Source organism: Nocardioides lacusdianchii (assembly GCF_020102855.1).
Taxonomy (GTDB): Bacteria; Actinomycetota; Actinomycetes; order Propionibacteriales; family Nocardioidaceae; genus Nocardioides; species Nocardioides lacusdianchii.
The window spans coordinates 1-56,855 of sequence record NZ_JADHZD010000003.1 but is presented as its reverse complement, the minus strand read 5'-3'; the positions used below and the strand labels follow the sequence as shown (position 1 = coordinate 56,855).

General features: G+C 68.6%; 56 protein-coding genes and 1 pseudogene (1 of these 57 running past the window's edge). 46 read left to right on the top strand and 11 right to left on the bottom strand.

Going from position 1 to position 56,855, the window contains the following annotated elements:
• Positions 1-186, top strand: the end of a protein-coding gene (locus IRX98_RS04850) for a CaiB/BaiF CoA transferase family protein (RefSeq protein WP_224274325.1). It extends 990 nt beyond the left edge of the window; 186 of the gene's 1,176 nt are visible here — the last part of the coding sequence; the start codon falls outside the window, past its left edge; it ends in the stop codon at positions 184-186.
• Positions 183-1,628 (top strand): carboxyl transferase domain-containing protein, encoded by a 1,446-nt coding sequence (locus IRX98_RS04845; protein WP_224274323.1) that lies wholly within the window; start codon positions 183-185, stop codon positions 1,626-1,628. The genes IRX98_RS04850 and IRX98_RS04845 overlap by 4 nt, the downstream gene beginning before the upstream one ends.
• A 12-nt stretch (positions 1,629-1,640) precedes the next feature.
• On the opposite strand, the gene ku is transcribed toward IRX98_RS04845, so the two are convergent.
• The gene (gene ku, locus IRX98_RS04840) at positions 1,641-2,603 is read right to left on the bottom strand and encodes a non-homologous end joining protein Ku (protein WP_224274321.1); all 963 of its coding nucleotides are present in this window, start codon (positions 2,601-2,603) and stop codon (positions 1,641-1,643) included.
• Positions 2,604-2,619: 16 nt separating this feature from the next.
• On the opposite strand from ku, the gene IRX98_RS04835 reads away from it, so the two are divergent.
• From IRX98_RS04835 to IRX98_RS04810, 6 genes are all read left to right on the top strand, one after another.
• A complete protein-coding gene (locus IRX98_RS04835; RefSeq protein WP_224274319.1) occupies positions 2,620-3,549 on the top strand; it encodes an ATP-dependent DNA ligase in 930 nt (309 codons plus the stop codon).
• Complete coding sequence (ligD, locus tag IRX98_RS04830; protein WP_224274317.1) at positions 3,546-4,439, top strand: non-homologous end-joining DNA ligase; 894 nt, start codon at positions 3,546-3,548, stop codon at positions 4,437-4,439. The genes IRX98_RS04835 and ligD overlap by 4 nt, the downstream gene beginning before the upstream one ends.
• Positions 4,440-4,559: 120 nt before the next feature.
• Positions 4,560-4,706 (top strand): hypothetical protein, encoded by a 147-nt coding sequence (locus tag IRX98_RS04825; protein WP_207082403.1) that lies wholly within the window; start codon positions 4,560-4,562, stop codon positions 4,704-4,706.
• Positions 4,707-4,728: 22 nt separating this feature from the next.
• Positions 4,729-5,421, top strand: coding sequence for a response regulator transcription factor (locus IRX98_RS04820; RefSeq protein ID WP_224274316.1), 693 nt, complete (start codon positions 4,729-4,731; stop codon positions 5,419-5,421).
• A 262-nt stretch (positions 5,422-5,683) separates the two neighbouring features.
• Positions 5,684-6,718 carry a TadA family conjugal transfer-associated ATPase gene (locus tag IRX98_RS04815; protein ID WP_224274315.1) on the top strand — a complete coding sequence of 345 codons (1,035 nt, stop codon included), beginning with the start codon at positions 5,684-5,686 and terminating at the stop codon, positions 6,716-6,718.
• Between the two features lie 18 nt (positions 6,719-6,736).
• Positions 6,737-8,326: a recombinase family protein gene (locus IRX98_RS04810; protein WP_224274314.1), complete on the top strand. Its 1,590-nt coding sequence runs from the start codon at positions 6,737-6,739 to the stop codon at positions 8,324-8,326.
• A gap of 546 nt (positions 8,327-8,872) precedes the next feature.
• On the opposite strand, the gene IRX98_RS04805 is transcribed toward IRX98_RS04810, so the two are convergent.
• The 4 genes from IRX98_RS04805 to IRX98_RS04790 all read right to left on the bottom strand — a co-directional run bounded on the left by IRX98_RS04805 (position 8,873) and on the right by IRX98_RS04790 (position 13,170).
• Positions 8,873-10,282: a hypothetical protein gene (locus IRX98_RS04805; protein WP_224274313.1), complete on the bottom strand. Its 1,410-nt coding sequence runs from the start codon at positions 10,280-10,282 to the stop codon at positions 8,873-8,875.
• Between the two features lie 152 nt (positions 10,283-10,434).
• On the bottom strand, positions 10,435-11,664 hold the full coding sequence (locus IRX98_RS04800; RefSeq protein ID WP_224274312.1) for an IS256 family transposase: 1,230 nt from the start codon (positions 11,662-11,664) through the stop codon (positions 10,435-10,437).
• Positions 11,665-12,018: 354 nt separating this feature from the next.
• Entirely contained in the window at positions 12,019-12,438 is a 420-nt protein-coding gene (locus tag IRX98_RS04795) for a hypothetical protein (RefSeq protein ID WP_224274310.1), read from the bottom strand.
• Between the two features lie 378 nt (positions 12,439-12,816).
• On the bottom strand, positions 12,817-13,170 hold the full coding sequence (locus IRX98_RS04790; protein ID WP_224274308.1) for a winged helix-turn-helix domain-containing protein: 354 nt from the start codon (positions 13,168-13,170) through the stop codon (positions 12,817-12,819).
• A gap of 541 nt (positions 13,171-13,711) precedes the next feature.
• Between IRX98_RS04790 and IRX98_RS04785 the strand changes: the two genes are divergently transcribed.
• The 22 genes from IRX98_RS04785 (at position 13,712) to IRX98_RS04680 (ending at position 33,701) form a co-directional block, all read left to right on the top strand.
• Positions 13,712-14,350: a hypothetical protein gene (locus tag IRX98_RS04785; protein WP_224274306.1), complete on the top strand. Its 639-nt coding sequence runs from the start codon at positions 13,712-13,714 to the stop codon at positions 14,348-14,350.
• Positions 14,351-14,802: 452 nt separating this feature from the next.
• Complete coding sequence (locus IRX98_RS04780; RefSeq protein ID WP_224274304.1) at positions 14,803-15,282, top strand: hypothetical protein; 480 nt, start codon at positions 14,803-14,805, stop codon at positions 15,280-15,282.
• Positions 15,283-15,293: 11 nt separating this feature from the next.
• On the top strand, positions 15,294-16,025 hold the full coding sequence (locus IRX98_RS04775) for an SAF domain-containing protein (protein WP_224274301.1): 732 nt from the start codon (positions 15,294-15,296) through the stop codon (positions 16,023-16,025).
• 160 nt (positions 16,026-16,185) lie between these two features.
• Entirely contained in the window at positions 16,186-16,797 is a 612-nt protein-coding gene (locus IRX98_RS04770) for a hypothetical protein (protein ID WP_224274299.1), read from the top strand.
• The gene (locus tag IRX98_RS04765; RefSeq protein ID WP_224274297.1) at positions 16,794-17,099 is read left to right on the top strand and encodes a hypothetical protein; all 306 of its coding nucleotides are present in this window, start codon (positions 16,794-16,796) and stop codon (positions 17,097-17,099) included. The genes IRX98_RS04770 and IRX98_RS04765 overlap by 4 nt, the downstream gene beginning before the upstream one ends.
• A complete protein-coding gene (locus IRX98_RS04760; RefSeq protein ID WP_224274294.1) occupies positions 17,092-18,390 on the top strand; it encodes a TadA family conjugal transfer-associated ATPase in 1,299 nt (432 codons plus the stop codon). The genes IRX98_RS04765 and IRX98_RS04760 overlap by 8 nt, the downstream gene beginning before the upstream one ends.
• A gap of 5 nt (positions 18,391-18,395) precedes the next feature.
• Positions 18,396-19,298 carry a type II secretion system F family protein gene (locus IRX98_RS04755; protein WP_224274292.1) on the top strand — a complete coding sequence of 301 codons (903 nt, stop codon included), beginning with the start codon at positions 18,396-18,398 and terminating at the stop codon, positions 19,296-19,298.
• Positions 19,295-20,194 (top strand): type II secretion system F family protein, encoded by a 900-nt coding sequence (locus tag IRX98_RS04750; protein ID WP_224274290.1) that lies wholly within the window; start codon positions 19,295-19,297, stop codon positions 20,192-20,194. Before IRX98_RS04755 ends, IRX98_RS04750 begins: the two co-directional genes overlap by 4 nt.
• Before the next feature lie 136 nt (positions 20,195-20,330).
• Positions 20,331-20,513, top strand: a complete 183-nt coding sequence (locus IRX98_RS04745; protein WP_129479768.1) for a hypothetical protein — start codon at positions 20,331-20,333, stop codon at positions 20,511-20,513.
• Positions 20,514-20,607: 94 nt separating this feature from the next.
• Positions 20,608-20,973, top strand: coding sequence for a TadE family protein (locus tag IRX98_RS04740; protein ID WP_224274288.1), 366 nt, complete (start codon positions 20,608-20,610; stop codon positions 20,971-20,973).
• A 35-nt stretch (positions 20,974-21,008) separates the two neighbouring features.
• On the top strand, positions 21,009-21,395 hold the full coding sequence (locus IRX98_RS04735; protein WP_308044398.1) for a TadE/TadG family type IV pilus assembly protein: 387 nt from the start codon (positions 21,009-21,011) through the stop codon (positions 21,393-21,395).
• 18 nt (positions 21,396-21,413) lie between these two features.
• Positions 21,414-21,845 (top strand): TadE/TadG family type IV pilus assembly protein, encoded by a 432-nt coding sequence (locus IRX98_RS04730; protein WP_224274284.1) that lies wholly within the window; start codon positions 21,414-21,416, stop codon positions 21,843-21,845.
• Positions 21,846-21,907: 62 nt separating this feature from the next.
• Positions 21,908-25,132: a LysM peptidoglycan-binding domain-containing protein gene (locus IRX98_RS04725; protein WP_224274282.1), complete on the top strand. Its 3,225-nt coding sequence runs from the start codon at positions 21,908-21,910 to the stop codon at positions 25,130-25,132.
• Between the two features lie 298 nt (positions 25,133-25,430).
• The gene (locus IRX98_RS04720) at positions 25,431-26,285 is read left to right on the top strand and encodes a hypothetical protein (RefSeq protein ID WP_224274280.1); all 855 of its coding nucleotides are present in this window, start codon (positions 25,431-25,433) and stop codon (positions 26,283-26,285) included.
• A 78-nt stretch (positions 26,286-26,363) separates the two neighbouring features.
• The gene (locus IRX98_RS04715) at positions 26,364-26,609 is read left to right on the top strand and encodes a hypothetical protein (protein WP_224274279.1); all 246 of its coding nucleotides are present in this window, start codon (positions 26,364-26,366) and stop codon (positions 26,607-26,609) included.
• On the top strand, positions 26,606-27,532 hold the full coding sequence (locus tag IRX98_RS04710) for a hypothetical protein (protein WP_224274278.1): 927 nt from the start codon (positions 26,606-26,608) through the stop codon (positions 27,530-27,532). The genes IRX98_RS04715 and IRX98_RS04710 overlap by 4 nt, the downstream gene beginning before the upstream one ends.
• Positions 27,533-27,547: 15 nt before the next feature.
• Positions 27,548-27,883, top strand: a complete 336-nt coding sequence (locus IRX98_RS04705; protein ID WP_129479752.1) for a hypothetical protein — start codon at positions 27,548-27,550, stop codon at positions 27,881-27,883.
• 1 nt (position 27,884) lies between these two features.
• On the top strand, positions 27,885-28,703 hold the full coding sequence (locus IRX98_RS04700) for a DUF8175 domain-containg protein (protein ID WP_224274277.1): 819 nt from the start codon (positions 27,885-27,887) through the stop codon (positions 28,701-28,703).
• A gap of 23 nt (positions 28,704-28,726) precedes the next feature.
• Positions 28,727-30,103 (top strand): TrbL/VirB6 family protein, encoded by a 1,377-nt coding sequence (locus IRX98_RS04695; protein WP_224274276.1) that lies wholly within the window; start codon positions 28,727-28,729, stop codon positions 30,101-30,103.
• Positions 30,100-31,638 carry an SCO6880 family protein gene (locus tag IRX98_RS04690; protein WP_224274275.1) on the top strand — a complete coding sequence of 513 codons (1,539 nt, stop codon included), beginning with the start codon at positions 30,100-30,102 and terminating at the stop codon, positions 31,636-31,638. Before IRX98_RS04695 ends, IRX98_RS04690 begins: the two co-directional genes overlap by 4 nt.
• A 213-nt stretch (positions 31,639-31,851) precedes the next feature.
• Entirely contained in the window at positions 31,852-32,163 is a 312-nt protein-coding gene (locus IRX98_RS04685) for a hypothetical protein (RefSeq protein WP_224274273.1), read from the top strand.
• The gene (locus tag IRX98_RS04680; RefSeq protein WP_224274271.1) at positions 32,112-33,701 is read left to right on the top strand and encodes a putative type IV secretion/conjugal transfer ATPase; all 1,590 of its coding nucleotides are present in this window, start codon (positions 32,112-32,114) and stop codon (positions 33,699-33,701) included. The genes IRX98_RS04685 and IRX98_RS04680 overlap by 52 nt, the downstream gene beginning before the upstream one ends.
• Before the next feature lie 125 nt (positions 33,702-33,826).
• Here IRX98_RS04680 and IRX98_RS04675 read toward each other — a convergent pair whose 3' ends face one another.
• The 4 genes from IRX98_RS04675 to IRX98_RS04660 form a co-directional block, all read right to left on the bottom strand.
• Positions 33,827-34,849: an ankyrin repeat domain-containing protein gene (locus IRX98_RS04675; protein ID WP_030486122.1), complete on the bottom strand. Its 1,023-nt coding sequence runs from the start codon at positions 34,847-34,849 to the stop codon at positions 33,827-33,829.
• A 130-nt stretch (positions 34,850-34,979) separates the two neighbouring features.
• Positions 34,980-36,818: a site-specific integrase gene (locus IRX98_RS04670; protein WP_224274269.1), complete on the bottom strand. Its 1,839-nt coding sequence runs from the start codon at positions 36,816-36,818 to the stop codon at positions 34,980-34,982.
• A 38-nt stretch (positions 36,819-36,856) separates the two neighbouring features.
• The gene (locus IRX98_RS04665) at positions 36,857-37,198 is read right to left on the bottom strand and encodes a helix-turn-helix domain-containing protein (protein WP_224274268.1); all 342 of its coding nucleotides are present in this window, start codon (positions 37,196-37,198) and stop codon (positions 36,857-36,859) included.
• 31 nt (positions 37,199-37,229) lie between these two features.
• Positions 37,230-38,324, bottom strand: a complete 1,095-nt coding sequence (locus tag IRX98_RS04660) for a tyrosine-type recombinase/integrase (RefSeq protein ID WP_224274267.1) — start codon at positions 38,322-38,324, stop codon at positions 37,230-37,232.
• A 191-nt stretch (positions 38,325-38,515) separates the two neighbouring features.
• Between IRX98_RS04660 and IRX98_RS04655 the strand changes: the two genes are divergently transcribed.
• The 5 genes from IRX98_RS04655 to IRX98_RS04635 all read left to right on the top strand — a co-directional run bounded on the left by IRX98_RS04655 (position 38,516) and on the right by IRX98_RS04635 (position 44,546).
• Positions 38,516-41,176 carry an endonuclease/exonuclease/phosphatase family protein gene (locus IRX98_RS04655; protein WP_224274266.1) on the top strand — a complete coding sequence of 887 codons (2,661 nt, stop codon included), beginning with the start codon at positions 38,516-38,518 and terminating at the stop codon, positions 41,174-41,176.
• 93 nt (positions 41,177-41,269) lie between these two features.
• Entirely contained in the window at positions 41,270-41,857 is a 588-nt protein-coding gene (locus IRX98_RS04650; RefSeq protein ID WP_224274265.1) for an ATP-binding protein, read from the top strand.
• Positions 41,854-42,378 (top strand): hypothetical protein, encoded by a 525-nt coding sequence (locus IRX98_RS04645; RefSeq protein ID WP_224274264.1) that lies wholly within the window; start codon positions 41,854-41,856, stop codon positions 42,376-42,378. The genes IRX98_RS04650 and IRX98_RS04645 overlap by 4 nt, the downstream gene beginning before the upstream one ends.
• On the top strand, positions 42,378-43,844 hold the full coding sequence (locus IRX98_RS04640) for a type IV secretory system conjugative DNA transfer family protein (protein WP_224274262.1): 1,467 nt from the start codon (positions 42,378-42,380) through the stop codon (positions 43,842-43,844). The genes IRX98_RS04645 and IRX98_RS04640 overlap by 1 nt, the downstream gene beginning before the upstream one ends.
• A 90-nt stretch (positions 43,845-43,934) precedes the next feature.
• Entirely contained in the window at positions 43,935-44,546 is a 612-nt protein-coding gene (locus IRX98_RS04635) for a hypothetical protein (protein ID WP_224274260.1), read from the top strand.
• On the opposite strand, the gene IRX98_RS04630 is transcribed toward IRX98_RS04635, so the two are convergent.
• Positions 44,531-44,902 carry a hypothetical protein gene (locus IRX98_RS04630; protein WP_224274258.1) on the bottom strand — a complete coding sequence of 124 codons (372 nt, stop codon included), beginning with the start codon at positions 44,900-44,902 and terminating at the stop codon, positions 44,531-44,533. The genes IRX98_RS04635 and IRX98_RS04630 overlap by 16 nt on opposite strands.
• A 302-nt stretch (positions 44,903-45,204) precedes the next feature.
• Here IRX98_RS04630 and IRX98_RS04625 point away from each other — a divergent pair, with 302 nt between their 5' ends.
• The 11 genes and pseudogenes from IRX98_RS04625 to IRX98_RS23715 all read left to right on the top strand — a co-directional run.
• On the top strand, positions 45,205-45,480 hold the full coding sequence (locus tag IRX98_RS04625; protein ID WP_224274256.1) for a hypothetical protein: 276 nt from the start codon (positions 45,205-45,207) through the stop codon (positions 45,478-45,480).
• Between the two features lie 710 nt (positions 45,481-46,190).
• Positions 46,191-47,279, top strand: a complete 1,089-nt coding sequence (locus IRX98_RS04620) for a calcium/sodium antiporter (protein ID WP_159901085.1) — start codon at positions 46,191-46,193, stop codon at positions 47,277-47,279.
• A gap of 43 nt (positions 47,280-47,322) precedes the next feature.
• Positions 47,323-50,061 carry a hydrogen gas-evolving membrane-bound hydrogenase subunit E gene (mbhE, locus tag IRX98_RS04615; RefSeq protein ID WP_224274253.1) on the top strand — a complete coding sequence of 913 codons (2,739 nt, stop codon included), beginning with the start codon at positions 47,323-47,325 and terminating at the stop codon, positions 50,059-50,061.
• Entirely contained in the window at positions 50,058-50,414 is a 357-nt protein-coding gene (locus IRX98_RS04610; RefSeq protein WP_179661762.1) for a sodium:proton antiporter, read from the top strand. Before mbhE ends, IRX98_RS04610 begins: the two co-directional genes overlap by 4 nt.
• Positions 50,411-51,985, top strand: a complete 1,575-nt coding sequence (locus IRX98_RS04605; protein ID WP_159901079.1) for a monovalent cation/H+ antiporter subunit D family protein — start codon at positions 50,411-50,413, stop codon at positions 51,983-51,985. The genes IRX98_RS04610 and IRX98_RS04605 overlap by 4 nt, the downstream gene beginning before the upstream one ends.
• Entirely contained in the window at positions 51,982-52,365 is a 384-nt protein-coding gene (locus IRX98_RS04600) for a Na+/H+ antiporter subunit E (protein WP_159901077.1), read from the top strand. The genes IRX98_RS04605 and IRX98_RS04600 overlap by 4 nt, the downstream gene beginning before the upstream one ends.
• 5 nt (positions 52,366-52,370) lie before the next feature.
• On the top strand, positions 52,371-52,643 hold the full coding sequence (locus IRX98_RS04595) for an MrpF/PhaF family protein (protein ID WP_211675446.1): 273 nt from the start codon (positions 52,371-52,373) through the stop codon (positions 52,641-52,643).
• Entirely contained in the window at positions 52,640-52,966 is a 327-nt protein-coding gene (gene mnhG / locus IRX98_RS04590; RefSeq protein WP_068324857.1) for a monovalent cation/H(+) antiporter subunit G, read from the top strand. Before IRX98_RS04595 ends, mnhG begins: the two co-directional genes overlap by 4 nt.
• A gap of 1,212 nt (positions 52,967-54,178) precedes the next feature.
• Positions 54,179-55,357 carry a hypothetical protein gene (locus tag IRX98_RS04585; protein WP_224274251.1) on the top strand — a complete coding sequence of 393 codons (1,179 nt, stop codon included), beginning with the start codon at positions 54,179-54,181 and terminating at the stop codon, positions 55,355-55,357.
• Positions 55,358-55,568: 211 nt separating this feature from the next.
• Positions 55,569-55,877 (top strand): hypothetical protein, encoded by a 309-nt coding sequence (locus tag IRX98_RS04580; protein WP_159901071.1) that lies wholly within the window; start codon positions 55,569-55,571, stop codon positions 55,875-55,877.
• Between the two features lie 106 nt (positions 55,878-55,983).
• A pseudogene (locus IRX98_RS23715) lies at positions 55,984-56,295 on the top strand (YqhA family protein); the annotation flags it as partial.
• Positions 56,296-56,598: 303 nt separating this feature from the next.
• On the opposite strand, the gene IRX98_RS04570 reads toward IRX98_RS23715, so the two are convergent.
• The coding region (locus IRX98_RS04570) for a hypothetical protein (RefSeq protein WP_224274933.1) at positions 56,599-56,855 on the bottom strand (257 nt) is incomplete at its 5' end.

Sequence of the window (56,855 nt, the reverse complement as noted above, 5' to 3'; positions counted from 1 at the left end):
GCCAGCCAGGGCCTGCTCGTCGACGTCGAGCACCCCACCCTCGGCGGGATCACCCTGCCGGGCCCGCCGCTGCGGTTCTTCGACGCCGAGGGCGCCGAGGTCACACGGCGCGACCACGTCGCCCCGCCCCTGCTCGACCAGCACGCCGACGAGATCCGCGCGTGGATCGGCGGGGGTGGGGCGTGAAGCGCTGGACCTCCCACGAGATGCTCGACCTGGTGCTCGACGAGGGCACCTTCACCTCCTGGGACCAGCCCATCGACCTCTCCGGGGTCGAGCCGGGCTACCGCGCGGTGCTCGAGGCCGCCGCTCAGAAGGCCGGCACGGACGAGTCGGTGGTCACCGGCCGCGGTGAGGTGCGCGGGCGCCCGGTGGCCGTCGTGGTCAACGAGTTCGGATTCCTCGCCGGCTCCATCGGCCGCGCCGCCGCGGACCGGATCACCGCAGCCGTACGCCGTGCGACGGCCGAGGGGCTGCCGCTCCTGGCCAGCACCGCGTCGGGCGGTACCCGCATGCAGGAGGGCACGCCGGCCTTCGTGCGGATGGTCGAGATCTCCCGGGCGCTGATGGACCACCGCGCCGCGGGCCTGCCCTACCTCGTGCACCTGCGTCACCCCACCACCGGCGGCGTCTACGCCTCGTGGGGCTCGCTGGGCCACGTCACCGTGGCCGAGCCGGGCGCGCTGGTCGGCTTCCTGGGGCCCAAGGTCTACGAGGCGCTCAACGGCCGGCCCTTCCGCCCTGGTGTCCAGGTCGCGGAGAACCTCGCCGCGGCCGGCGTCATCGACGGCGTCGTGGGCGCCGAGGACCTGCCCGCGATGGTCGACGCGGCCCTCGCCGTGCTCGTCGACGGACCCGGCCCCGGCCGGCTCGAGCCGCGGGCGCCGCGCACGATCGGCGACCACGCCGCCTGGGACAGCGTCGAGCGCACGCGTCGTACGGACCGGGCGGGCGTGCGCGACCTGCTCGCCCACGGCGCCACCGGCACCCTCCAGCTGCGCGGCACCGACGAGGGCGAGCGCGACTCCACCGTGCTGGTGGCCCTCACCCGACTCGACGGCCAGCCGTGCGTCGTGATCGGGCAGGACCGCTCCCGCCAGACGCCCGGACACGCCATGGGTCCCGGAGCACTGCGCGAGGCCAGGCGCGGAATGCGGCTGGCCGAGGAGCTCGGGCTGCCGCTGGTCAGCGTCATCGACACGCCGGGCGCCGAGCTGTCGCCGGAGGCGGAGGAGCGCGCCATCGCCGGCGAGATCGCCCGCTGCATCGCCACCCTGACCACCATGACCGTGCCGACGGTGTCGGTGATCCTCGGCCAGGGCTGCGGGGGAGGGGCGCTGGCGTTCCTCCCGGCCCGGACCGTGATCGCGACCGAGCACGCGTGGCTCTCGCCGTTGCCGCCCGAGGGTGCGAGCGTCATCGTCCACGGCGACGTCACGCATGCCGCCGAGATGGCGCAGCGCCAGCGGGTGCGCGCCACGGACCTGCTCGCCGACGGTGTCGTGCACCGCGTGGTGCCTGAGGTCGACGGGGAGTCGCCGCGCGAGTTGGCCGTCGCCGTCGCCGCCGAGGTGTCCGCGCTGCTGCGCGAGCTCACCGGGCGTCCGCCGGTGGCTGCCGCGAGCTGAGCTGCGAGGAGGCTAGCTCGCCTTCTTCGCCTGCTTCTTCGCGGGCGCCTTCTTCGCGGGCGCCTTCTTCGCGGCGGTTTTCTTGGCGGCGGTCTTCTTGGCGGCGGTCTTCTTCGCGGGCGCCTTCTTCGCGGGAGCCTTCTTCGCAGCCGTCGACTTCTTGGCGGCGGTCTTCTTCGCCGCGGGCTCGTCGGTCTCCTCGCCGCGGGCGGACTTGGCCGCCGCCACGGACTTCTGGAGCGCGGCGAGCAGGTCGACGACCTCGCCGGAGGTCTTGGTGGAGGTCTCGGTGCGCTTGATCTCGCCGCCCTCGATCTTCGACTTCACCAGCGCCTCGACAGCGCCGGCGTAGTCGTCCTCGAACTCGCTGGCGTCGAAGTCGCCGGCGAGCGTCTCGACGAGCATCTGGGCCATCTTGACCTCGGAGTCCTTGACGTCGCCGGGCTCGACCGAGAAGTCGGGGGTGCGGATCTCGTCGGGCCACATCATCGTCTGCAGCACGATCACGTCGTCCTTGACCCGCAGCACCGCGATGCTGGTGCGCTGGCGCAGCGCCACGGTCACGACCGCCATCCGGTCGGCGTCGAGCAGCGCCTGGCGCAGCAGGGCGTACGGCTTGGCGCCGGCGCCCTCGGGCTCGAGGTAGTAGGACTTCTCGAAGAGCAGCGGGTCGATCTGGTCGCGCGGGACGAACTTCTCCACCGCGATCTCACGCGACGACGTCGACGGCAGGTCGGCCATGTCGTCGTCGGTGAGGATGACCATCTCGCCGTCCTCGGTCTCGTAGCCCTTGGCGATGTCGGCGTACGCCACCTCCTCGCCGTCGAGGGAGCACACGCGCTGGTACTTGATGCGGCCGCCGTCCTTGGCGTGCACCTGGCGGAACGAGACGTCGTGGCTCTCGGTCGCGGCGTAGAGCTTGACCGGCACCGACACCAGGCCGAAGGAGACCGCGCCCTTCCAGATGGCTCGCATGGGGTAAGCATGTCCCATGCGCCCCATGCTCGCCACCAAGGGAGACGTCGTCCCCACGGGCGACGAGTGGTCCCACGAGGTCAAGTGGGACGGCGTCCGCATGCTCGCCGACGTGACCTCAGGCGGGGACCGGGCGCGACTCGCCACCCGCAACGGCAACGACGCCACCATTGCCTGGCCCGACCTCGGCCCCGCCCCGATGGGTGGGCGCGACCTCCTCGTCGACGGCGAGGTGATCGGCATCAACGACGCCGGGGTGCCGGACTTCGCGGTGATCCAGGAGCGGATGCACGTCCGCTCCGCGACGACCGCGGCCCGGCTCGCGAAGAGCGTGCCGGCGACCTTCATGGTCTTCGACGTGATGCGCCTCGACGACCGCGACCTCACCGGGCTGCCCCTGGCCGAGCGCCGCGAGATCCTCGAGGGGCTCGACCTCGGCGGCTGGCAGGTGCCCCCGACGTACGACGACGGGGCGATGCTGCGCGAGGCCACGCTGGCGCAGGGACTGGAAGGGATCGTGTCCAAGCGGCTCACCTCGACCTACCAGCCCGGGGTGCGCAGCAAGGCGTGGCTGAAGTTCGCCCACCGGCACCGCTTCTCCTTCGTCGTCGGCGGCTGGCGACCGCAGGAGGGGACGAAGGACCGCCTCGCCTCCCTGCTGGTGGGGGAGCCGACCGCGGACGGGCTGCTCTACCGCGGGCGCGTCGGCAGCGGCATCGGCGGCGCCGCGAGCCGGCTGCTCGGCGAGCAGCTCGCGGGCCGGGAGGTCGGGGCCAGCCCGTTCGCCGACGACGTGCCGGCCGTGGACGCGCGCGGCACCAGGTGGGTGGAGCCGTTCCTCGTCGTCGACGTCGACTCGCTGAACAAGATGCCCGTCACCCGCCTGCGACAGCCGTCCTACCGCGGCGTCCGCACCGACATCGGACCCGAGGACGTGAGCGGGTGAGCGAGGTGCAGGTCGACGTCGAGGGCCGCACGCTGACGATCAGCAACCTCGACAAGGTGCTCTACCCGCGCACCGGCACGACGAAGAGCGAGGTGCTCAACTACTACGCCCAGGTCTCGCCGGTGCTCCTGCCGCACCTGCGGGACCGCGCGGTCACCCGCATCCGCTGGCCGCACGGTGTCGAGGGGTCGAGCTTCTTCGAGAAGAACGCCCCTCCCGGGACGCCTTCGTGGGTGCGCACCGTCGAGGTGCCGACCACCGGCTCGCGCTCGGGCAAGGGCGACGGCACCATCCGCTTCCCGATCTGCGACGACCTCGCGACGCTCACGTGGCTGGCCAACCTCGCCGCCCTCGAGCTGCACGTCCACCAGTGGCAGGTCGACGCCGACGGCACGCCGCGCCACCCCGACCGACTGGTGATCGACCTCGACCCCGGCGAGCCGGCCGGCCTCCACGAGTGCGCGCAGGTCGCGCTCATGGTCCGCGAGGCGCTGGCCGAGCGCGACCTCGTCTGCACGCCGGTCACGAGCGGCAGCAAGGGGTTGCACCTCTACGCCCACCTGCCCGGCGACCTGGACAGCGACGGCACCACGGCACTGACCAGGGAGGTGGCCGAGGGCCTGCAGAAGGAGCACCCCGACCTGGTCACGGCGACCATGACCAAGGCGAAGCGTCCCGGCAAGGTGTTCCTCGACTGGTCGCAGAACTCCGGGTCGAAGACGACGGTCTCGCCCTACTCCCTGCGCGGGCGGGAGCGGCCCACCGTGGCGACCCCGCTGACGTGGGACGAGGTGGAGGCCGGCGCCGAGGACGACCTCGCTCTCGAGCAGCTCACGCTCGAGCAGGTGCTCGCGCGGGTGGAGGAGCTGGGCGACGTCTTCGACGCCTGAGCGCCCCTCCGAACTGTCACACCCGGTTACGCCCAGCCGTGCCCGTTCAGGTTTCAAGTATTCCCTTCGTGTGACCGCTCTGAGGGTCCGGTGTGGATGTGCCCGCCACATGCTTTACCCATGTCCCGCATCCTCCTGGTCCCCGTCGCAGTCCTCCTGGCTGCCGGTGGCGTCGTGCTCGGCCCGGGCGAGCAGGCCCCGGCGCAGCCCGCCACCACGGTGGTCTCGACGACGGTCGACTCGGGCGTTCAGTCCACCAACCGCTGACCCTGCCTCTATGCTCGCTTGCATGGTGCAGGACGTGTTGGTGGTTGAGGACGAGGAAGACATCGCAGTACCCCTCATGCGCACCCTCGAGCGTGAGGGCTACGAGGTCAGCCGCGCGTCCGGAGGCGCCGAGGCGGTGTCCTTCGCCGTCAGCAACGACCCGGCGGTCGTGATCCTCGACCTGGGCCTGCCCGACATGGACGGCCTCGACGTGTGCCGTCAGATGCGCTCGGGCGGCTACGAGGGCGGGATCATCATGGTCACCGCCCGCGCCGGCGAGCTCGACCGCGTGGTCGGCCTCGACGTCGGCGCCGACGACTACCTCGCCAAGCCCTTCGGCCTCGCCGAGCTCCTGGCCCGGGTGCGCGCCCTGCTGCGCCGCAGCGGTACGCCGACCGCGACCGACGACACGACCGTGACCACGTCCTCGGGGCTCCGCATCGACGCCGCCTCGCGCCGCGTCCACCTCAACGAGCGCGAGATCGCGCTGACGGCCAAGGAGTTCGACGTCCTGGCCGTGCTCGCGTCCAACCACGACAAGGTCGTGCCGCGCGAGACGCTGATGAACCAGGTGTGGGACCAGAACTGGTACGGCTCGACCAAGACGCTCGACGTCACCATCGGTCGCCTGCGCAGCAAGCTCGAGGCGGCCGACGCCGGCGAGAAGGTCGTCGCCATCCGCGGCGTCGGCTTCCGCCTCGAGACCGGCACCTGAGCCCTCCGGCTCAGACTCCCGCGTCCACCAGCTCGCCCTCGGCGTCATTTATCACGCCGTCCGGGCCCGTCCAGCTTCATCCCTGCCCTGCGTCATACGTTCCCGCACCCATGCGTGCGAGAACGTATGACGCAGGCAACCGATGGGGGAGGGGTGGCCCGCCGGTCCTGAGGTTGTCCACAACCTTTACCGGTGACCTGTTTTCGGCCGCGTCCTGCTGGGTAGCGTCCCTGGTGCACGATCTCGGGGAAGCAGGTAGGCCATGGCAGTGGACCGTCTGGCGGTCGATCGACCGCGACAGGAGCAGCGCACGCCCGTGCGCGACGACCTCGTCGAGCGCCTCGACGCGTCGGTGCGCGAGCGGGTGCGGCGCGAGGGCGTCGACCCGCAGCGCGAGGCACTCGTCGTACGCCGCATCGCCGAGGACGTCGTCCGCGACCACGACCAGCTCAGCCTGACCGGTGCCGTCGCGCCGATCGCCGACGACGAGGCGATGGTGGGCGAGCTCCTCGCGCGGGTCTCCGGATTCGGTCCGCTCCAGCCCTTCCTCGACGACCCCGAGGTGGAGGAGGTGTGGATCAACTCCCCGGAGCGGGTCTTCATCGCGCGCCGTGGTCGCCACGAGCTGACCAACCTGCGCCTCGACGCCGCCCAGGTCGACGAGCTGGTCGAGCGGATGCTCAAGTCGAGCGGGCGACGTCTCGACATCAGCACGCCCTTCGTGGACGCGATGCTGCCCGAGGGGCACCGTCTCCACGTGGTGCTCGAGGGCATCACGCGCGGCTTCACGGCCGTCAACATTCGCAAGTTCCTCCTCCGCGCGCACCGGCTGTCCGACCTCGTGGCGCTGGGCAGCCTCACGCCGCAGGCCGCGGCGTTCCTCGAGGCGTCGGTGCGGGCGGGGATGAACATCCTCGTCGCCGGCGGCACGCAGGCCGGCAAGACCACAATGCTCAACTGCCTGGCCGCCGCGGTGCCCGGCGGCGAGCGGGTGGTCAGTGCCGAGGAGGTCTTCGAGCTCCGCTTCAACCACCCGGACTGGGTCGCGATGCAGACCCGGCAGGCGGGCCTCGAGCAGACGGGCGCGATCGTGCTGCGCGACCTGGTCAAGGAGGCGCTGCGGATGCGGCCGAGCCGGATCCTGGTCGGGGAGGTGCGTGCCGCGGAGTGCCTCGACCTGCTGCTGGCGCTCAACTCGGGACTGCCGGGCATGTGCACCCTCCACGCCAACAGTGCACGCGAGGCGCTGGTGAAGATGTGCACGCTGCCGCTGCTCGCCGGAGACAACAGCCAATAAGGGATGTATTATAGTGCCGTGGAACGGGGTGTCATCTATGGTCGCGCTTCCCGGGATCCCAAGGGCGGCGGCACCAGCGTGTCGAAACAGATCGAGCGAGGGCGCAGCTTTGCCCAGCGCGACGGCGTCGACGTCGTCGCTGAAGTTCGTGACGACAACAAGTCAGCGTCACGCGGTTCGCGCGAGCGCGACGGGTTTCTGAAGGTCCGCGGTCTGATCGATGCTGGGCGAGCCGACGTCTTAATCTTGTGGGAGGTTTCGCGGTCAAGTCGCGATCTTGAGGAATTCATGGGTCTTGTGAATGCCTGCGCTGACAACGGTCTCGAGATAGCGGTGTCCGGCACGCGGTATAACCCGACGAAGGTCGACGACTGGCTGCCCTTGGTGCTGCAAGGGGTTATGGCGGAAGCTGAGGCTCGGCGCATCAAGAAGCGAAACATCGACAGTGTCGAGACGAACGCGATGCGAGGAAGTCCGCATGGTCGAATCCCGTATGGCTTCCGGCGGTGCTACGACTCTCGCACCGGCGTCCTCGTCGGCCAGACTCCATTTGTGCGGGTAGATTCATCGGGTAGTCCTGCACGAACGCCTGAAGGCGAGTTCGTGCCAGTCCTGAGTGATGAGGTTCCGAGGACCCTCTCCCCGGAGGCAGTGGTACTGGTCGAGGCCGTCGACACCTTGCTAGATGGCGGGACTCTGCGTCAGATCTGTCGCGATCTCAACACTCGTGGGATACCGACCCCTAGGAAGGCGCGCAGGTCAACGCTGGAAGAGAATCCCATGGGCGTTGTTACAAAGTGGGAACCTTCAACCCTGCGCCAACTGCTGCTGAATCCGACGATCGCCGGTCGACGCATCCATCGCGGCGAAGACATCGGAAAGGCGTCCTGGGAGCCGATAGTTCCCCATGGCACGTGGCTGAGGTTGCGTGCTTTGCTAAAGGATCCCGCTCGGTTGAGCGTGTCTAACCCCAGGGGTCCTGCACCCCGCCACCTCCTGAGCGGGATCGCCACATGCGGCGAATGCCACGCCCGTCTCAAAGCGGCTACGAATCTGTCGAGAATGCCTCGTGCGTACGCCTGCCGCAACGAAGGGTGCATGCGGGTTACGGTGAGCGCTGATCGCGTCGACGAGTGTGTTGAGGCAGTCCTTCTCGCCTTATTTGCCCGCCCCGACTTCATCGCCTCTGTTGCTGCAGCGCACGATCGCCGTGAGAAGAAGCGGCGAGACGAGCCCGACCTCGCGTCCTTGATCGACGAGCGGGAACGCGAGCTCGACGAAGTCGAAGGGATGCGAGCAGAGGGCGCGTTGACCTTGCGTGCCTACGCAGCGGAGACGAGGCGTATTGAGGCGTCGATCGAGGAGCTTCGCGAAAGTCAGACGGCCTCGGTGAGCTCGCCAGCGGTCCGGCGTATGCTGACTGCGCTCACGCTCGAAGAAGGGTGGACCCGCGCCGACCTTCACGATCGTCGAGAGGTCGTCCGGACGCTGCTGGATGTGACTATCAAGCGAGCAGAAGTTCGTGGTCGGAAGTTCGATCCTGACCGGGTCGTCATCGTCCCGAGCCGCGTCCTGGCTTTCGACTCGCTTCAGCCAAGCCGCGCGTAGTTCCTGCGCGACCGGGACGGATCAAGCGGCCTCGATGGCACGATCGCTCTTCATGCCGTCCAATTGCTGACAGTCATCCTCGAGGTTCAGACGGGCCACGAGGTGGTCAGCCACGGTGGGTCCAACTGGTGGGAAACTCGCCGCTACCCGCTCCGCCCACCCTCGTATTGTCTCGGCCGCCGCGCCACGGACAGCCGCCGCTTCGAGCGTGTCGACCCTTCTATTGCGCATGAGAGGAAAAGCAACGGCTGGCACAAGAAATCGGACAACTCGCAGCGATTCAGCACGCGCGGTACTTCTCGCGGATGGAGCCGAGGCGTCCTCGGTGTTGGCGGTGACTAAGCGTGACGAACAGGCAGCTTGATGGAGCGTATTGGTCCGCAACGCACGTAAGTCAAGCGATTCGACGCGGTGGTTTACAGCGACTGTTCCCCACATCTCCTTGGACTCAAACAGGAGCGGCATCAAACCCGTGGTGGTCATCGTGGCGGCGCCATGACACCGAGACGCATGCGTGATGGTGGGGAAGGGGTGCCCGTCTGATGTTCAGAACGACGGCGTCCTGTCGGGGGCCCATCGGGTGGCCGGAAAGGGTGTGGGAGGCCGTGATGATGACGGCGGCGTCAGGTTGAGCGTCTGCTGCAAGGCGGCTCGTTGAAGCGGGTTGCTGAACCGCGAAACGCGCTGCTTCGGGGCAGGCATGTTGGTCAGGTCGGTTAGCGTCCTCTCCAGTCGCGAGCGCCGGCCGACGCGGACGGGGCCGTCATGGTGGCGTGGGTGGGCGTCGATCAGGTTGCTGGCGCCGCGCAGAAGTTCGCGACGCAGTGCCTTGCCGAGGTTGTGTGTCACGTCGTGGGTGGCCCTGGCCAGCTCGACCATTTGCGTGGGTTGGAGCCGGATGCCGCCGCCGCGGTGCTCCATGCGACCGACCGCACTCGTGAGCTCGCTCTGCTGCCAAAAACGGCGCATGTTGGGCTCCTGGCCCGCCTGGACGTCAGCGAGGTGGCTGATCTGGGGTTGCAGCGCCGCCAGTACCTCGGCGCGCTCGTTGAAGAACGCTGCGAAGACTTCGGTCTTCGGGGAGTGGCCGGCAGCCCTCTCGAACGCTCGGCACAAGAAGAGCTGGCTGGCGGTGATCTGACGTGCTGAGTCGGCGGTGATCTCCGGTTCGTCGACGTAGAACGCGTCGTTTGCTCGCAGTGGACGCAGGAACTGGGCGAGCCGCTGCTGGGCGGCCGCGAGGTCCGCGGGAGTCGACACCATTGAAACCGGCTCGACCACCGTGGATGACGTCGACTGCTGGAATCGCGGGGTGGCCTCCTCAGGGCTCGCACTCGTGGCATGCCACGTGGCCACCCGAGCGGTCTGGGCGAGAACCATCCGCTTCTCATCCAGACCCATCGCGTAGTCCGGCCGCTGATGCTCAGCGAGCAGGCCCACCTCTTCGAGCCGGGAGTCGAGCACCAGGACCGCTTCGAGGGCGACGGCGACGTCGCGCATCACCCACCAGCCCGCCCCCGGGTCGGTGCGCCACGGTTGCTCCTCGGCAGCCGAAAGGGCGTGGGAAGCCGACAGCAGCTCGACTGCCGCAGCACGCCACGACTCGACGGTCTGGTCATCGGAGGCTGGCGTGAGGTAGTCCGCGTGTCCCCGACGTTCGTCGAGCGGGAGGCTGGGAAGGGCGAAGGCGATGTTGTCCACCAGGGTCGCGAGCTTCGCGTCCAGTCCCGTCAGCGCAGGCTTGGGGGTCTGGACCGGTAGATGGTCCGCCGGTGGGTACGAGTTGTCCTGTCCGATGTCGTAGAGCCGCTGCCGCAGCGCGTCGACGACCGCTTCACGGCAGTGCAACAACTGGTCCACCGCGTGCTCGTCGGCCGGGATCGTGTCGTCGAGGATCAAAAAGTTGAGTGCGTGGGCTGCCTTCTCGGCGTGCCCGCTGTAGGTAGAGACGGTCATCGGGGACCACCGACCAGGACGGGATGAAGGCGAGTGATGTTCATGGGCGGAGAAGCAACCGGCGCAGGGCCGGATCGGACACGTCACACCATGCGCGTTGGAGGCGTGGCAGAGCCCCGCGGGGTGGTGGGCTTTGAGGTGATCCTCGGTGCCTACTCGCCGCTGTCGATGGCGGCGATGTCACCAGTATCGCTGTCGGGGTAGAGGAGCGCCATGGATGCTTCGGACAGGTAGCGGCGGTCGCCGGCTTGCCACTCGTCGTGCATGTCGGTCAGAACCGCGCCGACGAGTCGGATCACGGCGGCGGGGTTGGGGAAGATTCCGACCACCCGGGCGCGGCGCTTGATCTCCTTGTTGACCCGCTCGAGGGGGTTGGTGGACCAGATCTTCTGCCAGTGCGCTCGCGGGAACGCGGTGAAGGCGGTGACCTCGGTCTTGGCCTCGTCCATCAGCGGCCCGATCTTGGGAAACGACTTGGCGAGCTGGTCTCGGACCTCGTCCCACGCGTTGCTGACCGCCTCAGCGTCGGGCTGGGCGAAGACGGTGCGGAACACCGCGGCGACCATGTCGCCGTGCGACTTGGGAACGTGGGCGAGCAGGTTGCGGGCGAAGTGGACCCGGCACCGCTGGTGGCCGGCGCCCTGGAAGGACCGCTTCAGGGCCTTGACGAGGCCGGCGTGCTGGTCGCTGATCACCAGCCGCACCCCGTGCAGGCCACGCTGTTTGAGCGCGATCAGGAAGCCGCGCCAGAACGTCTCGTCCTCGCTGTCACCCACGTCGAGTCCGAGCACTTCCCGGGACCCGTCGGCGGCGATCCCGGTGGCGATCACGACCGCCATCGACACCACCTGGGAGGTGGCGTTGCGGACGTGGAGGTAGGTGGCGTCGAGGTAGACGTAGGGGAACTCGGTGTGCTCCAGCGACCGGGTGCGGAATGCTTCGACCTGCTCGTCGAGCCCCGCGCAGATCCGCGACACTTCTGACTTGCTGATGCCGGCGTCCACGCCCATCGCCTCGACCAGGTCGTCCACGCTGCGAGTGGAAACGCCGTGGACGTAGGCCTCCATCACCACCGCGTACAGCGCCTGGTCGATCCGTCGGCGCGGCTCGAGGATGACGGGGAAGAACGAGCCCTTGCGGAGTTTCGGGATCCGCAGCTCGACGTCACCGGCCTTGGTCGACAGCACCCTTGGTCGGTGACCGTTGCGCTCGGTCACGCGGGTGTCCGCGCGCTCGTACGGTGCGGCGCCGATCCTCTCGGTCGCCTCGGCTTCGATCAGCTCCTGCAACGCCACTCGGACCGATTCCCGGATCAGATCCACGCCGTCACCGGCACGGAAAGCCTCGAGCAGCTCGGACAGGGCAGACTGGGGTAGGGCCATCGGTGAACTCCTCTTCGATGTGTGCTTGGCCGTTCACACCGAAGATCTCGCCGATGGCCCCCTCACGTACGGAGCCCCGCCGTCCTACCCCAAACCCCACCACTCCACGGGACGCTTACTGGAGGCGTTGCGGTGCAGGCCTCGGTACTGGTCGAATTTGGCTAGCTGCCTGCCGTGGGCTACTCAGTGCGTTCGATGCGGTCGCGAAGAGCACGTAGTTGGTCCCAGACGATGCTGGATCAGCGCTTTGATCGAACGCCTGGCCAAAAATTAGCCAACTCCAGTTCGCGGACTCGACCAGTCAGGTCCTCCAGGGCTGCCGCGACGTCGTCGCCGGTCGTGGTTTCGGATGGGTCACACCGACCCCTTCTTGATGGAAGGTGGACGAGAGGCCGGCGTTGGGGGGTGGTGGGTCGCGCCTTCGGCTGCGAGGGGGCTAGTGGTGGTGGTGCGACCATCTGGTCCGTCACTGACGGCGGCCGCGCCGCGTCGCAGCAGTCTGAGAGCTGACTCCGTCCGAAGGCTGTGCTGGAGGCCTTGCGACTGCGCCAGGAGTGCGGTGAAGCACTGGTCGAGCTCTGCTAGCCCGGAACCGAGGTAGTCGATGTGCGCCGCGTCGTATCGGATCGGTCGACGCTGCCCGAAGTCAGTCAATTCGGCACGGGCCATGCCGAGGAAAGGCAGCACCGTGGTGTGTCCGGCCAGTCCGGTCGCGGCCTCGAGTGCCGCGAGCAGGGAGACCGCGTAGACGAACTCTGGGGTCTCGTCGTACACGCTGTCGGTGCTCACCGTGGACGCAGCAGACATCAGATGTGGTCCTTTCGTACGTCGCGGCGTGGGGCGCCCCGGGCCGCCCAGTGAAACAGCCGCGGTGTCGGGGGTACCGCCAGACGGTGGAGAACCCTCTCGGTGGGCAGGCGGTGGAGAAGAACTGGACATCGACGCAGGCTCACAGAGACCGCCGGGATGGACGCCGGACGCCGGGTGTCGTCCGGTTTCTGCCCCAGGCACCGGGGGAGGTGCCGCAAGACACGTGGGGCGGGTAACGCGATCGCGGGCTGTTCCGACTGCCGTGCGGAGCCGCAGGGGTCTGTCGAGACGGATGGTCGAGAAACGGTTAGCCGTAAAAGGTTCCGTCCCACGACGTGACTGCTACTCGTCCTGAGCGACGTCATGCGAGCTGCGACCGGTGACGTAATCGATCCACATCTTTCCGACTTCCTTGGCGCGCTCAGGATTGGTGCTCCAAAGTACGGCTCGGCCGCGCCCGCCGGGGCGGCGCCCGTCGGGGGAGACGTCTGCAATGACGAGACCGAGGTCCTCGAGGATCGCGAGGTGCTTGCGGACCTGGCTCACGACTGTGCCTGTCGCATCGGCGAGCTCTCGGACGCCGAGGGGGCGCTCGGCTAGTTGTCTGAGGATCTCGGTGCGGACGCTGTGCCCGATCGCGTCAATGATGACCTTCACCTCCGTCGGCATGTCGCGGGGTGCGGGCAACGACGGCATGGTGCGCATTGTGCCCGACACTCCACTTTCAAAAGGGTCGTGTCACACGTCCGTTTGTGTCATGATGGGGCTACCCCAAACTCCGGCGCGGCACGGGAACGACCCAACGGGTCACGCCGAAGGCTGATTCGGGTTTTCGGGCTGACAACAACGGACGCGGATGCCGCCGTTCGGGCGGAGAAAGAAGGGACGTTTTGGGGATGCGTCAGCAGCTGCCACCGAGGGCACAGACGCCTTCGGTCACCGCGGCCGCGCGGAACGAAGCCGACGCCCGTGGGACTCATGCGAATCGCGACGGCAACCGTCGCAATTGACGATGCGGAAGCACCGTGCGGCGCAACGCGGGGACACGCGTTCTGACGTGATTTCACCCCGGGTGTCCGATCTGCCCGACTACCGGTTGCCTTCCTTGATTAGAGAGCACCCCGGACGGGAAGGACCCCATGTTGAAGCTGAGGATCGCGATTCGTCTGCAAAACCGTGGCGAATCGCTTGGCTTTACGCTTTTCAGAACTGTCGCCTACTCGGGAAGGCAAAGCCCATGCTTGCCCACACCCCTCGCCGCTACGCGCTCACTGTGACCCTGCTCAGCGTGCTGGCCATCTTCACAGCAGCATGCGCAGGCAACGACCCTGAGACCGCTCCCACTGACGGGCCCACCAGCAGCGCGACCGACAGCACCTCAGAACCCACCACTGAGCCGGCCCCCACGTTGGACCCCGGCTCTTGGGAGTCCAAGTTCAGCCCGGCCCAGCTCGATGCCTACGAGACTGCCCTCCAACGCTGGGAGTCCTACGAGTCCCGCTCCGAACCGATCTGGGCCAAGGGCAAGGCAACTCCGGCAGCCGAGAAGCTCTTCAAGGAGTACTTCCCCCATCCAGCATGGATGGACTACTGGGAGCGGCTCCAGGGCTACCAGCAGATCAACGTCAAGGTATCTGGGACACCGACGGTCTATTGGTCCAAGGCGAAATCGGTCACTGAGAGCGGCACTGGCGTGCAGATCCAGCAGTGCGTGGATTACACGTCGGTCCAGAGGACTCAAGACGGGGAGGAGATCGCCCGACCCACCCCGGAGCCTCAGTTGCGGACCATCTTCCTCAGCCAACCCGAGGGCTACGACTGGCTCATCTATGGGGTCAAGGAACTAGTGGACGGGAAGCCCAAGCCATGCACGTAGTAGGCCGCGTGATCGTCGGTGCGCTGATAGCCGCGATGCTGGCTCTCGTGCCCGTTCCCGCACATGCTGGGGAGTACCCAAACTGTGAAGAGGGCGAGACGCCGTCGCCATTTCCTGAGGGCGGTGGCGTCTGCATTCCGGCCATCGACCCCGGCCAGGATCCCGACCCTGGCAACGAAGATCCGGATGACGGCAACACAAACCCGGGAACGACTGCGTGCCACGACGCGAGTGGGGCTGAGATTCCGTGCACGAATGCTGATGGGGGCGTGTGGAACGCAGGCCACCAGTGCTACGCCTACCCACTTGTTCCGCAGCCACCGGCGGACAGTGCGTACTGGGAGGGCCACGACCCGAGTGAGGGCAACGTGTGGACCTGTGATCGCAGCGTAGCGATCCCCGGGAACACGTGGTTTGTTCCTGGCGGTGAGACTCCTCCAGATCCAGGCCAGATGGCGGAGACGGTCGTCGAGTCCATGCCGTTGGTGAAGCCGACGGTGAACATGGCTCCTCAGCCCCCGCTGATGACGTATGTCGGGCTGCCGACCTGGTTGTGGATGGGCGAGAACCAGTGGAGCAACGTCACCGGTAGCGCCACCATCGGCAACACCACGGTGACTGTGGTGGCCGAGCCGATCCGAGTCACCTGGGATCTGGGCGACGGCATGGAGACGTGCACCACGGCTGGCCGCAAGTGGCAGAAGGGCATGAGCTCGGACGAGCAGACGGACTGCTCCTACGCCTTCCAGCACGTATCGGACTTCGAGCCTGACGGTGTGTTCAAGGTGACGGCGGTCATCTCCTACGCCGTCAACTGGACCTGCTCTGGCGCTTGTCTCTCAACCGCAGGAACGCTCGGCGAGGTGCCTGGCTTCACCAGCGACGCGACCACCATCCAAGTCGGCGAGCGCCAATCCGTCGTCATCCGATGAAGGGCAGAACTGTGAGCGACACGATGACCAAACAGGACCGCAAGGCAGCCCGGGGCATGCATGCTCCCGCGCCAGGACTCCTGGCCGCCGGCGAGCGACGCGCCACTCAGGGCGGTCAACGCCACCGGTCCTGGGGCCTGGTGACGGTTGCGGCGTTGAGCGTGCTGGGAACCGGACTCGCGGTCGCGGCCTGGGGACTGCACGCAGGGCAGAAGGAGTCGGTGCTCGCGCTCGGCGAGCCGGTCTCCAAGGGTCAGGTGATCGCTCGTGACGACTTGGTCACCACGTCGGTGTCGGGTGTCTCCGGGGCGATCCCTGTCAGCGAGATCAACACCGTGGTGAACCAGACCGCGGCCGTCGACCTGGTCGACGGGCAGATTCTGACCTCCCAGATGTTCGCAGCCTCCGCGGTGCCGGCCTCCGGAGAGGCCACCGTCGGGCTGGCACTCGACCCGGCACGGGTCCCTGGGGCGGGTTTAGATCCTGGCGACGTGGTCGACGTGATCGCCGTCCCCGGAGGCGACACCGCCCAGAAGGACCCCGCGGCTCTGGACACACCGGAGGTGCTGGCCGCTGATGCGAGCGTCTACAGCGTCGAGGGTGCTGCCACGGCCGGGGGTCAGGTGTTGGTGACTCTGGTCGTCGACGCGGCCGACGCCGCCCGGATCTCCGCCTACTCCACCCAGAACCGTGTCGCGGTCGTGGAGACCGCACCGGCCGGCGCAGAGACGACGGGGGAGTGAGCTCGTGCTCATATCAATCGCCTCAGTGAAGGGCTCCCCAGGCGTCACTTCGACAGCGTTGGCGCTGGCAGCCATGTGGCCGCGCCCGGCCGTGTTGCTCGAGGCAGATCCGTCCGGTGGAGACCTGGCATACAGGTGCAAGGCAGCTCACGGCGGCCCTGTGGCTGCAAACAAGGGACTGCTGCAACTCGCCGCCGCGGTACGGGGCGGACTTCCCGGTGCGGGGGTGGTGGTCGACGAGGCGCAGCTGCTCGCCTGCGGGGTGAGCCTCGTCCAGGGCGTGACCCGGGCCGGACAGGCCAGAGCTTTCTCCGCACTGTGGCCCACGATCGCCACCGCCTGCGTGGACGCCGAGGTCGACGTCATCGCAGACCTCGGCCGACTGGACCGGGCCAGCGCCGTGATGCCACTGGCCGAGCACTCCACCCACCTGCTTACCGTCGCCGCGGCAACGCTGGAGTCGGTGATGCACCTACGGGAGGACGTCCAAGACTTGATGGGGGCTTTGGCGCAGGTCGCAGCAATCCCCGTCTGCCCGGTGCTGGTGGGACCAGATGCCCGCGCCAGTCGCGACCGTGCGGACCTCGACCAGGTGCTCGACGATGCGGGGATGGCCGTTTGGCCTACGGCTTCCGTGCCCTTCGATCCCAAGGCGCTCGCCCGGCTTGAGCAGGGAGAGTCTCCCTCCGGTCGGCTGGGACGCACACTGCTGCTGCGCGGAGCGAAAGCACTCGCGGCGTCTCTCGGCATGGTTGAGGTGGTGCCGGCATGAACGCCGAGCCGACTCCTGCAGTGCTCAGCGACGACGAGCAGGTCGGCGCTCTCATTCGCGCTCACCAGACGCAGCAGCGGCGGTTGACCATGTGGATGGGGGTGTTCGTCGCTGCGCTCTGTGGGGTTGCCGCGATCGTCCTGCATGCGTCGCCCGCCAGTGTGGCAACCGCACTGGGCTTCGGCCTGTTCGTTGTCACCGCGATGCTCGCCAGCGCAGCTCGGGCGCATGGGCATGACCTCAAGCGGGAGCCTTCGATTCCGGTGTACCGACGAGACCAGTGGGTGAAACGCGATGGTTGATCCAGATCTGCTTCGCACCGTTCACCGCGAGGTCGGGGACCGGTTGCACCGCGAGCAGCAGAGGCGGCTTCGCAGCGGCCAGGGCGAGCTGGCCGGCGCCAATGAGCAGCAGTACACGCGCCGGCTGATCGCTGACGTCATCCGCGAGCACGCCGAGAAGCTCCTGGCGGTGGGGCAGTCTCCGCTGAACCCCGAGATCGAGCAGGAGCTCGCCGAAGGTGTGCATGCACGCATGTTCGGTGCCGGGCGCCTCCAGTCGCTGCTGAACGACGAGTCGATCGAGGAGATCGCGATCAACGGCTACGACAACGTCTGGGTGTCCCGGGCCGAGTCGAAGACGCCGTGGGAGCTTGCTGAGTCGGTCGCGAGCAGCGACGAGGAACTGATCGAAGTGATCCAGGGGTTGGCTGCGTACGCCGGCCTGAACTCGCGGCCCTGGGACGCCGCCAACCCGGAGCTGGACCTCACCCTGCCGGATGGATCGCGTCTGTCGGGGGTCATGGGCGTCGCCCCGTGGCCGTCGGTGTCGATCCGTCGACACCGCTGGGAGAAGGCCGAGCTGGCAGACCTGGTCGGCAACGACACGATCACCGATGAGGCCGCCGACTTCCTGCGCGCGATCGTCCAGGCCCGGTTCAACATCATGATCGCCGGCGGCACCAAGAGTGGGAAAACCACCCTGCTCAGGGCTCTGGCGGCCGAGATCGGGCCCGAGGAACGCATCGTCACCGTGGAGAACGCGCTCGAGCTTGGGCTGCACAAATTTGAGGACCGGCACCCCAACTGTGTGCCGATGGAGGTGCGGCTGGCCAACTCCGAGGGCCAGGGCTACATCGGCATGGACCGCCTGGTGAGGCGCACCCTGCGCATGGCGCCCGATCGGGTCATCGTCGGTGAGGTCCTCGGCCCCGAGATCGTCCAGATGCTCAACGCAATGGGACAGGGCAACGACGGGTCGATGTCGACGATCCACGCACGCAGCTCACGCGAGGTGTTCGAACGGATCGCCACCTACGCCATTCAGTCCCAAGAGCGGCTCCCGCACGAGGCATCGTTCCGGCTCATCGCCGGCGGCCTGGACTATGTGGTGTTCATCAGCCGCCACCCCAAGACCGGCAAGCGGCGCCTGGACTCCATCCTCGAGGTCAACGGCTACGAAGACTCGGTGCTGGCCTCGGAGATCTTCTCCGCGGGCCCGCACGGGTCGGCGACCTGGACCGGCACCACTCCGCAACGACTGGACTACCTGGCTGCCGCCGGGTGGCAGCAGCCGAGCACCGGAGGGTGGTGAGCGGTATGTCCCTGACGGCGGTCTCTGGTCTTCTGCTTGGGCTCGCGCTTGGTGGCAGCATCCTGCTCCTGGCCGCGGCCCTGATGGGGTGGCGGCCTCCGACACGGACGCGAGCCAGCAAGGGTCGCGGGAACGCGCTGTGGGGCAGCGCGGCCCGTCGACGTGCGCTCATCGCGCTCGGCGTCGCGGTGCTGGTCGCGGTCCTCACCAGGTGGCCCGTAGCCGCAGGCGCGGCCGCCGCGGTGATCTACCTGTGGCCCACAATGTTCGGCGGCGGCAAGACCGCGACCGGGCAGGTCGAGCGGGTCGAGGCCTTGGCCACGTGGACCGAGTCGCTGCGTGATTCCATCGCCGGGTCGGTGGGACTCGAGGACGCGATCCGGCACTCCCTGACTGCCGCACCGCCAGTGCTCCAGCCGGCGCTCCAGCGGCTCGAGGGACGTCTGCGAGTGCAGATCCCGCTCACCCAGGCGCTGGCTGCGTTCGCGGAGGAGTTCGAGGACTCCTCCGCCGACCTGGTCGTGGCGGCACTGATCCTCAACTCCAAGCTGCGCGGCCCGGGCCTGGTGGCCACCCTCACCGCCCTGGCGAGCGCGGCACGCGAGGAGGTCGACATGCGACGTCGGATCGAGGAGGGCCGCAAGAGTCTGCGCCGGACCGCGTTGATCATCGTCGGTGCCACCGCGATCTTCGCGGGCGGGATGGCGGTGTTCTCCCGCGACTACGTCGCCCCGTACTCCACTCCGCTGGGCCAGTTGATGCTCGCGGTCGTGCTCGCGGTCTTCGCCGGTGGCCTGATGTGGATCAGGTCCGCGGCGAACCTGCGCCCGCCTGAGCGGTTCTTGGTCGGTGTCGACCAGGTCGACGCGGCGTTGCAGCCCGGGCTTGCTGGAGGTGGGACCCGATGACGTTCGGGCTTCTCCTCGGTGCCGCCCTGGGCGCCTCGCTGTGCCTGCTGGTGTTCGCTCTGGTGCCGCCCCGGCCGGCGTTGGCCAGCGTCGTGGGCCGGTGGGAGCGGCAGCGGGCCCGCCAGGCCGCAGTCGTTGAGCTCGACGTCGACGACACCAGCTGGCAGGGCCGGCTCGGGCGTTGGCTGGTTGCGCAGCTCGCGCAACGGGGCATCACGCTCGGCAAGCTGCGCGCCGACCTCGAGCTGACCGACTACACCCTCGAGGGGCACTTGGTCCGCAAGATGACCTACGGGCTGCTCGGGCTGCTGCTGCCGACGATCTTGACCGTCACCATGATGGCGGTCGGGGTGACCCCTCCGCTGACGGTGCCGGCGGTCGGTGGCCTCGCGCTCGGTGCACTGTTCTTCTGGGTACCCGACCTGTCGGTCGTCCAGGCGGCTGAGCAGCGGCGGCACGAGCTGCGTCGGGCGTTGTCGTGCTACCTCGACCTGGTGGCGATGTCGCTGGCCGGTGGCCGCGGCATCCCCGAGGCTCTGCCCACGGCGGCGCGGATCGGCACGGGATGGGCTTTCGAGCTGCTGCGCTCGACGATCGACCGCGCCCGCCTGGTCGGAGACACCCCATGGGCGGCGCTAGCCGACCTGGGCAAGCGCACAGGCATGCAGGAGCTCCAGGACCTGGGCGGGGCTTTGATGCTGGTCGCCGACGACGGCGCCAAGGTCCGCCAGTCGCTGACGGCCCGAGCCTCCACCCAACGACGCCGCCAGCTGGCCGAGGCCGAGGGCGCCGCGGCCAAGGCGGATCAGTCCATGGAGATGGCGCAGGTGGTGCTGTTCATCGGCTTCGTGCTCTTCCTTGGGTTCCCCGCGGTCGTCGCGGTGATGGGGATCTGAGCAATGGCCGGCGTCCTGTCACTTCAGACCTCGCTGTGGGACTTGCCCCCAGCGAGCAACAACAACTTCCCGGGCGCTTGGGCGTCTGGGCAAACAGAAAGGTAAGCCGATGGTTCTCAACTCTCCCGAGGTCCAGATGCTGCGCACCTACATGAGTGTGCTGGCGTCATCCCTCAGCGGCGGTCGTGAGCGTGACGAGCGCGGCGAGATCGCCCAGACGGTCATCATCGTGGCGATTCTGGCGGCGGCCGCGATCGCAATCTGCACCATCATCGTCACCAAGTTCACCAACAAGGCGAACACCATCCCGACCGAGTGACCACCGATTGGTGACCAGGCTCTGACTTCGAGGGAGGGATTCGCGGGTGAAGCGGCAGATGAGGGGACCAGGAGACCATGACGAGCGCGGGGCAATGTCCCTAGCGCAGGTCGTCATCACCGCGCCCGCGCTGCTGTTCCTGCTCATGCTCATCGTGCAGTTCGGGCTGATGTTCCATGCCCGCAACATCGCGGAGCAGGCGGCCCAGGAAGGTGCCGCCGTGGCACGTCGCTTCGATGGGACCCAGACTCAGGGTCGCGAGAGGGCGCTCCAGCTGCTCACCGCCGTGGGGGAGGGCACCCTCAAGGACCGTGACGTCACCGCCAGGCGGACCGCCGACACCGCCTCGGTCACCGTCACGGGCACGGTCGTGTCGGTGGTGCCGGGCTTCTCGCTGTCGGTATCGGAGAGTGCCTCAGGTCCGGTCGAGAAGTATGTGCCTCCGGTGGACAACCCATGATCCGCTGGCGTCTGGGCCGCCGTGATGAGCGGGGGGTGTCAGCGATCGAGCTGACTCTGATCGCGCCGGTGCTCATGGTGGTCTTGCTGTTCGTGGTCGGTTTGGGACGGATGGCGCATGCGCGGCAACAGATCGAGGCTGTCGCCGCCGATTCGGCTCGAGCCGCGTCTTTGGAGCGCAATACCAGTCAGTCCGCCCATGCCGCCGAGGTCGCTGCCGCCCAATCGCTAGGAGACGCCGGGGTCAGCTGCACCAACCTCAACGTGGACGTGGACTTGTCGAGCTACCAGCCCGGTGGCCGCGTCACGGTCACCGTGTCCTGCAAGACCAAGCTCAGTGACGTGGCTCTGGCCGGCTTCCCCGGCAGCCGCGTGTTCTCCGCGACCTCGGTGGTCCCGATCGAGACGTACCGCGGTGGCTGAGGCAAAGGGGGGAACGACATGACGGTCTCGGACACCATGCGGCGACCGCCGCGGCGACAGGATGAGCGTGGGGCCGCGACCATCTTCGTGGTCCTGTTCACCGTGGCGCTGCTCGCGGTCGCAGGGCTGGTCATCGACGGCGGGTACGCCCTCGGCGCCAAGCGCGAGGCGATGAACAACGCAGAGCAGGCCGCGCGGGCCGGGGCCGACGCCCTCAACCAGGGTGCCCTTCGGGACGGGCAGACCATGGTCGACCCGGGGCGGGCGGTCAACGCCGCACAGGCCTACCTGGCGTTGGTGGGCGCGCAGGGAACCGTTGATATCGCCGGCGGTGAAGTCACCGTCACCGTCACGGGACAGCAGGACACCAAGCTGCTCTCCGCGGTCGGGGTGGGCTCCATCCCGGTCAAGGCGACCGCCACTGCGCTCTCGATCGACGAGGACGACTAAAGCGGGCCGTGTGCGCCACGGCGTGCCAGGAGACAGCCTGTTCGACAGAGAGGACAACAACGATGCGACACATCAAGGCACTGCTAGCAGGGGGCGTGTTGGCTGCCCTCGTTGTCGGCCCGCCGTGGGCGCTGCTCCGATACATCGGCAACCCTTGGCCGGCCGAGGGCGTCTCGCTGTCGGCGCCGCTCACCGATGGCGCGATCGTTGGCCTTCTTGCCGTCGTCGTGTGGATCTTGTGGGCCCAGCTGATGGCATGCATCGCCGTGGAGGCGATGGCCGCCCTCACCGACGATCGTGTCCGGCTCGAGGTGCCCTTCGCGCTCGGTGTGCAGCAGCACCTCGCGCGGCGACTCATCACCGCTGTGGTCATCGCGACCGTGGCTACGCCCGTCGCCGCCGGCGTCGCTACAGCGGCGACGGCCAGCGGTGGGGCTCTCACGACAAACAGCGCCACACCCGCTGCCAGCTCCAGTGGTGCTCACGCGCAGGTGGCTGCAGCCGAGCAGGATCGAGGTCGGGCCAGTGAGGACACCTCGCAGCAGCAGCGGGAACACGGCACTGCCCAGGTGACGGTGATGCGGCTGGACTCGCTGTGGTCCATCGCGGAACGCCACCTAGGCGACGGTGCTCGGTGGCCAGAGATCGCAGAGCTCAACAGAGGGCTCACCATGAACGACGGCAGCACCTTCGTGGCTGCGGATCACATCAAGCCAGGCTGGGAACTGCGCGTGCCGGCCGAAGGCGCGGGGCCCGACATGGGCGCGGTCACCGTGCGACCGGGCGACACCCTGTCGGAGATCGCGCGGGAGACCACCGGCGACGCGGACAACTGGGAGGCGCTCTACAAGGCCAATGAGGACGTGGTCGGAGGCGACCCGGACCTGATTCGTCCCGGTCAGGTGCTCGTGTTGCCGGGCGCCGGTGCCGTCAATCCAATCGAGGATCATCTTCCGCAGTCCCGGGGGCGTCAGCGGGACGACGCGGACGGCTCAAGCGGCAACGCCATTGATGAGCGGCAAGGCGGGGCACACAGGGGCAGCACAGACCATGCGGCTGGCCAGGACCAGCCACCGGTTCCTTCGACGGCTCCTTCGGCCTCGGTTAGTCCGGCCGTCCCGCAGGCAGAGGTGGAGCAGGGAGACCCCCGCCTCTCGGAACAGGTCCCGGCCGAGGTCGGCGAGTCCGAGGACGAGGGTGAGATGACCGCGCTGCGGGCACTGCTTGCGAGCGCGGTATGTCTCTCAGTGGGTTCCTTGGGACTACTAGCAGCGAACCGTCGTCGTCAGTTCCGTAGCCGCCGGATCGGGCGGACGATCGCCTCGACGCCCGACGAGCTCACGGAGGTGGAGCAAGCACTGGTCGAAAGCGGCGCAAACGCACAAGCTGACGTCGAGTTCCTCGACCGGGCACTGCGGCACGTGTCCGCTTCTTGCAAGGCGACGGGCAGCCCTCTGCCACAGCTGGGAGCCGCAGTACTTGGCGAGGAAGACCTGACCCTGCTGTTCACCCACTCCGCCACCCGCGAGGTGCCAGGGGGTTGGACGGCCACCGAGGACGCGCGCGCGTGGATCCTGCCGCGCGAGACCTTCCTCGAGGAGGACCTGGAGACCCAGCCCGCTCCGTACCCCGCCCTCGTGAGCGTTGGACTGGACGAGAGCGGCCGCACCTGGATGGTCGACCTGGAGACGTTGGGCATGTGCGGCATCGGCGGCGAGCCGCAGCAGGTCGCCGACCTGATCCGCTTCATGGTGGCCGAGCTGGCCGTCAACGACTGGGCCGAGGGCTGCGAGGTGCTGCTGGCTGACGAGTTCGCGGCCGAGGCAATTCGCATGAACCCGGGACGGCTCCGTCAGGTCAAGCGGAGCGACGCCCTGGCCCGCGCTGCTGTGCTCACCAGCGAGATGGGTGAAGTCGAGCAGAACCTGAACGCCGACGTGCTGACCCGTCGGCGCGACGGGCTGCTCCTGGACACCGCCCACCCCGTGGTGATGGTCCTGGCCTCCCGACCCGAGGGCGAGTTCATCTCAGACATCGAACCTCGCGACCGGTCCCGAGTGGTGCTGGTGCACGGCGACGAGGAGTCCCCGGTGGTGGAACTGGGCCTCGACGGGATGGCGTTCCTGCCAATGTGGGGGATCAGTGTCAAGGCGTTCACGATCCAGCCGGAGCACGCGGCACCGATGGCGGACCTCCTCACCGCCACCCGCAACCTTGAGGACGAGCCGGTGCCGGCAACCCAGTCCGATGACGGACCGTTGGGCAAGTACGCCCGTGCCGACGGGGCGCTGCGCGAGGAGTACACCGAGCCCCGGCACACCGAGGGCAACGACCCGACCTCGCAGCTGCCTGAGGCCGATGAGATCTACATGGCGACGGGGGCAACGACCCCGGAGGACCTCGCCGCAGGGGCGCCCAGCGTTCCGGCGGAGATCCGCGCGGAGATCGATGCACTCGACCCGACCTTGGACCAGGACGTCGCCGATTGGTTCGACGAGTCCTCCTCGCGACCCAAGGTGCACCTGCTGGGACCGGTCGAGGTGACGTCGCTCAACGGAGGTGACCCAAGCGCCATCGGCAACCTCAGCGGCACCGTCTCCTTCATCGCCTATCTCGCCGTTCAGGACCACGGAGTGACAGCCGAGCGGGTCGCCGCTGCCTTCGGGTGGAAGACCCAGAAGACGGTCCAGAACCGCGCGACCAACGCCCGGTCGCTGCTGGGCACGCGACCCGACGGCACCGACTGGTTGCCGGACGCGAGCATGAGCGCAGGGGCCCGGCGAGGCACCAGCCCGACCTACGAGCTCGTCCGAGACTTCGATGGGGTGCTCACCAGCGCAGACTTGTTCGTGCGGCTGAAGTTCCGGGCTCAGAAGCGCGGCGACCACGGTTGCGAGGAGGACCTGCTGACCGCCCTATCCCTGGTCACCGGCGCCCCGTTTGAGGCCGCCAGCGAGCACCGTTTCAAGTGGCTCTTCCAGGCTGGCCAGCAGCGCCATGACGAGATCCTGGTCGGCGCAATCCATGACGCAGCCCACGTGCTCGCCACGCGAGCGATCGCGGAAGGTCGCACCGACCTGGTCCGGCTAGCCTGCGACGCGGCGCGGAAGGCCAGTCCGCACAGCGACATCCCCTGGCTGGATCAGGCCGCGGCGACCGAGGCAGAATCCGGCCGCGACGCCGCTGGCGAGCTGGTCCGGGAGAAGGTTCTCGACCTCTTCGACGAGGACCTCCCGCTGCGCTCGGAGACCATCGTTGAGCAACGGGAGTGGGGCGCCACCGGGTAGCCCCCGACCGGGCTCCTAACGCCTTCGGCCCCGTCCCACCCTCAACCGGGTGGGGCGGGGCCGAACGCTTTTCCAGGCCGGCGCTACCCCCTGCCGCCAAACTTTTTTCGCAGTTTTCATGTCGGGGAACGGTGGGGCCCGCACGGGGTCTGACCTGCGGTTTTGCGCGTTGGTGAGCGCGGTGGTGAGCGGCGCTGTCACCTCGTGGGGCATCGGCGGCGGCGTTGGTGAGCGAGGTGGTGAGGGGTTGGTTCTGCAGTAGGCGCGTCCTGCTCGCCTCTGCCCTCGGAGGACCGCCATGTCGGCCAGTCGCCCCGCCTACGAACTCACCCACGGCCCCACGTGCCCACCTGCCACCGAAGCGCCCCGGAGCGAGGGCCAGAACAACCGGGCCCAGAGCGCCTTGGCCACCTCGGTCGTCAGCAGCCTTGACCGGTCCGAGAAGTGGGCTCAGTGGCAGCAGGCAGAGCCGCGGCTGGTCGGGTTCGACAGCCTGGAGGAAGCACTCGAGGGGTGGCGTCGCCGCGACAATCGCTGCTACCAAGTGGTGGCCGGGTTGACCGCGCTGGGGTCGCGGCGCGGCGGCGATGACGACGACGCCGCCCTGGCGGTCGCGGTGCTACTCGAGGACGGGGTGAACCGGGTGGCCACCACCCTGACTGACGTGTGGGAGACCGACGACGTCAACACCACGGTGTGGGAGGAGGTCAAGGCAGCCGAGCCCCAGCTGGGCAGCCAAGCCGCCCGCTACCTGCTGCAGCGGGCCCGACAGCGGCTCAGCCGGCCGGCCGCAGGCATGGTTGCCCGGGTCAACACGACGTCCCTGGACGCGCGGGCCGGCACACAAGACGCGCCCAGCGAAGCAGGCCCGGACCGAGACCTCCTCATGGCGGTCCCCGCCGTCGAGGACCCGGTCGAGGACCTGACGGACCTGTTGACGTGGGCCACCGGGGTCGGGGTCATCGGCAGCGAGGACGTCGACCTGCTCCTAGAGCTTCTCGCCGAGGAGAACGGCGGCTTGGCACGCGAGGAGGCGCAGCGGCTCGTCGGCGAGCGGCACGGTGTGGCCATGCGGACGATCCGGCGTCGCCGGGACCGCGCGGCCGCACGGCTTCGTGATGCGGCTCCGAGGTACTTGGCCGAGATCGCCTGAGCACTCCGGTCCCGGAATTTCTTGAAGACTTCGCCGCTCCCTGTCCGATCCGGACAGGGAGCGGTTGCTGTTCCCCACATGAGCGAGCAGGCCAGAACAGTCACCGCCTCCGACCCGACCCCGGAGGTCGTCGCGCAGCTGCTGGACGTGGTAGCCGACCACAACGTCGACCACGCACTGTCCGACATGGAGCAGATGCTTGAACGCCTGCGGGCAGACGCAGCACAGGCCGCCGAGGCTCGTGCGGTGCTCCGCACCACCCCCGCCCCGGTACTGCGTGAGGCGCTGCGACTGCGGGCCGCCCGGATCGAGACAACGCGATGAAGACCAGCACCACGCCCCGGTACTCCGCCCGCGAGCTCCAGGCCGCGGCAGCGGCGCTCGCGGAGGGTCGCTTCTCGCCGACGACCTCTCGGGCAGGCGCCCCGGCAACGATCGACGACCAGCCAACCCAGCCGCACCGCCGCCCTGACGGCGCCGCCGACGAGGGCGAGCACCGCACCGAGCGCACCCCGGTCGAGACAGGCCCGGCGGCCATCTCCATCGGGTCGGCACCGCTGGTGCGGGTGCGAGCCGCCAACGCTGGTGCGGGCGCGTCGACGATCGCACTCGCGCTCGCCGACGTCGCCGACGCCGCAGGCATCCGAGCACGGGTGCTTGATGCGGCCACCCCGGCTTGGTCAGGACTCACGGGCGCCACCGTCACGGAGCTGGGAGCTGCCGAGGGCTGGCGCCGCGGCCGCCGAGGTGCCGGCGTGCTGATCGACCGCGTCGACGACCTCGTCCATATTCCGGCGCAGGTGCCCAGCCCGCGGCCTGCTGAAGGCGTCGACCTCACGGTGTTGGACGCCGGCTGGTCGATGCGTGAGCTGGCGGCCAGCGGAGCCGACACGTGGGTCTCAGCAACCCTCGCGCACGTCGAGGTCCTCGTGACCCGTCCACACGCGCTGGCGCTCAGTCAGAGCGAGGCTGCGCTGATCGACCTCGAGGACCAGCTGAACGCCGGCCTGGTCCTGGTCGTGGTCGTGGGCGCCAGCCGATGGAGCGATCGCGAGCTTGCGAGCGCCGGCCGGCTTCTTCGTGCCGCCCACCGACAGGACGCCGTGCTATTCGCGCCGCTGCTGTCCGCCAAGGCCCTGCCCGGCCTTGGCCCCGACCCGCTGCCCAAGCAGCTCACCAACCCCTCTCAGCGCCTGCTGGAGCGGATCACCACGATCACCGGGCCGCTGACGGCGAACCGGACCTGAAAGAAGGAGACACAGATGTACATCGAAGCAATCTCCGAGGTCGTCACCCAGGTGACGGCCCTCACCGGCGGCGCCATCCAGGCCGAAGGCATGGGCAACGTGTGCGCCAAGGCCCCCCAGGGCGTCCAGACCTACGCCAACGACGTCGTCGGGTGGATCAAGTGGGGTGTCATCGTCCTCATCATCGGCGCCGGCTTCGCCTCCGTGGGGATGATGGTCGCTGGCAAGATCAGCTCGAGCGGGCGCGCCGCTCAGATCGGTGCCTCAGGGATGTTCTGGACCGTGATCGGCGCGATCGCGTTCGTGACGATCTACGCCATCCTCAACGGCATCGTCGGGAACGGCTGCTGACATGCTGAGGCGTTCCCGCGACGTCTACCAGTCCAGGCTGGTCGACCCCGACATCGAGTGGAACCGTCGCAGGCTGCAGCTCGTGCTGGGGGTAGCCGCTGTCGTCGTCCTCGCCCTGGTGGCGGGCGGCGTGTGGTCGGTCGTAGGGATGCTCACCGGCTCCTCCACCGACAAGAGCACCGGGTCGGGGTCGGCACAGCCAGCCCACGACCAGCTCGCCGGCAAGCAGCTGCCCGAGGCGCCGCTGGAGGCCGCTCAGCCCGGAAGCCTGTCATCGGGCACCACCGGCACGCTCGAGATCCCTGCACCGATGGAGGTGGGGGAGTTGGGCGTGGCGACCGGGTTCCCGCACACCCCGGAAGGGGCGCTGGCCCAGCTGGCCGCGATCGATACGACCGCGCTGAGCTCCGCCTCAGTCCGGGTCGCCCAGGACGTCATCACGCAGTGGGCAACCCCGGGCGGTCCGACGCCCGAGAGCTGGACGGGTGTGCAGGCGGTGGCCGCACTGCTGGAGTCGGCTGGCATGTCCTCGGATGCCAAGAACACGATCACCATCGCTGCTGAGCCGAAGATGGGGTTCATCAAGGGCACGGTCGGAGATGACTTCGTTGTCCCGTGCATCGACTTCATCATCACCGCCACCATCGCGGGGGGACAGCCGCAACAGGTCGCGGCCGCCGACTGCCAGCGCATGGTCTGGCACGAGGGCCGCTGGATGATCGGCCCCGGTGATGAGCCCGCACCGGCTCCCTCGCTGTGGCCAGGCTCCCAGGCCTCCTTCGACGCCGGCTACCAGTGGCTGGAGGTGCCGCAGTCATGATGAGTCAGGCCATGGGTCATGTGGTGACCATCGTCCCGATGTTCAGCCTCAACCCCCTGAAGTGGCTCGGCGGCAAGGCCAAGGAAGCGTTGGCCGAGGGGTTCACCTCGATGATGATGGGCATCTGGTCGGCCGGAATGTGGCTGCTCAAGACGGCCTTCGGGCTGATCGACAACTTCACCCCCAACGTCGCCGACCCCGACCTGGGCAAGCTCTACTCGGTCACGTTGTGGGTCTCGTTGGTCATCGCCCTAGTGATGGCGTTCGGACAGATCGGCCTAGCGGTTCTGCGGCAGGACGGCCGCGGGTTCGGGACCCTTGCTGCAGGGGTCGTGCAGTACGGCGTCGTGCTGTCCTGCTGGGTAGGAGTTTCTGCGGGGCTCATCGCAGCCGCGTCCGGGCTCACCGAGGGCATCCTGGACACCCTGCTCGGCGTCGACAGCTTCTCCGGATACGCGGCCGGGGACGGGTTCGTTGACACTGTCTCGGGGAGCGTGGCGGCAGCCACGCTCGGGATCTGTTCGTTGTTCATCCTGATCCCGGCGGCCTTCGGGCACATGGTGATCATGATGGTGCGGTCCGCCGCGCTGCTGATCCTCGTTGCCACCATGCCGATCGCGGCCGCCGGAGCCTTGTCTGAGGGCACGAAGTCGTGGATGTGGAAGTCGATCCGCTGGTTCATCGCGTGCGTGCTGATGGAGCCGCTGTTGGCGCTGGTGCTGGGGGTGGGCACCCAGTTCGCTTGGGCAGGCATGCCCGACGGCAGCGGGAACGGGGCCTCCTCCAGCGCCGAGAACATCGGCATGTCCGTGATCGGGTCGATCATCATGTTGGTGGCCTGCTTCATGCCGATGGTGCTGTTCCGGCTGCTGGCCTTCGTCGACCCCGGCACCGCCTCGGGTGCCTCGTTCCGCTCGACGATGGACGCCAACGGCGGCGTTGCCGGCCTGGTGAAGGGCAAGGGCGCCGGCGCCCAGGCGGCCGGCTCGGGTTCCGGTGCCGCCAGCGAGACCTCTTCGGACGGGCGCACCACCTCGGAGAACGGCGCCGAGGCGGAGAACGCGAACCGTTGGCAGTCCTCGAAGATCTCCAAGGTCGGCGGCGCGGTCGGCGGCGTCGTCGCCGGCGCGATGGAGAAGACCGGAAAGGTCGCCCAAGCCGGCGCCTCGATGAGCGTCGACGTGCTGGGTCAGAGCGGGATCGGCAACCAGGGCTACTACCCCACCGAGCACCACCCCAAGCAGAGACGACAGGGCTCCCCGAAGCAGGGCTCGTCCCGACAGGGTCAGGAGCAGGGGCACACGTCGAAGCCTTTCAACGACACCAACGGCGACGGCATCGCCAACGACATCAAGCCCGTGGCCACAGAAGCCATTGAAGATGGAGCGTTCCTAGCATGAGCGTGTACGGAGCATCAGCGACGCGAGACAGGCAAGCCTGGCTCTTCGGGCTGACCGGCCCTCAGTTCTTCCTGATCCTGGCCGCCGGGTTCCCGACCTGGATGGCCATCGCCATCGGGCAGTGGGTGACGCTGCTCGTCCTCGTCCCGCTGTGGGGCGTGGTCGGTCTGTTGATCTGCCTGCCGATCCGCGGCCACTCGGCGTTCCAGTGGATCGGGGTCCTGTTCCGGCACTTGGCGGGGGCAGCGTTCGGGTGGTCGCGGTTCCAGTCCAAGGCCGCTGCCGGCGACCTCGACCTCGGCGACGGCGAGAACGACCAGGACGACGGCGACGCCGGGGAGGCGGACCTTCCCGGGATCTTGGCCGGCATCCAGATCCACGACGGCCCGCCGATGACGGGGCAGACCGCCCGGCCGGCGATCATCCAGAACCACGCGACTCGCACCTGGGCGGCCACCGCACGGATCGTCCACCCCGGTATCGGGATGAGCGACGACGCGGACCGGTTCCGCATGGGTGCCGGGCTGACCGAGATGATGGAGGCCGCCACCGCAGGCACTCAGATCGACCTGGTGGTGGTGCAGGTTCGCACCGTCCCCGACGATGGCACCGAGCGGGCCGAGTGGGTGCGTCACAACGCCCGCACCGACGAGCCGCGGGTCTCGGCCCAGGTCAACGACCAGCTCGATGCGATGACCGCCGGGGCGGCGGTGCGACGCGAAGCGTTCGTGACCGTGGTGGTTCGTGAGGACGTCATCAACAAGGACGCCAAGCGCGCCGGACGCGGCGTGATCGGTCGGGCGCGCATTCTGTACTCGGTGCTGGCAGAGGTCGAGGCCCGGCTGACCGGCTCGATCGGCTGCACGCGGGTGAACTGGCTCGACAGCTCCGAGCTCGCCGTGGCGATTCGCACCGGGTTCGAGCCAGGCGATGCGCCCGCGCTCGCGGACGCCGCGATCCACCACCGCGACAACCCCTCGATCGCGGCCGGTGTCCCGGTCGGCGCCGCAGGTCCCACCCATGCGTCGACAGCGCTGCGCTCCTACCGGCACGGTGAGTGGGAGTCGATCTCCTCCACCATCCTGCTGCCCCGCAAGGGTGCCCGGATGGGTGCACTGGCCCGGGTGCTGGTGCCTTCCCAGCCCGGAGAGCGACGCGCGCTGACCGTGTTCTACCGGCCGGTCTCACAGCAAGCCGCAGACCGGACCACCGGTCGCGCGCAGATGTCGGCGGTGATGGCCGGCACGCTGCGCGAGAAGGCCGGCGTGGTCGGGCGGGCCAAGGACCGGCATTCGGTCGGCAACCTGCACGAGCGCGACGAGAAGCTGGAGAGTGGCCGCTCCCTGGTCAGGGTGTCCTCCGCGGTGTCGGTGACGGTCCCGGCGGAGTGGAACGTGCAGGACTTCGGCCGCCGTCTCGACGCGTCGATCCGCATCAGTGGCTTCACACCTCTTCCTCTCGATGGGGCACACGACGCGGCGTTCGCCGTGTCCGCCATCCCCTTGGGGGCGGGCCTGCCCCGCAAGCGACGCTAACCCAGGGATCGGGGGGCGCTGCGCTCCTGAACAGCCCGGCCGTCGGATGTCCGATCCGACGGCCGGGCTGTTGCTTTTCCAGACACCGCAGCACCAACACCCGACCCAATGAAGGAAATGCCCATGATGTCGTCGCGCTCGAGGACCTACCCGGCCAGGAGCACGCAGCGGCCCTTGGGAGGCCACCTGCACGAGATGGCCACCACGCGCCCCGTGCCCACACCCCGAACGTGGTGGCACGACCCCTACCTGGGTCGTCGGGGCCTGATGCTCGGACCGCAGACGTTCGTGCTCGGGCAGCCCGGCTCGGGTAAGGGGCGCAGGCAGCCCGGACACGGCAAGACCGCGCTGGTGCGCGAGCTTCACACCGACGCGAGTCGGCGCCGGTTCGGGCCGTCGGTCATCTTCGACGAGGCGGCAGCCTTCACGCCGGTCCTGCCCTTGGTCGCGGGCGGCGCGATCGACCCACTCGCGTGGGCGCCCCGCCGCTCGACGTCTTCGGCCCGCACGGCGGGGGAGTGGTGAGCGTGGCGTCGACCAGGAGCCGCGCCCGCGGCGGCGCCAAGAACCCCGGCGCGGCGTCGCGGACGATCGACGACCTGCTGGCGGACTTCGGGACCACGATGCCGCGCAAGTTGCCGCCCGCGGCGGAGCTGCCCACGGAGAAGCTGTTCCCCGGCTCGGTCAAGCCCAAGGGGGTACGGCGGATGGGGCACGGCTGGGCCGCGAGTCTGCCGCCGCTGGCCGGCTATCAGATGACGTCGGAGGAGACCCCCGTCCTGTGGCCACTGATCTCCGGGGACGGGCTCCCGCCATGGGGCGCGGAGATGGGCTACGACGCCCTCTCGGGCGGCAAGTTCTACTGCGACCCGATGGGTTGGGTGCTCGACGACGCGATCCCCGTCACCAACCCCAACATCTTCATCTTCGGCAAGCCGGGCCGCGGTAAGTCCGCGACCGTCAAGGCGTTCATGCTCCGCATGATCCGCTACGGCTACCGGTCCCTGGTGCTTGGCGACGTCAAGGACGAGTACGAGGACCTCGCCCGCTTCCTCGGCGTCGACCCGTTCCGTATCGGCCCCGGCCTCGCCGGCCGGATCAACCCCCTCGACTTCGGCCCGCTCGGCGTGGACTGGGACAAGCAGACCCGCGAGGAGCAGCACCGCCGCGCGACCGTGATCTTCAACCGCTGGCTCTTCTTGATCCGCGGCCTGGTCGGCTCCCAGGGCGTGACGTTCTCCCCGACCGAGGAGCGGGTGATCAACAAGGTCCTGCGACACCTGACCGGCTGGTCTGCCGGCGCCTCCCAGCTCAAGCCGGTGACCATTCCCCAGGTGTGGGCGGCGCTGGACTCGCCCAGCAAGGACCTGGTCGCGGACTGCCGCTACTCCTCCGAGCAGGACTTTTTCGACGGCACCCGGCCGTTGCGCGACGCTCTAGGTGCCCTGTGCGAGGGGTCGCTGCAGGGCATGTTCGACACCGAGTCGACCTATCGCCCCGACTGGCGTGCCCCGATCCAGACGCTGTCGCTGCGGTCGCTGCACGAGACCGGCAACAAGGTCGCCGTCGGCATCGCGCTGATGTGTCTCAACTCGTGGGGCCAAGGCATGCGGGAGACAGCGTCGGCCGGCGACCGGCGGATCGTGCTCCGCGACGAGGCGTGGCTGCAGACCCGATTGTCGCTGGACGCGGTCATGGCGCTGGACTCCAACCTGCGACTCTCCCGCACCGAGGGCGACATCCAGATCGTGACCTACCACAAGCCATCGGACCCGCTGTCGGCCGGCGACCAGGGCAGCCAGGCGGCCCAGATCGCTAAGGACCTGCTCAGCCTCTCCGACGTCCGCATCCTGATGGGGCAAGACGAGTCGGTCGCCGACGAGCTCGGCCAGCTGATGGGCCTCTCAGAGATGCAGCAGGGCGTGATCACCGGCTGGGCAATGCAGGACAAGGGCCGTGCCCTGTGGATGGTCGGCGACCAGCGGTACAAGGTGCACACCCTGCTGACGCCTCTGGAGAAGAAGCTCACGTACACCAACGACGCGATCGCCGCGGCAGGTTAGAAGTTCGCATGAAAATTGACGGTTTTGAAGCGAACCTGAGCATGCAGGGTGCGTTGAGCGCATCTGGCTACTCAGGTTGGAGGAACCTGTTGTTGGCCGAGCCCATCGTTCCCTACCCGCGGCTTCTACTCGGTTTCGTTAGTCAGTGGAGCCAGGAGCTCTTCGACTTCGTCGTGGCCGTGACCGGGCCCGAGTTCCTCCCGCCTGTGGCGGCACCAACCCAGCGGCGTGCTGTTGAACCGGCTGTCTCGACGGTTGGGGTCTGCTCCGCGGGCGAGGAGGTGGCGGGCGCTGTCTGCGCGTCCGCTGTAGGCAGCCTCGTGCAAGGCGGTGGAGCCGTCACCATCGATGCCGTCGATCGGAGTCCCAGTCGCCAGCAGCTGGTCGATCACCTCGAGTCGGCCGTGTTCAGCGGCGATCCGCAGCGCCGCGACCCGGTCGGCATCGGGCGTGTCAGCGGTCAGCATCCCGGCGATCGAGCCAGCAGCTGCGGCATGCACGATGTCGGAGGCGCCGGCGGCAAGCAGTACCTCGGCGACTTCGGTCATCCCGAAGACCGCGGCGTGACGCAGTGCGGTTCCACCGGGGACGCCACCGGCGTCGGGCGTCGCGGTCGCGGTGAGGCTCGCGCCTGCCTCGACGAGTACTTTGGCCACCTCGGCGTCGCCGTAGCTCGCCGCTGTCATCAGCGGTGTCTCGGCGTCGCCAGGTGCACCGTCGACAGGGGCACCGGCACGAAGCAGTTCTCGTGCGAGTGCGGCTGTGCCTTGAACCTCTCGCCATGCTCCGCAGGTGGTGTCGTAGCGCATCATCGCTACGTAGCCCAGCGGCGTCACGCCGCGGTGGTCGCACCAGCCTGTGAGCGGTTCGGTGGCGAGCTCTGGATGGCCGGAGAGCAGTTCGCGCAGGCGTTGTGCGTCGAGGCTGTCGAGGACCTGTCGGCGCTCCACCTCGGTCTTGAGCTTGGCCCAGCTGGTGAAGCCGTGCTCGCGGGCCAGCGCCAATTGTGCGGACGTGAGGATCAGTTGGTCCGAGACCGCGTGGATGCGCGCCGCGGCGCCGGTGTCACCGCTTTGAGCCGTGCGAAGGAGTTCCTTGGCCTGGCGGCGGAGTTGATCGAGATCGGTGCGTGGAAGAAGTTCGGTCATGACGGCTCCTCGTCGGCCGGCAGGTCCGCGTTTGCCGGGCAAGGAGATCGTCACAGTGGCACGCCGTGTGTCGATCGCGAGGTGGACTCAGTCCTGTCCGCGGACCCGGTTGCGCCCTCGCGCGCATGGATCACTCTATCGGGGCACCGCCAGGTTTGCCCCCGTTGGCGAGGTCGGGATGTTCGATGGTCTTGAGGTAGCGGGTCGCGCTGTCGACGTTGAGGCCGAAGAGGTCGTAGATGCGGCGTACGTCGCCGCCGGTGGCGTGGATCTCGTGCAGGATCCGGTCCTCGCGCAGCGCCTGTGGCCGCAGCGTGATGCCCTTCCAGGGATAGCTGTGCCCGACCGGGACGAGTCGGGGTGCGGTGCGGCGGCTGACCAGCAGGTGCGGGTTGAGGCTGTTGGGCCAGCGCTGGTTGCGGTGGTCGAGCCAGGCCGTCAGGCGGGTGAGGACCGGTGCGGCGAGCGGGATGACGCGGTCGCCGATGGTGAGCCGGCCGTCGACGATGTCGGTGAGCTTGATCGCCCGCAGCTGTTTGCCGGTCAGGGCGTGGAACGCCACCAGCGCGACCGCCAGAGCGACCACCGGGTCGGGATGGTTCAGTTCGGTGCGGATCACGGCCGGGTCCAGGGCGAGCGGGATCGTGCCTGTGAAGGTGGTGGTCTTGATGCCGCGCGTCGGGTTGGCGAAGACCAGCTTGCGGCCCTTGAGCGTCTTGAACAGCGACTTCAGGCCGAGCTCGGCGGCGTGACGCCGGCCTGGGTTGAGGGGCTCCAGCGCGTGCTCGATGTCGGCGCGAGTCACCTGCGCGAAGGAGGTGTAGCCAGCTTCGACCCACGTGTTGACGACGGTCACGATGCCGAGGATCTGAACCCTGGCCGTCTGGGGATCGCGCGGGACCTGGCGCGGCGCCTGTGTGGAGCCTTGGAGCATCGCGTTGAGCCACAGTTCGAGCTGCTCGCGCATCTGAGGCGGCAAGTTGGCGGCCTTGGCAGCGAAGTAGATCTCGACTCGGTTGGGGCGGTCCTCGATGAGGAGACCGGCGTCGGCGAGGACGTCGATGGTGGAGACGATGTTGCCGTCGTAGCGAGGCAGTTGCAGGACGTCGCTGGCGCGGATCTTCGCGGTCGGGTTCTCACGCAGCGTCTGCAGCAGCCGCAGGGACCGGATGACGTCGTTGCGTTGGCGTACGGACCAGCCGTAGCGCTCGGCGTGGTCGTCGACGACGGCGGCGCAGTAGCGGGTCAGCTCGCTGTCCTCGAGCAGGGCGCGTCGTCGTACTGCTTCGGGATCGGGCGCCATGTCGAACAGTGCCAGCTGGACCGACGCCTCGTCGTCGAAGCCGGTCCCGGCGGGATAGGGCAGCTGGTTCTTGTAGCGGCTGCGCCATGGCTCGTCGCCGGTTCGAACGCGAGTGGTATTCGCGTTGCGGGCGCGGGGTCCCCGGCGCAGGCTGGGCTGGGGAGCGAGGCGTGGGGTGACGCGTCTCTTGAAGAGCATGTTGGCAAGGAACAGCTGCTGGCTGTGCTGGTTGGCGCCGGCGTAGTCGAGGGCTCGGCCGGCCTCTTGGGTGATCTGGGCTTGCTCGACGCAGAGCCTGCAGGCACCGGAGTTGCCGATCCGGGCGAGGCGTCCGCAGTGGTCGCAGGTCCCTTCGGGGTAGTGGGTGCGCCACCAGCGACAGGGCCAGCAGGTCCAGTTGTAGCGCGGGTAGACACCCCAGGCGAGGCAGCCCTTGCAGGAGCCCGCTCGTTGAGGGCTTCGGGGGTGGCAGAGCACGCACAGGCCCTGGCTGAAGTAGTCGTTGGTCGTGCCGCACCAGCGACATGGCGGGGTTGTGAACGGTCCGCCGGGCAGGCAGTCGTAGCAGAAGTCGACGCGTGGGCTCGTCCATGCGACCGGGCTGGCCTGGCACTTGTTGCACCGGGGCGGCAGTCGCAGGGGCGCGTCGGGCCCGGGGGCTGGCATGGGGTCGTCGTCGAGGTCTCAGTCGGTCCGAAGACCGCTCACAACGGCGGGGTGGAGCGAGATTTGCCGAACCGCGGGGCAACTACCGACCTGCCGCCGTTCGGGTCGGGCTGGTCCCCGTCGCCGTTCGCTGCCTTGGCCTGGCGGATACGTGCCGCGACCTTGTCGGGTTCGGGAGTCAACAGGTCGTCGGGGGTGCACTCGAGCAGCGCGCACAGGACGTCGAGTTCCTCCAGCCGCATGGTCGGTGGGGTCCCGGCCCACCATGACGACATCTTCCCCGCGGAGATCTCGACGCCTGCCTCAGCGAGCATGCGGCGCAGTTGCGCGGACTTCCAGATCCCTCGCTCGGCGGCGCGTAGGCGCAGGTTCCACTGCATCCTGATCAGCTCCTCTCTCGTTCTGGTCGTGTTAGTGCGGCCGGCTGGGCGCGAGGCCGAGTCGGTCTTCAACGCGCTGGTTGGCGGCGTTCCAGGCGTTGGTGATGTGTTCGCTGCGGACGTGGATGTAGCCCGAGGTCGTCGAGAGCCACTGGTGGCCGAGCAGTTCCTGGATGGCTCGGATGTCCATGCCGACGGCGTAGAGCGACGAGGCGCAGTAGTGCCGCAGCACGTGGGGTGTCATCTGACCCGACCAGGCGGGCAGGAGCCGGTCGACCTGGATCATCAGGCCACGTCGCAGTGCGTTGCTGCCCACGCGGCCACATCGGTCGAGGTCGTCGTCGAACCGTTCCGAGGGCAGCATCGGTGCATCCGGGTTGGTGTAGTCGGTGCCGTATTGGTGCCGGACTTCGGCCAGCCACCAGTCGATCAGCTTGTCGGCGCCGTTGATCGCGGGCACGAGCCGCGGCTTGTGACCGCGGCCGCGGCTGCCCTTGCCGAAGCGGACATGGAGTTTGCCGAACTCGCCCAGGTCGGGGCGCCAGTCGCGGATGTCGAGCATGACGGTCTCGTTGATGCGCAGCCCGAGTCGCCGCCACAGCGAGGCAGCGACGTAGTCCCTGGCTGCGGGCAGGTACTTGCGTGCATGCGGGATCGATTCGCGCCAGCCGGTGAACAGTGCGTCGATCTCGTCGTCGGACGGCGGGACGCGGACCTTGCCCAGCGATGCGCCGGACTGACGGTTGAACTCATCGATCGGCTGCTCGACCAGCACACCGGTGGCGCGGCGGATCTGTCCTTCGTAGCGGGCGATGAGGAACTCGTAGAACGTCGACAGGGCACCCGCCTTGCCTGCCCGGGTCGACACGGCGTGGCCCAGGCGCCGTTGCTCGGCCATGAAGGCGTCGGCGTCCTTGCAGGTCGCTTCCCACAGCGGCTTGGTCAGCGAGCGGGCGAACTCGATCACGATCGAGCGGGTCTGGCGGATGTGGTCGTCGCTCAGCCCTGCCGCCGACATTGCCATCGCGAACTGGTCGACGATCTCCTGCTCGAAATCTTCCGCCTGTTGCGGACTCGCCAACACCAGATCGGCGTCACCGCCACCCGGCAGCGCCACCAGACCCATCAGCTATCACCTTCAACGGAGGCGACCATGCGTCAATCCTACGACGAAACCGTCAGCCAGAGTGACGGTCCATCACTTCAGATTCTCGCCGGTGACGAACCGACGCTACCTGCACAAACGCAGATCGGAGCCTCTGATGCCGCCGATCGAACCTGAGTGCCTAGAGACAGACGCCTGAGGGGGTCGCAGTCGTGAAGAAGGCCATCCTGCTCGGCCTGCCGCTGGTGCTGATCTGTCCGCTGCTGCTGCTCATGCTCGGCATGGGCAACGCCAACATCGAGGCCGTCCGCGCCGCCTGCGCCGCCACGGCGAACAGCATAGGCGGCTCCTTCAGCATCGGCACCCTGAACTGGCGTGGCGCGTCGCACTACGGCACCAATCCGCACCCCGGCGAGCGGCCCTACGCCGAACGCGTCCCGAACATGGTCACCACGATCGGGGCCTCGGGGTCCTCAATCATCGGGTTCCAAGAGTTCGAGCCGCCGCAGGCGCAAGCCTTCCTCGAGGCCACCGACGGTGCGTGGGCGATCGTGAAGGGCAAGAACGGCCAGGGCAACCCGTCTACCGCCAACGCGATCGCCTACCAGCCCGACGCATGGGACGTCGTCGAGGTCCGCTACGTCTCGGTCAAATACGGCCGGCCACTGGTCCAGATGCCGATGGCCCGGTTCACCTCCACCACGGGACTCGGGTCGATCTGGGTCCTGAACGTGCACAACCCGGCCGACGCCGTCGGGGGAACCGATGCGATGCGCGACGCCGCGGTGACCGCCGAGGCACAGGCGCTGCAGCAGCTGCAGGCCACCGAGCCCACTACCCCGCTGTTCCTGACAGGCGACATGAACGACAGGGCCCGGTTCAAGCGGGTGTTCTCGTCGCTGGCTCAGGGCTGGTCGAGCGCCAACCCCAGCGACGAGCAGATCGACTGGATCATGGGCAGCCCCGCCGTCACCTTCTCCGGAACCGTCGTCGACCAGAGCACCAACGACGGCGCACACAGCTACACCGACCACCCGTTCGTCCACACCACCGCGCAGCTGACCGGTCCCGCGACCAGCGGGACGCAGGACGGCGCTGGTCTAGGTGAGATGCCTGCCGTCGAGGCGACACCCGATGGCCCGATGGACGGTGAGGTGCTGGTCGCGAACGCGAACATCAAGACCCGCGGTGGCTTCGACCCCGGTGTCCGCGCTCTCGCTGCGCCGTCGCCGGACTTCATCACCCTCAACGAGGTCCGCGACGTGCCGCTGAGCCAGATGCGCGCGGCCGCGCCGGGTTATGACGCCTACCGCGAGGAGGCGGTCGATGACACCCCAGGAGGCCGCGAGCAGTCGATGAACAACGCGATCATGTGGCGCACCGACACCTGGACTCTGCTCGACGGTGGCCGCGTGAAGATCGTTGACGACGACCACGTCGTCGTTCGGGACGGCGACAGGCTGTGGGATCGGTATGCAGCCTGGGGGTTGTTCCAGCGCACGGATGGGGCCGTGGTCTCGGTGATCGCGGTGCACCACATGACGAACGCCTACCGGTATCCCCGCCAGTGGGGGACGCCGCCGATGACCCGCGTCGAGCAGTACGGCCTTGGCATGGATCACCTGATCGAGCTGGCTGGTGTCCTTGCGCCGTACGGGCCGGTGCTGGTTGGTGGCGACCTGAACTCGCACGCCGAGGACGGCCCCCAGGCGGCTGCACCTCGGATGGAGGCGGCCGGCTACCGCTACACCAAGGATTCCGGGGTTATCTACAACTTCTACACCGCGCCCGTGACGGTCGTGAGGACCTGGGAGATCAGTGCGGCCGCGGTGCACTCCGATCACCCGGCTCTGTTCACGCGGATGGCCATGAACGGAGCCGGGCCGGGGGCGGGATCACCCACCGGGCCCGGGGCGACCACGCCGGCGGGTTGTCCGCCGTGTCCGACCAGCAGCGTTGTGGCGGTGTCCGACCCTGCGGGGACGCTCACCGGCGAGCTCGACGCCGCGGGCGTCGCCGCCTCGGCAGCCCACGCCGCGGGGTTCCGTGGGGAGGACCTGGTCACTGCGGTGGCCATCGCCCGCGTGGAGTCGGGCTGGAACCCGGACGCGGCTAACGGAAGCCACTTCGGGCTGTGGCAGATCGCCCGAGAGCACCGGGGCAAGATCCCTGGATGGGACACCCCGGCCGACATCTTCGACCCGGCCCTTAACGCGAGGTACGCCTTCGCGCTCTACTCCGCGCGGCCCGGGTCGGGCGAGGCGAAGTTCGCCGACTGGATCCCCTTCCAGAAGACCGACTACCACCAGTACCTCGACGCCGCCCGCCAAGCGGTGGCCGCCACCGCAGGCAGCGCCACGAACGGCGCCGCCACCAGTTGCGTCACGTCACCGATCACTGTCGCCGGCGACCTGTCGGCGGCGCTCAGAGCCCGTCTCGACGCGATGATGAACACCCCTCTCGGTCTGTGCGGGCTGTCGTGGACCTCGGGGGCACCCTGCACCTACGACAACCAGTGCCCCAAGGTGGTCGACGCGCTCTACGGCGGTCCCGGCGTGGGCCGCGGCTACGGCGACGGGCAGGACGTCGCACAGGGCATCATCAACGCCGGGCTAGCCCAATCTCACGGAACCGGGCTCGACCCGCTCCCACCCGTGGGTGCCGTGGTCTCCTACAACACCGGCAACGGTGTCGGCCACGTCGCGATCTACGTGGGCGGCGGCAAGATCTTCGGCAACGACTACGGCTGCGCCGCGAACGGCGTCTACGGCTGCGTCGGGTTCGCCGACGTCGCCACACCTGGTGGCTTTGTGACGTGGGCGTTGCCCAAGCAGGCGTTCGACCTCGGCGGGATGCCGGCCGTGGCCGCATGACCCACGCCTGTCATCAGCGGGGTGCAACAGCAGTCGGTGAATCGGTGGTGCCTATGTGTCCGATCTGCGCAAGTGCGGGTTGCTTTTCCTGGCATGGACGTACGCATCGGCACCACCTTGGATGGCCAAGCCGCCAGGTTCGACATCAGCACCCCGCGAACGCTGCTGCTGGTCGGCGACGTCGGGCGGGGCAAGACCACCACCGCGCGCTACCTCACCCGCTGGTGGCTGGCCAACACAGCGCGGCACGCGCACGTCTATGCCCAGACACCCAGCGAGTGGGCCGATCTTCGCTGCAGCGTCGAGCGTCCCGACCAGTTACATCGCCAAGTCCGACGCGCCTGCCGCCGCCGAACCTGCCTGGTGGTGATCGACGACATGGACCTCATCGACGACGAGCAGCTCGCCCTGCTGCCGCTGGGAACGGGCACGACGATCCTGACCTCTCATGGCGGCAACAACCTCACCGGCCAGACGCTGCTCGGCGCCAATCTCAGTTGTGTGGGCTTGGTGCGACCCAACCACTCCGACGCATCCGAGGCCGCAGTCCTCGACGGTCAGGGGCGCCTGGACTGGCCGATCGACACGGTCGCAGTCATCGCGGACCAGCGTGGGCCGGTGGACTTCCCGTGTCACCGGTGGCAGGTCCCGGGCTGCGCCTCGATGGCGGCGGCGCTATGAGCATGGAGCGCGCACGGCGCGACCGGTTCACCAGCATCGCCCCGTCGGCGGGCGAGTTCAAGGCAGCCTGCATGGTTGCCGCGCTCTTCTTCTTCCTGGTGACGCCGCTGGTCGTCCAGGCCGTCATCGGGTTCGCGACGTCGGGGCACTTCGCGTTGCCGAATGCGCACCTCTTGGACGCCTACGGCGGGCTGCTGCACGGGCAATTCGGTGTGGGTCTGCGCCCCGACGTTGCCGAGACTCTGCCGCCGCATGCACTGATGTGGGTGCTCACAGCGGTCGGCGAGGTGCTGGTGCTCGGTGCTGCGGTTGTCGTCGGCATGTGGATGCGGGGCCTGACCGGTGCCACGTCCTTGCACGGCCTGGCCACGCCGGCGCAGGCCGCGGAGGCGCTCGGGGTGCCGCGGCTACGCAAGAGCGCCGACGTCGTCCGGCCCGACCTCTACGCCCGCTCCCAGCGCAGGGGGCCAGTCCGCAGCAAGCGGCGGGCCGCCAACCAGCCGGAAGAGAGGACCCTCTGATGGCCACAGGCCTGAAGAACGTGAACCCCCACGAGGTGGGCTGGCGGCTCGGCCGGGCCGGGCGCAACGGTCCCGAGCTGTGGGTGCCGTTCGACCGGACCACGTGCGTGATCGGCCCCCAGGGGTCGGGCAAGACCCTGGACCTGCTGGTGCCTGCCCTGCTGGATGCCCCCGGCGGCGCCCTGGTGACTCTGACCAAGCCGGAGGACCTGTTCCTCACGCTGGAAGCCCGGCAACGTGACGGGCGCCCGGTCGTGGTCCTGGACCCGTTCAACGCCGCCCCCGGCACCCCGGAGTTGGTGTGGGACCCGATCGCCGGCTGCGAGGACGCGATGCACGCCGAACGGCGCGCGAAGGCGTTCGCCGACGGCACCATCAAGGGTGCCACCTCCCAGTCCTCGGATCAGGCGGCCCGGTTCTACGCCGGTGAGTGCGCGAAGGTCCTGCAGGCCTTCTTCCACGCCGCGGCGATCGCCGGCATCGGTCTGGATGAGGTGCTCATGTGGGTCTCCAGCCCGCGTGAGCATCCCCAGGCAGAGGAGATCCTGCGCACCCACCCGGCGGCGGAGCCCCTATGGGACGGCCTGCTGCGCGGCGCCCTGTACGGCGACGAGCGGACGGCCGGCAACACGATCACCACCGTCCAACAGTCCATGGCGCTGTTCTTCCAGCGCTCGATCCGGGAACGCTGCGTCCCCTCCGCGACGCGGCCCGCGACCGACCTGGAAGCACTGATCAAGGCCGGCGGCACGATCTACCTGCTGGGTCGCGACGACCCGTACGCAAGCGCGTCACCGCTGATGACGGCTGTCACCGAGCAGATCCTGGACACGGCCAAGCGGCTGGGCGAGACCTCCCCTCATGGACGGTTGTGCCCCCCGTTCCTGGCTTGCCTGGACGAGCTGCCCTCAACAGCGCCGATCCCCACACTGTCGACGCGGATGGCCAACGAGCGCGCACTGGGGCTGTCCTTTATCCTCGCTGCCCAGACCTGGCGGCAGTTCGTGGTCTCCTACGGCGAGGACGAGGCACGCACCATCTACGGGTTGTCGAACAACCTGGTGGTCTTCGGTGGCGGCAAGGACATCCGCTTCTACCAGGAGCTCTCCGACCTGATCGGATCCACGAGCCACACCGAGACCCGGTACTCGGCGCGCGGCCACGAGTTGTTCGGCGTGATGGACCGGTCCTTTGACCAGCGTCGGGTGCCGATCCTGGAGCCGTCTGAACTGCGCCGCATCGAGCAGCGCAAGGCCCTGGTCCTGGCCGAGATGTACGACCCGATCATCGCGAACCTGCACCGCTGCATCGACGGCAAGCGCGGGAAGGAGCTGCTGGCTGCGCAGAAGCGTGCCCGGAGTGCGGCCCGCAGCCCAGTCGCGGAACCCACCGCCCCGGCAGCGGACCAGCCCACACCGACCGAGACCGTGTCCCGGACCCGACAGCGCCTCGGGATGCCGAAGTAGGGAGGGGGAGCGATGACGACGATGCGCCCCTCACAGGTCGCCTCTCGCGCAGCGGGCGGAACTGCTGTAGCCCCCGGCGGGAACGCGATGATGCCTCTGGTCGGGCTGATGGTGCGGCCGTTCCCCGAGCCCGGGCCGACGATCCGGACCGCGATGGAACAGCTGCAGCAGGCCACCGTCGAGCCGCCAGCCGACGAGGAGGCGCTGCGCGAGCTCGCGCAGATGCCGCGGCCTTGGGACCCGGCCGCGTGTACCGGTTCTATGCGTACCGAGCTGTGGGCGTGGCTGGACATGGTCGCGATGTGGGTCAACGAGCAGCACCTGTGGAACGTGACCCGCACCGGCATCCCCGAGTGCTGGCCCGCGCACCCCCACCTGGTGCATGACCTGGCGGTGCTGGCGTGCAGCCGCTACTACACCAGCTTCGCCGTCACCCCGGCCGCGCTCGAGGACTGGCACCGATACGGCCTGCCGGGCTTCCTGGAGAGGTTGCGTGACCGGCTGGGCGACGGCTGCCAGCCGGGCAAGCACCAACCGAGGCCCCGAAACGAGCGCGACGAGACCCACGCCTCGACGACGGTGCGCCGCGGCCGCCGGCAGCGCTACCGCGACGACGTCGACCGCGCCGGTGAACTGGCCGCGGCCGCCACTCAACCCGACGACACCAAGCCCGCCCACAACGATCTTCACGAGAGGTGGTAGCCGCGATGGCCACTCCAGACAACAGCACTCGGCGGCTCTGGCTCATCGACGACCAGCAGGATCAGCCCGCCAAGGCGGCTGCACCAGATGGCGAGCTCACCGCCAAGCAGGCGGCGGCATTCGCCGCCCTGGTCGCCAACGCGAATCAGTCCGCCGTCGAGCGGACGCTCGACCAGATGAACGCCGAGCAGCTGCGGTCGCTCGCGATCGCACTGGCCACTCAGGTCAACGCCGCCGAGACCGCGACTGGCGAGGTGGCCGACGTCGGACCCGACGGCATCTGCGCGATCGCGATCGCCACCGCCGCGCAGTCCTTCGGCACCACTCGCGACGCGGTGCTCAGCGCCGACCGCCACCGCGCGGTGACCGACGCCCGCGCCGTGGCGATGACGGCAGCCCGGCGCGGCGGCCTGACCCTGCCTGGCGTCTACGTTGGCCGCATGCAGCTCACGGCGGACGAGGTCGACAGGTTCTGGTCGCGCGTCGTGAGGGCCCTCGGGAGACCGATTGTTGGTTGTGGGCCGGGGGCGGCACAGCCGCGATCGGTGATGACGGGTACGGGCGCTTTTGGATATCGCGGGAAGGTCGCCACAGGGTGCTTAGGCCTCATCGAGTTGCCTGGGCGCTGGCCGAGGGGGTGTCGATCGACCTTTCCCCGGTGGTCGAGCACGTCGTGTGTGACAACCCGATCTGCGTACGCGCCGAGGGCACCCTGCTGGATCACCTCGAAGGGTCCACTCAAGCAGCGAACCTTTCCCGGATCGCGCAGCATGGCCGCGGCGGTGCGCGCGGCTACCGCAGTCGGATGTTCGGCCGAGAGGCGATGTACCGCAGGTCGCTCGCGCTGCGAGCCGCGGTTGCGGACGGCTGGGATGACGAGCGGATTGCCCGCGCGCTGGCGTCGGTCGACGAGGCGCAGATAGCACTGTTCTGAGGCACCTGTTGCCGCGGGACCAGCCATGGCGCCGCCCGTTGTCGAGATGCAGGGAGGATTGCTGACGCGCGCGCGGGACAGTTTGGCGAGATCGGTCGATCAGTGGCTCGTCGTGAAGGTAGGCGGTTGGCCTCGCCTCGGGTTCCACGGCGGCCCGACCGAATAGGGCTTCTTCACCGGAACACATCACCGGACGGGCCAAACGGACACCGGCCCAGAAGCGCAGGCACCTGGCCCGCGTCGTTCCCGTGGGAGGTTCCCGCTGCGGTCATTCCATGCGTGGGTATGCGACGCCGGCAGCGCCGCGTTGGTCGACGTACCTCGAGGCGAGGATGGCTGGGCTACGAGTGGTCGATTGACCCGGGCGACGCGGTGGCGTGGATTGCAACTTGGCTCACGTCCATTTGACATGCGCGGTAGGATTCGCGTGATGTGCTACGCATTGGAAGTGAGTTCAACGCTGGGCCATCATCATTCCGGCCTGCATCTCCGCCCCAGTGTTCCGCCTCGACCGATCGACGTCGGGAGGACCTTCCGAGACCGTCAGGAGCAGTGTCGATGTCCTTTTCGATCCGGCCAGTCAGGCAGCGCCAGTTGCCTGCGAGGATGGCAGTACTCATCGGCACCCGGACAGAGCTTGCCGCGCCGCTGATCGCGGACCGCCATTGCCTATCAGCGGCCGGGCGCGCTCAGAGTCTTGCTCTCAGCCTGTGAGCGCAGTCGACGTCGCTCTTGTGGCGATCGGGCTGGTCATCTTGGTCGGTGGCGGTGAGCTTCTGGTGAGGGGGGCATCGGATCTCGCGGCTCGTGTCGGCCTCTCCTCGCTGGTCATCGGGTTGACGGTGGTGGCCTTCTCCACGTCGTCGCCAGAGATGGCCGTCACTGTCGGCGCGGTCTTGGAAGGGCAACCCGACTTGGCGGTCGGCAACGTTGTGGGCAGCAACATCGTGAACGTCCTACTGATCCTGGGTGCCTCCGCGCTGCTCCTACCGTTGACGGTGCGCGCACAGTTGATTCGTCTGGACGTGCCGGTGATGGTCGGGGTGTCAATGTGCTTGTTGCTGCTGTCGCTGGACGGCCGCCTGAGCCTTGCTGACGGGTTCTTTCTGGTCACGGTGATAGTCGTCTACACCGCGGTGTCGGTCGTTGTGGGGCGACGCAGTGCGCCGTATGTCCGCGAGTCAACAGTGGGCGAGAAGGAACGACCGGTGTGGCTGCTCCTCCTGGCGGTGCTCGGCGGGGTGGCGCTGTTGGTCGTCGGAGCGCAGCTGCTGGTCGAGGGTGCGGTCGGCATCGCTGAGGGGTTTGGGGTGAGTGGCCTGGTGGTCGGGCTCACGGTGGTTGCGGTAGGTACCTCGCTCCCTGAGCTGGCGACGTCCCTCATTGCTGTTCGACGCGGTGAGCGCGACCTGGCGGTCGGCAACATCGTCGGCAGCAACATCTTCAACATCGCTGCTGTGCTGGGCGTCGCCGCCTTGGTGGCCGATGACGGGGTACCGGTCGCAGACGCGGCCGTGGCCCTCGACATCCCGCTCATGATCGCCGCAGCGGTCGCGCTGCTGCCCGTGGCTTTCACCGGGATGGCCATCGCCCGTTGGGAGGGCGCGCTGTTCGTCGGGTTGTACGCCGCGTTCACCGCTTACGTGGTGCTGGCAGCCACCGAGCACGACGCGCTCGGGGGCTTCACGGCCATGATGATCTGGTTCACCTTGCCGTTGGTCGCGATCACCTTGGTCGTCCTCGGGGCCTACGAGATTGGTCGGCGTCGCGCGGCTCGCGAGCCGCTGGCGCCGTCCTGAGGCTCCGGATGTCCGACGAGCGTCACGACCGGAGGAGGCCGACGTGCTGCTCGCCCTGAGCGCCTTGACGGTCTTGGCCGTCCTGGCTCCGCTCCTTGCCCGCTTGGGCTTGGGCCGGGAGCTCGGCTACGTGTTCGCCGCTGGTTTCGCGGGGGTCGCGATCCTGATCGCGTTCCACGTGCCGCAGATCCTTGACGGGGGCACGGTCGAGACCTCCATGGACTGGTTGCCGTCGTTGGGGGTCTCGTTCGCCCTGCGGCTCAACGGACTCTCGTCGCTGTTCGCGTTGATGGTGCTCGGCGTAGGCGCCTTGATCATGGCCTACTGCCCTCGCTACTTGAGCTCGCACGATCCCCATGGGGCCATCTACGGACTGCTCACGCTGTTCGCGGCCGCCATGCTGGGGCTGGTGCTTGCCGCCGATGTTGTGCTCCTCTTCGTGTTCTGGGAGGCCACCACCTACTGTTCCTTCCTGCTGCTCGGGCTGGCCGGGGGCCGGGCCACCCGGCCGGCCCGGCGGGCTCTGCTGATCACCGCAGCCGGCGGTCTGGCCCTGCTGGTAGCCGTGGTGCTCCTCACCGTGGTCACCGGGAGCACGGCAATCAGCGACATCCTGGCCGACCGCGAGGTGATCCTCGCGTCACCGCTGGCATTGCCGATCGGCGCCCTGATCGCGTTCGCCGCGTTTACCAAGTCGGCCCAGGTGCCGCTGCATTTCTGGCTACCCGGTGCGATGGTGGCGATGACCCCGGTCAGCGCCTTCCTGCATGCGGCGACGATGGTCAAGGCCGGTGTGTACCTGCTGATGCTGGTCTCGCCCATCTTCTCGGGCGTGCCCGCATGGTCGGCGCTCCTGGTCTCGATCGGATTGACCTCGGCGTTGTGGGGCGCCTTCATGGCCCTGCGCCAGCACGATCTGAAGGCCATCCTCGCCCACTCGACCGTCAGCCAGCTCGGGCTGCTGGTTGCCGCCATCGGCGTCGGCACCCCGATCGCTCTTGCCGCCGCCATGCTCCACACCATCGCCCACGCGCTGTTCAAGGCGACGTTGTTCATGCTCGTCGGAATCATCGACAAGGAGGCAGGTAGTCGCGACATCCGGGAGCTGTCCGGGCTGTGGCGGGTGATGCCGGTGACCGCGACGATGACAGCGCTGGCCGGACTCTCGATGGCCGGCATCGTGCCGATGCTCGGCTTCGTGAGCAAGGAATACCTCTTCCAAGGAATCTTCCAGGCCGACTTCGCCCCAGCGGCGGGGCTGGTCGCCGGCTCGATCGCAGTCGCCGCATCGGCGCTGACCACGGCCTACGGGCTGCGCATCGTCTACGGCGCTTTCGGCGGCAGCACTCACCAACCCGGCCTCTACGAGCCGTCGCCGGCGTTCCTGGCCCCAGCGGCGATCGCGGCGTTGGCCGGGTTGGTCCTGGGCGCCGGCATCGACTTGTTGAACCCGCTCGTGGCACGAGCCGGCGCCGATGTCGTGCCTGGCGAGCCATTGGGGGCGTTCCAGTTCTGGCACGGACTCAGTCCTGAGATCGTCATGTCCGTCATCGCATTCAGCTCTGGGCTGATGCTCTTCCTGCGTCGACACCAGGTGGACCGACTGCTCGACCGGGTCGTGGTTCCCGACGCCGGGGCAGCGTTCGACCGGGCCCACGCCGGACTGATTGCGTTCGGATACCGGGTCGGGCAGCCGGACCGCGCGGGCGGGACGATGAGCCACCTTGTCCGGCCCCTTGGTGGCGTCGTTTTTCTCGCGGCAGTCGGATTCGTGACGCTGCGCAACCTCCCGCCGGTGCGACCCGCCGACACGGTGGGTGACTGGGTGGTGGTCGGCTTGTTCGCTCTCGGCGTCGCGGCCGCAGTGGTCGCCCGTGACACCCTCGCGGCCGTTGCTGCGCTCGGGTTCGTCGGCTTGCTGATGGCGGCCCTGTTCGTGACCGCTGGCGCGCCGGACGTCGCGCTGACCCTCGTGCTGGTCGAGGTGTTGACCGCCGTCGTCGTGGTCTGGGTGCTGCGTCGGCTGCCGGCGCGATTGCCCACCGGGGACGGGCCGCGACTGCCGTGGTCGGTGCTGCTCGCGCTCGCCTGCGGGCTCGCCGCCGCATCGGCGACGTACGCCCTGACCGGGCGGCGAGGTCCGTCAACCGCCTCGTCGTTCTTTCTCGACAACGCCGAGGCGGCGACCGGAGGCACCAACGTGGTCAACACCATCCTGGTGGACTTCCGGGCGATGGACACCCTTGGCGAGGCAGTCGTTCTCGGCGCGGTCGCGCTCGGGCTGCTCGCTCTGCTCGGCTCCACCGCCGCAGATGATCACACCCCGGAGCCACCCGCCGACGCCGACCATCTCAGCGCCGCCGCATCGGTGTTCCTCCAAGTGAGCGCACGGCTGGTCGTGCCGGGCGCGGCGCTGGTGGCTGCCTACCTGCTCTACGTCGGCCACGACGCCCCCGGCGGAGGATTCATCGCCGCCCTCGTCGCAGGCGTCGCGGCCGCGACCCACCAGATCGCACACGGACGGCTACCGAGGTGGTCGCGACCTGAGCTGCTAGTCGGGAGTGGGATCTTGGTCTCCCTCGGCACCGGACTGCTGGCGAGCGCCAAGGGCGAGGCTGTGCTGGCGCCGTTCAAGCTGCCCGGACTGGACGCGGTCGGTGTCGGCTCGGCACTGCTGTTCGACATCGGTGTCATGCTCATGGTCCTCGGTATGCTGACGGCCGCCCTCGACCGCTTCGCGGCGCGCACCCACCGGCCCGAGTCGTCAAGGGTGCACCCGTGACCGCGGCGATCATCGTCGGCCTGCTGGTGGCCGGCGGGGTGTGGTTCCTCGCACAGCCCGGGCTCCTGCGCGTGATCCTCGGATTCGTGCTCCTGGGCCATGGCGTCAACGTGCTGTTGCTGGCGTCGGGTGGTCTCGATCGCCGCCGGGCGCCCTTCGTCGGCGATGGTGCCGGGGACCCCGCCGCCTTGGCGGACCCGCTGCCCCAGGCCTTCGTCCTGACCGCCGTGGTGATCACGTTCGGGGTCAGCGTCTATCTGCTGGCGATCCTGCGCGCGGAGTCCGTCGAAGACCCGGACGTGAGCGCAGCAGATGACATGGACGAGACGGACGAACCGAGGGCGGGCCGATGAGCCCGATGCTGCTGGCGCTGCCGGTCTTCGCTCCCTTGGCAGGCGTCGGAATGGTCTTGCTCCTGTCCCGACGCGGCGCGGGCTCGGCGGGTGCCCCGCCAAGGATCGCTCGAGCGGTCGGGTGGGGCGTCACGGTCGTTGTGCTGGTGGCGTCCATGGTGTTGCTGACCTCCGCCCTCGACGGGGACATAGCGACCCTGCGGCTCGGGGGCTGGCCGTCCGGCATCGCGATCGTGCTCGTCGCCGATGTCCTCGGCGCCCTCATGATGGCGGTCACGTCGCTGCTGGTGCTGCTGAGCCTCGTTTTCGCGACTGTGACAGGCGAGGACGACGGCCACTTCGTCGCGTTGGCCCTGGTGCTCTCCACCGGTGTGTACGGCGCGATGCTCACCGGCGACCTGTTCTCGTTGTTCGTGTTCGTCGAGGTGATGCTGGTTCCGAGCTACGTGCTCCTGATCCGATCCGGAGGGCGGCGTCGGCTGGCGGCCGGACAACGCTACGTCAGCGTCAACCTGCTCGCCTCCACCCTGTTCCTGGCTGGCGTCGGCCTGCTCTACGGCGTCACAGGCACCGTCGACCTCGGCGAGCTGGCAGGTGCTGCCCGCAACCCGGCGGCTGCGCTCGCGACCGCAGTGGTGCTGTTGGCCCTGGGGATCAAGGCCGCGATCGTGCCCCTGCACAGCTGGCTCCCGAGCAGCTACGCCGTAGCCGGCCCCGCCGTGGTCGTACTCTTCTCCGGTCTTCTCACCAAGGTTGGTGTCTATGCGCTGTTCCGGATCTATGCCGTCGTGTTCGACGGCGACCGACGCTGGTTGTGGATCTTCCTCGTCCTCGGGCTGCTCACCATGGTGGTCGGCGTCCTCGCTGCACTGGGGGAGCGCTCCGTTCGATCTGTGTTGACCTTTCACATGGTCAGCCAGATCGGCTACATGCTGCTCGGCCTGGGGTTGTTCACCACCGCCGGGTTGGCGGCCGGCATCTTCTTCCTCGTCCAGTACGTCCTGGTCAAGGCAGCGCTACTGATGTGCGCCGGCGCCATCGAGGTCCGCCACGGCACCGACGAGCTGCGTCTCTTGGGCGGAATCGGCCGCACGGAACCCGTGCTCGCGGGGGCATTCGGGATCTCCGCACTGGCACTGGTCGGTGTCCCGCCGCTCTCCGGCTTCGTCGCCAAGCTGAAACTCGTGCAGGCAGCCGTCGCCGAGCACCAGTACGCCGCAGTGGCAGCGGTGGCGGTCGTCAGCCTGCTCACCTTGGTCTCGATGCTGAAGTTGTGGAACGCCATCTTCACCCAGCCCGAGCCCCAGCCCGAGTCCCAGCCCGTGACGAGACCGGGTGCTGGACCGTCGACCGAAGCAACGATCATGGTGGTCCCGTCGCGCTCTGGTCCGATCCTGCCCCCGGCCGATGCGATCGCGTCGCGGCCGCTGCTGCTGGCCCCCGCGGTCGTCCTGGCCGGGGTGGCGGTGTCGCTCGGCCTCGCTGCGGAGCCGCTGCTCGTTGTCTGCGAGCGGGCGGCCGATGGTCTGGTCGACGTCGGAACGTATGTCGAGGCGGTGACCTCGCCATGACCGGGGCCCGTGCTCCTCGTCCTGTCCGCCTGGCTCTGTTCGTGGTGGTCTACGGGTGGCGCTACCTGAAGGCCAACGTGCAGGTCGCAGCGACCATCCTGACGGGCCGGCCGCGGCTCGCGCCGGCCCTGGTCGAGGTGCGGCTGCGGTGCCGGACCGACGCAGAGGTGGCCGCCTACATGGGCTTGATCACCCTGACTCCCGGCACTATGGCCGTCTCCCTCAGTCCTGACCGCACGCGGCTGATCGTGCACGGCATGCACGCCTCCGACACGACGGCATTTCGCGCAGACCTGGCGCGGCTCGAGGCCGAGCTGCTTGACGCCGTCCGCCGGCTGGAGCGGGGCGGCACGGCCCCCAACGGAATGGAAGAAGGGTGAGTGGCGTGGAGCCGTCTCTGGGCTCGGTGCTGGACCTTGCGCTGTTGGTGCTCGCAGGCACGCTCGTCGCGGCCATAGTGCGGATGGTGCGCGGCCCCACCGACGCCGACCGGGCACTGGCGGCCGACGTTGGCTTCGCGGTTCTCATCGCCGCCGTGGCGCTCCTGGCGGCGCGACTCGACGAGCCGACCCTCTACAGCCTCGTCATGGTGGCAACCCTGGCCGGATTTCTCACCACCGTCGCGCTTGCGCGGCTGGTCGATCGGCGTTCGCCGTGAGTGCCCAGGAGCTGGCCGCTGGAGTGCTGGTGCTCGTGGGCGTCGCGCTGTTCGCGAGCGCCGCGGTAGGACTGCTGTGGCTGCCCGACGTATACGCCCGAATCAACGCGGCCGCGAAGGCCGCCGGACTTGGCGTGGTCAGTGTGTTGCTCGGTGTCCTGATCCTCGACCCGAGTCCGGCCTCGGTGATCACTCTCAGCCTCGCGATCGTGCTACAGCTGCTCACCGTGCCTATTGCCGGCATCGCCATCGCCGAGGCGGCCTGGCTCTCGAGAGCCCCTCGGACACCAAGCACCCAGGACGAGCTCGAATCTCCACCCTGAAGGTCGTGCAGCCCGTGAGGGGCGAGTTGGTGGTCGACGAGCGAGTGGGCCAGCGCGGGAACTGACGTAGCCACGCTCGCGGACCCCGACTGATCAGCTCGGCGACCGGGTTCCATAACCGGGACGGGAGAGACCACTCCTGATCACCATCCGGGCAACGAGGCCCGGACCGACGACAACGGTGGTGATCAGCATGGACGACCTACTCATCCTCCTCGGACTGGCTCTCTGGCTCGGCCTCTGGGCGGCTCGTCAGCTCGGCTGGTGCGGTGTCAGGCGCGGGCAGGCGAGCGCAGCGGCACGGCGCAACCGGCGACACTCGTCCCACGGGTCCGTGCCCGAGGGTGGTTCCGACGGCCCGTACGTCGACGCGGCGGGGAGGCGTCCATGATGCTCCTCAGGCTGTCTGGTGCTGCGATGCCCGCGAGCGGCGACCCGTTCCACCCCCACGTGCGACTCCCTGTCTCGGGTGCCTGGTCGCGCACGGATGCTCGACGAGGTCGTACGTCATCTCCAGGCAGGGTGCTGCGTGCACGTGACCCTGACGATCCCGCACCGCGGACTGCTCTCGTTCGTGCGACGGCGCAGCACTGCCACGGCGGACAGCAACCTTCGCGACCGTCTCGAAGACCTCGCGGGGGTTGCGGGACCCGACGCGAGTCGCGTGACGGTGAGGTTCGAACACGAGCCGAGCGCGTTGAGGGGGGCCTGGAGGGCTTGGGCATGGCGGCGCGGCATCGGAGGACCTGGACACCCGCGCTCGAACGAATGTGCGCTCGACACACTCCTGGCTCCGGCCGAGCCCCACCCCGCTGAAACGACGGCCCATCGGGGCGAATCGACGCTGCGAGGGCAGGCCCCACGTGCGCGCCGACGCAGGAATGCCACTGTCGTGGGACGTCGTCGATGAGCTCCACCGCTGGGTGTCCGTCGGCGATGAAGCCCACCTGGTGCTGACGGTGCCCCACTCCCCGGTCTCGCGCGACCCAGACCTCCACCTCCTGTGGGAACGACGCATGACACTCGACGTCGCCGACCGCGAAGGGGAGATTGCCCAGCTGTGGCCGGGAACCCCGCTCGTGCGGATCGACATCGTCAGGACCCACCCCACCGCGGGCCGCGTTCGAAGGGCACGCCGGTTCGCCCGGCGGACGCCATGACGGTCAGCGAGCGGCGTACCGCCGCAGTGCAAGGTCCGGAAGGAGAAGGATCATGATCCATAGTGACCGGCGCGGCGCCTCAGTCCACGCTCCCGATATGGAGGATTCGCCCCTCACCACGGTTGCCGACCACGTCGGCGGGGGCGGCCGAGCCATTCCCCGGGACCTCACACCGGAGGCTGCCGCGCATCTGACCGCGGCCGGTGGTTACCCCTGCATCTCCGTGCTGATGCCGACGACCCCGGCTGCACGGATGGCGATCGCGGACCGCGAACGCCTCGAAGGCCTGCTCCTCGACGCCGAGCGACGCCTCGACGACCAACCGTTGGGCGACCGCGAGGGGTTGATGTACGAACTGCGACGACAGGCCCGCATGGCCCAGGACTCGAGCACGCAGAACGCTCTCGCGCTCTTCGTCAGCCACAGCGTGTCGCGAGCCTGGACGCTTCCGGTGGCGGTCCACCAGAAGGTCGTGGTCGAGTCCACCTTCGCCACCCGTGACCTGCTCCGGGCGCTGCACCGGACCCCACCGCACCTGGTCCTACGCGTCGACGAATTCGGAGCTCGCGTGTACTGGGTTGCCGCACGCGTCACGCTGCTCGACACGATTGAGTGTCTCCCCGTAGGCAGTGCGCGGCTGGTGGCCTCGCCGAATCTCGAAAGGCCCTACCCGGGGTCGGGGCTCGGGCTCGGCGCGGAGAGCGAGGCCGACGACCGCAGCGACCTGCTCGCCCGGATCGACCCCTGGATGGCAGGCCTGCGAGCAGGGCGCCCGGCTCCGCTCGTCCTGGCCGGCGACGCGGTGCTCGTGAACGAGCTGAGGAGAAGTGCGCGGTGGCTGCATCGGCTCGCGGGGGCCGTCGTCGGCCCCACGGCCAACAAACCTGACCAGCTGTTCACAGCGACAGCGTTGTGTCTGGAGGACTACCTGCACCGACGGGGTCAGCAGACTCTGGAGACTCTGCGCGAGGCTGCCGTCAACGATCCCGAACAGGTAGTGGCCGGGCTGGACCAGTGCTGGACGGCCGTGGCAAGCCGGACCCCGGGCACCCTTGTCGTCGAGCAGGGCTACGTCCACCCTCGACCGCCCGGAGAAGGTGGGGGGCCTGTGTCCCACGACCTGATTGACGACCTCCTCGAGCACGCAATTCAAGCCGGCAACCTCATCGCCTTCGTCGACGACGCACAGCTGCATGAGTTCGGGGGAATCGCCCTCCTGAGGTCCAGGTGAATGGAGGCCGCAAGGGTGTTCGCCCGTCACGAACGCAGCGCACGAGGTGCGACACACGTGCGCCTACATCCGACATGCCACACGAACAGGAGGCCACGTGAGCGTCAGCCGATCGGGAGCTGATGGCAGTCACCCCACCGACCCCCGACGGCAGTCCACGGCACGCGAGGACTTCTCACCACTGGAACCATCTCGAGACATCGGATGGCTGTTGACCCTGCTGAGCGCAGTGGGAGCGCTGTGGTCCTCGTGGGGGCTGTTCCCCAACGATCCGGTGGGTAACGCCGCTGGGTATTGGGTCTCCGCCGCAACGACCATCGCCATCATCGGCACCATGTGGTTGCGCGCGACCGACGCCTCGTCGGCAGTAGCAGTCACGGCGCTAGCAGGTGGAACACTGCTACTCCTTGGCGCGCTTCGCGAGTACCCCACCTCCGTCACCGTCACCATGGTGGGCGGTGGCGCCGGCATCGTCGTGGGCGCGATCATGCAGGTTCGTCACGCCCCCGGAACGCGTTAAGCTCACGCAAGGCCCACGCATTGCTGATCGCCGGGGACAGCCCACCCGCCGCAGACGGAACGCCAGGGCCCACGAGACATCCGCACCCACTGATCAGCCGCCAGGCATGACCAACCTCCAGCCCTGCGGCGCGTCCTGGAATCGACGCAGTATCTGGCCATTTTCGCTTGAGCAGGCGGAAGGCCGTCCAGTTCATGGCAGCCGTGACCTTCGCACTGGCCCACGGGAGGACCCCTTGGTCTACCTCTTCGAGAGCATCGACACGGTCCTCGCCGGTGTTGTGCTGCTCCAAGTGGGCTTGGGATTGTGGGAGCTCTGTGTCGGCGACCTGGTTTTGCCGGAGAGTCTGGCAACCCACACCTTCGACGAACTAGAAGCCAAGGTCGCCGGAACTTTGGTGCTTGTGCTGGTGGTGCGCTTCCTGGAGGAACTCGTCCAGGACCCAGAGCCGCAACAGTTGCTCGGACGGCATCGCGGTCACTCTCGTCCGCGGGCTCCTAGTTCCTCTTCAGGCGCTGGCGCCACTGACCGGCGCCCACCGCCGTTCCACTGGAACTGTCCCGATGAGCGATCCTGCACTGGCGCGCTCCGCGAGCCGATCCTGCACTGGCGCGCTCCGCGAGCCGATCCCGTACCGGGTCGCTCCGCGAGCCCATCCGCTCACGCGCACGTCTGCGGGTCCGGTCGAGCTGATCGCGGCGGATCCGCCCGGACGTGCGGTTCAGGTGCAGCGATCTTGCTCCACGACCGCTGCCACAGTCCGCAGAGCGGCCGGGAGGAGGGCGAGGTCGGCCGAGCCGAGCGCGAGCCTAATCGCCTGTGGGACGTGGCTCGTGACGGCGAACGGGCCAGCGGTCGAGACGGAGATGTCGTGCTGGGCGAGGTCGGCGGCGATGCGGTCGGCTCGGGCGTCTTCGGGTAGCGGCAGCCACGTGAAGTACGACGCGTCGTGGCCGAGGTGAGGGAGGTCGGCGAGCG

Coding starts and splice junctions, on each gene's coding strand:
- ku (WP_224274321.1), bottom strand. CDS start 2,603: ATGCGAGCCATCTGGAAGGGCGCGGTCTCCTTCGGCCTGGTGTCGGTG.
- IRX98_RS04835 (WP_224274319.1), top strand. CDS start 2,620: ATGCGCCCCATGCTCGCCACCAAGGGAGACGTCGTCCCCACGGGCGAC.
- IRX98_RS04825 (WP_207082403.1), top strand. CDS start 4,560: ATGTCCCGCATCCTCCTGGTCCCCGTCGCAGTCCTCCTGGCTGCCGGT.
- IRX98_RS04820 (WP_224274316.1), top strand. CDS start 4,729: ATGGTGCAGGACGTGTTGGTGGTTGAGGACGAGGAAGACATCGCAGTA.
- IRX98_RS04815 (WP_224274315.1), top strand. CDS start 5,684: ATGGCAGTGGACCGTCTGGCGGTCGATCGACCGCGACAGGAGCAGCGC.
- IRX98_RS04805 (WP_224274313.1), bottom strand. CDS start 10,282: ATGACCGTCTCTACCTACAGCGGGCACGCCGAGAAGGCAGCCCACGCA.
- IRX98_RS04800 (WP_224274312.1), bottom strand. CDS start 11,664: ATGGCCCTACCCCAGTCTGCCCTGTCCGAGCTGCTCGAGGCTTTCCGT.
- IRX98_RS04790 (WP_224274308.1), bottom strand. CDS start 13,170: ATGCCGTCGTTGCCCGCACCCCGCGACATGCCGACGGAGGTGAAGGTC.
- IRX98_RS04785 (WP_224274306.1), top strand. CDS start 13,712: ATGCTTGCCCACACCCCTCGCCGCTACGCGCTCACTGTGACCCTGCTC.
- IRX98_RS04780 (WP_224274304.1), top strand. CDS start 14,803: ATGGCGGAGACGGTCGTCGAGTCCATGCCGTTGGTGAAGCCGACGGTG.
- IRX98_RS04765 (WP_224274297.1), top strand. CDS start 16,794: ATGAACGCCGAGCCGACTCCTGCAGTGCTCAGCGACGACGAGCAGGTC.
- IRX98_RS04760 (WP_224274294.1), top strand. CDS start 17,092: ATGGTTGATCCAGATCTGCTTCGCACCGTTCACCGCGAGGTCGGGGAC.
- IRX98_RS04755 (WP_224274292.1), top strand. CDS start 18,396: ATGTCCCTGACGGCGGTCTCTGGTCTTCTGCTTGGGCTCGCGCTTGGT.
- IRX98_RS04750 (WP_224274290.1), top strand. CDS start 19,295: ATGACGTTCGGGCTTCTCCTCGGTGCCGCCCTGGGCGCCTCGCTGTGC.
- IRX98_RS04745 (WP_129479768.1), top strand. CDS start 20,331: ATGCTGCGCACCTACATGAGTGTGCTGGCGTCATCCCTCAGCGGCGGT.
- IRX98_RS04740 (WP_224274288.1), top strand. CDS start 20,608: ATGTCCCTAGCGCAGGTCGTCATCACCGCGCCCGCGCTGCTGTTCCTG.
- IRX98_RS04730 (WP_224274284.1), top strand. CDS start 21,414: ATGACGGTCTCGGACACCATGCGGCGACCGCCGCGGCGACAGGATGAG.
- IRX98_RS04725 (WP_224274282.1), top strand. CDS start 21,908: ATGCGACACATCAAGGCACTGCTAGCAGGGGGCGTGTTGGCTGCCCTC.
- IRX98_RS04720 (WP_224274280.1), top strand. CDS start 25,431: ATGTCGGCCAGTCGCCCCGCCTACGAACTCACCCACGGCCCCACGTGC.
- IRX98_RS04715 (WP_224274279.1), top strand. CDS start 26,364: ATGAGCGAGCAGGCCAGAACAGTCACCGCCTCCGACCCGACCCCGGAG.
- IRX98_RS04710 (WP_224274278.1), top strand. CDS start 26,606: ATGAAGACCAGCACCACGCCCCGGTACTCCGCCCGCGAGCTCCAGGCC.
- IRX98_RS04705 (WP_129479752.1), top strand. CDS start 27,548: ATGTACATCGAAGCAATCTCCGAGGTCGTCACCCAGGTGACGGCCCTC.
- IRX98_RS04700 (WP_224274277.1), top strand. CDS start 27,885: ATGCTGAGGCGTTCCCGCGACGTCTACCAGTCCAGGCTGGTCGACCCC.
- IRX98_RS04690 (WP_224274275.1), top strand. CDS start 30,100: ATGAGCGTGTACGGAGCATCAGCGACGCGAGACAGGCAAGCCTGGCTC.
- IRX98_RS04675 (WP_030486122.1), bottom strand. CDS start 34,849: ATGACCGAACTTCTTCCACGCACCGATCTCGATCAACTCCGCCGCCAG.
- IRX98_RS04670 (WP_224274269.1), bottom strand. CDS start 36,818: ATGCCAGCCCCCGGGCCCGACGCGCCCCTGCGACTGCCGCCCCGGTGC.
- IRX98_RS04665 (WP_224274268.1), bottom strand. CDS start 37,198: ATGCAGTGGAACCTGCGCCTACGCGCCGCCGAGCGAGGGATCTGGAAG.
- IRX98_RS04660 (WP_224274267.1), bottom strand. CDS start 38,324: ATGGGTCTGGTGGCGCTGCCGGGTGGCGGTGACGCCGATCTGGTGTTG.
- IRX98_RS04650 (WP_224274265.1), top strand. CDS start 41,270: ATGGACGTACGCATCGGCACCACCTTGGATGGCCAAGCCGCCAGGTTC.
- IRX98_RS04645 (WP_224274264.1), top strand. CDS start 41,854: ATGAGCATGGAGCGCGCACGGCGCGACCGGTTCACCAGCATCGCCCCG.
- IRX98_RS04640 (WP_224274262.1), top strand. CDS start 42,378: ATGGCCACAGGCCTGAAGAACGTGAACCCCCACGAGGTGGGCTGGCGG.
- IRX98_RS04635 (WP_224274260.1), top strand. CDS start 43,935: ATGCCTCTGGTCGGGCTGATGGTGCGGCCGTTCCCCGAGCCCGGGCCG.
- IRX98_RS04605 (WP_159901079.1), top strand. CDS start 50,411: ATGAGCCCGATGCTGCTGGCGCTGCCGGTCTTCGCTCCCTTGGCAGGC.
- IRX98_RS04600 (WP_159901077.1), top strand. CDS start 51,982: ATGACCGGGGCCCGTGCTCCTCGTCCTGTCCGCCTGGCTCTGTTCGTG.
- IRX98_RS04585 (WP_224274251.1), top strand. CDS start 54,179: ATGATCCATAGTGACCGGCGCGGCGCCTCAGTCCACGCTCCCGATATG.